General features: G+C 71.1%; 37 protein-coding genes. 20 read left to right on the forward strand and 17 right to left on the reverse strand.

Translation table 11 applies throughout. The annotated features are described in order from the left end of the window. Positions 1 to 128: 128 nt before the first annotated feature. Positions 129 to 512 (reverse strand): WhiB family transcriptional regulator, encoded by a 384-nt coding sequence (locus ACGF2V_RS27155; RefSeq protein WP_362625375.1) that lies wholly within the window; start codon positions 510 to 512, stop codon positions 129 to 131. A gap of 304 nt (positions 513 to 816) precedes the next feature. Next, positions 817 to 1,497 carry a DUF1707 domain-containing protein gene (locus ACGF2V_RS27160; protein WP_362625373.1) on the reverse strand — a complete coding sequence of 227 codons (681 nt, stop codon included), beginning with the start codon at positions 1,495 to 1,497 and terminating at the stop codon, positions 817 to 819. Positions 1,498 to 1,808: 311 nt separating this feature from the next. On the opposite strand from ACGF2V_RS27160, the gene ACGF2V_RS27165 reads away from it, so the two are divergent. Next, positions 1,809 to 3,476, forward strand: coding sequence for a fumarate hydratase (locus ACGF2V_RS27165; protein ID WP_362625371.1), 1,668 nt, complete (start codon positions 1,809 to 1,811; stop codon positions 3,474 to 3,476). Positions 3,477 to 4,411: 935 nt separating this feature from the next. Further along, positions 4,412 to 5,713: a M18 family aminopeptidase gene (locus tag ACGF2V_RS27170; protein ID WP_362625370.1), complete on the forward strand. Its 1,302-nt coding sequence runs from the start codon at positions 4,412 to 4,414 to the stop codon at positions 5,711 to 5,713. Between the two features lie 126 nt (positions 5,714 to 5,839). On the opposite strand, the gene ACGF2V_RS27175 is transcribed toward ACGF2V_RS27170, so the two are convergent. Then, entirely contained in the window at positions 5,840 to 7,318 is a 1,479-nt protein-coding gene (locus ACGF2V_RS27175) for a ricin-type beta-trefoil lectin domain protein (RefSeq protein WP_389046706.1), read from the reverse strand. A 238-nt stretch (positions 7,319 to 7,556) separates the two neighbouring features. On the opposite strand from ACGF2V_RS27175, the gene ACGF2V_RS27180 reads away from it, so the two are divergent. From ACGF2V_RS27180 to ACGF2V_RS27195, 4 genes are all read left to right on the forward strand, one after another. Then, complete coding sequence (locus ACGF2V_RS27180) at positions 7,557 to 8,912, forward strand: class II fumarate hydratase (RefSeq protein WP_389046703.1); 1,356 nt, start codon at positions 7,557 to 7,559, stop codon at positions 8,910 to 8,912. Positions 8,913 to 9,089: 177 nt separating this feature from the next. Beyond that, positions 9,090 to 9,794, forward strand: coding sequence for a DUF402 domain-containing protein (locus ACGF2V_RS27185; protein ID WP_362625364.1), 705 nt, complete (start codon positions 9,090 to 9,092; stop codon positions 9,792 to 9,794). 371 nt (positions 9,795 to 10,165) lie between these two features. Next, the gene (locus ACGF2V_RS27190; protein ID WP_362625363.1) at positions 10,166 to 12,076 is read left to right on the forward strand and encodes a SpoIIE family protein phosphatase; all 1,911 of its coding nucleotides are present in this window, start codon (positions 10,166 to 10,168) and stop codon (positions 12,074 to 12,076) included. Positions 12,077 to 12,244: 168 nt separating this feature from the next. After that, on the forward strand, positions 12,245 to 13,714 hold the full coding sequence (locus ACGF2V_RS27195) for a catalase (RefSeq protein ID WP_362709653.1): 1,470 nt from the start codon (positions 12,245 to 12,247) through the stop codon (positions 13,712 to 13,714). 302 nt (positions 13,715 to 14,016) lie between these two features. Here the strand turns inward: ACGF2V_RS27195 and ACGF2V_RS27200 are convergent, their stop codons facing one another. Beyond that, positions 14,017 to 16,254: a transglycosylase domain-containing protein gene (locus ACGF2V_RS27200; RefSeq protein ID WP_362628864.1), complete on the reverse strand. Its 2,238-nt coding sequence runs from the start codon at positions 16,252 to 16,254 to the stop codon at positions 14,017 to 14,019. Between the two features lie 221 nt (positions 16,255 to 16,475). On the opposite strand from ACGF2V_RS27200, the gene ACGF2V_RS27205 reads away from it, so the two are divergent. The 3 genes from ACGF2V_RS27205 to ACGF2V_RS27215 all read left to right on the forward strand — a co-directional run bounded on the left by ACGF2V_RS27205 (position 16,476) and on the right by ACGF2V_RS27215 (position 18,403). Further along, positions 16,476 to 17,447 (forward strand): SPFH domain-containing protein, encoded by a 972-nt coding sequence (locus tag ACGF2V_RS27205; RefSeq protein WP_362628861.1) that lies wholly within the window; start codon positions 16,476 to 16,478, stop codon positions 17,445 to 17,447. Next, complete coding sequence (locus ACGF2V_RS27210) at positions 17,444 to 17,749, forward strand: hypothetical protein (RefSeq protein ID WP_362628859.1); 306 nt, start codon at positions 17,444 to 17,446, stop codon at positions 17,747 to 17,749. The genes ACGF2V_RS27205 and ACGF2V_RS27210 overlap by 4 nt, the downstream gene beginning before the upstream one ends. Before the next feature lie 129 nt (positions 17,750 to 17,878). Next, the gene (locus ACGF2V_RS27215) at positions 17,879 to 18,403 is read left to right on the forward strand and encodes a PadR family transcriptional regulator (RefSeq protein WP_362628856.1); all 525 of its coding nucleotides are present in this window, start codon (positions 17,879 to 17,881) and stop codon (positions 18,401 to 18,403) included. A 143-nt stretch (positions 18,404 to 18,546) separates the two neighbouring features. Here ACGF2V_RS27215 and ACGF2V_RS27220 read toward each other — a convergent pair whose 3' ends face one another. Continuing rightward, a complete protein-coding gene (locus tag ACGF2V_RS27220; RefSeq protein ID WP_362628854.1) occupies positions 18,547 to 19,512 on the reverse strand; it encodes a hydrogen peroxide-inducible genes activator in 966 nt (321 codons plus the stop codon). Positions 19,513 to 19,642: 130 nt separating this feature from the next. Here ACGF2V_RS27220 and ACGF2V_RS27225 point away from each other — a divergent pair, with 130 nt between their 5' ends. Then, a complete protein-coding gene (locus ACGF2V_RS27225) occupies positions 19,643 to 20,197 on the forward strand; it encodes a peroxiredoxin (protein ID WP_362628853.1) in 555 nt (184 codons plus the stop codon). A gap of 12 nt (positions 20,198 to 20,209) precedes the next feature. After that, a complete protein-coding gene (locus tag ACGF2V_RS27230) occupies positions 20,210 to 20,743 on the forward strand; it encodes an alkyl hydroperoxide reductase (protein WP_362628851.1) in 534 nt (177 codons plus the stop codon). 179 nt (positions 20,744 to 20,922) lie between these two features. On the opposite strand, the gene ACGF2V_RS27235 is transcribed toward ACGF2V_RS27230, so the two are convergent. The 4 genes from ACGF2V_RS27235 to ACGF2V_RS27250 all read right to left on the reverse strand — a co-directional run bounded on the left by ACGF2V_RS27235 (position 20,923) and on the right by ACGF2V_RS27250 (position 26,197). Then, positions 20,923 to 22,350: an AI-2E family transporter gene (locus ACGF2V_RS27235; protein ID WP_362628850.1), complete on the reverse strand. Its 1,428-nt coding sequence runs from the start codon at positions 22,348 to 22,350 to the stop codon at positions 20,923 to 20,925. Between the two features lie 155 nt (positions 22,351 to 22,505). Next, positions 22,506 to 23,213 (reverse strand): lytic transglycosylase domain-containing protein, encoded by a 708-nt coding sequence (locus ACGF2V_RS27240; protein WP_362628848.1) that lies wholly within the window; start codon positions 23,211 to 23,213, stop codon positions 22,506 to 22,508. Between the two features lie 390 nt (positions 23,214 to 23,603). Further along, positions 23,604 to 24,926, reverse strand: a complete 1,323-nt coding sequence (locus ACGF2V_RS27245; RefSeq protein ID WP_362709651.1) for a PhoH family protein — start codon at positions 24,924 to 24,926, stop codon at positions 23,604 to 23,606. A 509-nt stretch (positions 24,927 to 25,435) separates the two neighbouring features. Continuing rightward, positions 25,436 to 26,197, reverse strand: a complete 762-nt coding sequence (locus ACGF2V_RS27250; protein WP_362628843.1) for an isoprenyl transferase — start codon at positions 26,195 to 26,197, stop codon at positions 25,436 to 25,438. 204 nt (positions 26,198 to 26,401) lie between these two features. Between ACGF2V_RS27250 and mgrA the strand changes: the two genes are divergently transcribed. Beyond that, the gene (gene mgrA / locus ACGF2V_RS27255; protein ID WP_362709697.1) at positions 26,402 to 27,439 is read left to right on the forward strand and encodes an L-glyceraldehyde 3-phosphate reductase; all 1,038 of its coding nucleotides are present in this window, start codon (positions 26,402 to 26,404) and stop codon (positions 27,437 to 27,439) included. A gap of 465 nt (positions 27,440 to 27,904) precedes the next feature. Here mgrA and ACGF2V_RS27260 read toward each other — a convergent pair whose 3' ends face one another. The 3 genes from ACGF2V_RS27260 to ACGF2V_RS27270 form a co-directional block, all read right to left on the reverse strand. Continuing rightward, a complete protein-coding gene (locus ACGF2V_RS27260) occupies positions 27,905 to 28,363 on the reverse strand; it encodes a hypothetical protein (RefSeq protein WP_362628840.1) in 459 nt (152 codons plus the stop codon). 66 nt (positions 28,364 to 28,429) lie between these two features. Continuing rightward, positions 28,430 to 29,305 (reverse strand): class I SAM-dependent methyltransferase, encoded by an 876-nt coding sequence (locus tag ACGF2V_RS27265; RefSeq protein ID WP_392913397.1) that lies wholly within the window; start codon positions 29,303 to 29,305, stop codon positions 28,430 to 28,432. Positions 29,306 to 29,485: 180 nt separating this feature from the next. Next, entirely contained in the window at positions 29,486 to 30,382 is an 897-nt protein-coding gene (locus ACGF2V_RS27270; RefSeq protein ID WP_389046572.1) for a prepilin peptidase, read from the reverse strand. Positions 30,383 to 30,486: 104 nt separating this feature from the next. Between ACGF2V_RS27270 and ACGF2V_RS27275 the strand changes: the two genes are divergently transcribed. Then, positions 30,487 to 30,909, forward strand: a complete 423-nt coding sequence (locus ACGF2V_RS27275) for a DUF192 domain-containing protein (RefSeq protein ID WP_362628834.1) — start codon at positions 30,487 to 30,489, stop codon at positions 30,907 to 30,909. Positions 30,910 to 31,103: 194 nt separating this feature from the next. Here ACGF2V_RS27275 and ACGF2V_RS27280 read toward each other — a convergent pair whose 3' ends face one another. Continuing rightward, entirely contained in the window at positions 31,104 to 31,688 is a 585-nt protein-coding gene (locus tag ACGF2V_RS27280) for an XRE family transcriptional regulator (protein ID WP_362628831.1), read from the reverse strand. Between the two features lie 237 nt (positions 31,689 to 31,925). On the opposite strand from ACGF2V_RS27280, the gene ACGF2V_RS27285 reads away from it, so the two are divergent. The 5 genes from ACGF2V_RS27285 to ACGF2V_RS27305 all read left to right on the forward strand — a co-directional run bounded on the left by ACGF2V_RS27285 (position 31,926) and on the right by ACGF2V_RS27305 (position 38,336). Then, on the forward strand, positions 31,926 to 33,116 hold the full coding sequence (locus ACGF2V_RS27285; protein ID WP_362709646.1) for a Zn-dependent alcohol dehydrogenase: 1,191 nt from the start codon (positions 31,926 to 31,928) through the stop codon (positions 33,114 to 33,116). Then, a complete protein-coding gene (locus ACGF2V_RS27290; protein WP_362709643.1) occupies positions 33,113 to 34,591 on the forward strand; it encodes an APC family permease in 1,479 nt (492 codons plus the stop codon). The genes ACGF2V_RS27285 and ACGF2V_RS27290 overlap by 4 nt, the downstream gene beginning before the upstream one ends. Positions 34,592 to 34,924: 333 nt before the next feature. Then, positions 34,925 to 36,931 carry a hypothetical protein gene (locus tag ACGF2V_RS27295; RefSeq protein ID WP_362628822.1) on the forward strand — a complete coding sequence of 669 codons (2,007 nt, stop codon included), beginning with the start codon at positions 34,925 to 34,927 and terminating at the stop codon, positions 36,929 to 36,931. Between the two features lie 241 nt (positions 36,932 to 37,172). Then, entirely contained in the window at positions 37,173 to 37,757 is a 585-nt protein-coding gene (locus ACGF2V_RS27300) for a hypothetical protein (RefSeq protein WP_362709641.1), read from the forward strand. A gap of 69 nt (positions 37,758 to 37,826) precedes the next feature. Further along, positions 37,827 to 38,336, forward strand: a complete 510-nt coding sequence (locus tag ACGF2V_RS27305) for a DUF3592 domain-containing protein (RefSeq protein WP_362628816.1) — start codon at positions 37,827 to 37,829, stop codon at positions 38,334 to 38,336. 15 nt (positions 38,337 to 38,351) lie between these two features. Here the strand turns inward: ACGF2V_RS27305 and ACGF2V_RS27310 are convergent, their stop codons facing one another. Further along, positions 38,352 to 38,945, reverse strand: coding sequence for a hypothetical protein (locus tag ACGF2V_RS27310; RefSeq protein ID WP_362709638.1), 594 nt, complete (start codon positions 38,943 to 38,945; stop codon positions 38,352 to 38,354). A 227-nt stretch (positions 38,946 to 39,172) separates the two neighbouring features. On the opposite strand from ACGF2V_RS27310, the gene ACGF2V_RS27315 reads away from it, so the two are divergent. Beyond that, positions 39,173 to 39,676, forward strand: a complete 504-nt coding sequence (locus tag ACGF2V_RS27315) for a DinB family protein (protein ID WP_362628810.1) — start codon at positions 39,173 to 39,175, stop codon at positions 39,674 to 39,676. A 243-nt stretch (positions 39,677 to 39,919) separates the two neighbouring features. Here ACGF2V_RS27315 and ACGF2V_RS27320 read toward each other — a convergent pair whose 3' ends face one another. From ACGF2V_RS27320 to ACGF2V_RS27330, 3 genes are all read right to left on the reverse strand, one after another. After that, positions 39,920 to 40,786, reverse strand: a complete 867-nt coding sequence (locus ACGF2V_RS27320; RefSeq protein ID WP_362628807.1) for an LLM class F420-dependent oxidoreductase — start codon at positions 40,784 to 40,786, stop codon at positions 39,920 to 39,922. 308 nt (positions 40,787 to 41,094) lie between these two features. Further along, positions 41,095 to 41,388, reverse strand: a complete 294-nt coding sequence (locus ACGF2V_RS27325; RefSeq protein ID WP_362709636.1) for a sulfurtransferase TusA family protein — start codon at positions 41,386 to 41,388, stop codon at positions 41,095 to 41,097. A 7-nt stretch (positions 41,389 to 41,395) separates the two neighbouring features. Next, positions 41,396 to 41,773, reverse strand: a complete 378-nt coding sequence (locus ACGF2V_RS27330) for a hypothetical protein (protein ID WP_362709634.1) — start codon at positions 41,771 to 41,773, stop codon at positions 41,396 to 41,398. Between the two features lie 187 nt (positions 41,774 to 41,960). Here ACGF2V_RS27330 and ACGF2V_RS27335 point away from each other — a divergent pair, with 187 nt between their 5' ends. Beyond that, a complete protein-coding gene (locus tag ACGF2V_RS27335) occupies positions 41,961 to 42,320 on the forward strand; it encodes a Scr1 family TA system antitoxin-like transcriptional regulator (RefSeq protein ID WP_392913409.1) in 360 nt (119 codons plus the stop codon). Positions 42,321 to 42,407 lie beyond the last annotated feature (87 nt).

The following is a 42,407-nucleotide window of genomic DNA, read 5'->3' on the forward strand; positions in this document are numbered from 1 at the left end:
CGCGAAGAGGCGCCCCGTATGTGCGGTGGGGCGCCTCTTCGCGTACACGAGGGTGCCGCGCGCGTGGAGACGGGCTCCCGGTTGTCCGCCGCCTGCCGAGCCGTCGGCGTCCGACAGCCGTACGCCGGTCAGCCGGCCGCGGCGACGGGGTTCGCGGCCCCGGTGGACGCCGCCGACGCCTTCAGCTCCATGTCGCGCCGCCTGCGCCGGGCGAGCACCACGCGGCGCTCGGCGGCGGTGAGGCCGCCCCACACGCCGTACGGCTCCGGCTGCATCAGCGCGTGCTCCTGGCACTCGACCATCACCGGGCAGCGGGCGCAGACCCGCTTCGCGGACTCCTCCCGCGCGAGTCTGGCAGCGGTCGGCTCCTTCGAAGGAGCGAAGAACAGCCCGGCCTCGTCGCGGCGGCACACCGCCTCCGAGTGCCAGGGGCCGGCCTGGTCCTCCCGAGCGGGGATGCGCTGGGGAGGGACGGCGGCGACCTGCAGGGGCTGATGCGGCAGTTGCAGCACGGTCTACTCCTGACGACGGCTTCGGAGCGAGAAGACGATGCAGCAGTCCCTACCCACTGTGCGTATACCCATGCACTGAGTGGCCTTGGTTCCGGGCCGCGCAATGGCCACTGGTCAGGAATATGGCTGATTTCCGAAGGGGTTTCAGAGGCGCTTCGGAGGCGGCCCGGAGCCGGTCCGGAGGCACTTCCGAGGCGGCTCGGAGGCGCTTTCGAGGCGGCCGGGAGCCGACTCGAAAGTGACGCGATCGAGGGCGGGAGAAGTTCAGGGGAATTCCGAAGGGGCTCCCTCCCGCGCCGCCGCCTCAGCCCAGGTGTTTGCGCATCTGTTTGCGCAGCCGGTCCTGAAGGTCCTCGATGAACTTCCCGCGCTTGGGCTTGGCGTCGACGCTGCCGAACACCGAATATCCGTTGACGACGACCACGGGCGCCTCGGGGTCCGCGGATTCCAGCGTGGAGACCTCGAAGCTGCCGAAGATGCCGGTCCCGCTGCCGCGCAGGGAGATGTTCTCGGGGACTCTGATATCGACGCTGCCGAAGACGGAAGTCGCGTTGATCACCGTGAGCCTCTGGCCGAAAAGCGCCTCTGTCAGATCGATCTCCACACTGCCGAAAAAGGCGAAGACGTTCGTACGGCCGCTGACCCGCCAGCGCCCCCTGCGGGTGGAACTGCTGAAGACGGCCACGAGGTTCTCCGCCGGGCCCGCCGCGTCCACCTGGCCGTGGACGGCGTGCACGCCGGGCGCGACGGTCGGACGGGAGCCGTCGGGGGCGGGCAGATCCCGCACCAGCGGTTCGAGCTCGCCCACGGTCTTGGCGCGATAGACCGCCTCGACACGCTCGGAGTGCTCCTCGGCGGTGAGCCTGCCCTCGGCCATGGCCTCGCGCAGGATGTCCGCGATCCGGTCGCGGTCCGCGTCGGAGGCGCGGATACCGGCGGGCTCGCCCGGAGCTACGGGCTTCTGAGGGTGCTTTTCGAGGTCCACCGGCCCAGGGTACCGAAACGCGATAGATCGCGACTACCCCTGACTCCGGCACCGCCGTGTCGCGTCCGCACCCGTGCCCCGCACCCCGTACCCCGTACCCCGTGCCCCGCACCCCCTACCCGTGCCCCGTGCCCGCGAACGCCTCGGGCGGACCCGGACGCCCCCTCGGCCGAACGCCCGGACAAACCCTCTCGGACGGTGCCCGAACTGAGCCTTACCTCACAGCTCCGGCGTCCGCGCGGGGTTCTACCCTGGTGGATGCGCTGCCCGAGGGAGGCCAGCCGCCGTCTGCCGAGTGAGGAATGGCCGTAATGCCAGAGTTCGCGTACTCCGATCTGCTCCCCCTGGGGGAGGACACCACGCCTTATCGTCTGGTGACCTCCGAGGGTGTCTCCACCTTCGAGGCCGACGGCCGTACGTTCCTCAAGGTCTCCCCGGAGGCGCTGCGCACCCTGGCCGCCGAGGCCATGCACGACATCTCGCACTACCTGCGCCCCGCCCACCTCGCGCAGCTGCGGCGGATCGTGGACGACCCCGGGGCGTCGTCCAACGACAAGTTCGTCGCGCTCGACCTGCTGAAGAACGCCAACATCGCCGCGGCGGGTGTCCTGCCGATGTGCCAGGACACCGGCACCGCGATCGTCATGGGCAAGCGCGGGCAGAACGTGCTCACCGAGGGCGGTGACGAACAGGCCCTGTCGCACGGCATCTTCGACGCCTACACCAAGCTCAACCTCCGCTATTCGCAGATGGCCCCGCTCACCATGTGGGAGGAGAAGAACACCGGCTCGAACCTGCCCGCGCAGATCGAGCTGTACGCCACCGACGGCGGCGCGTACAAGTTCCTCTTCATGGCGAAGGGCGGCGGCTCGGCCAACAAGTCGTTCCTGTTCCAGGAGACGAAGGCGGTGCTGAACGAGACCTCCATGATGAAGTTCCTGGAGGAGAAGATCCGTTCGCTGGGGACGGCCGCCTGCCCGCCCTACCACCTGGCGATCGTGGTCGGCGGCACGTCGGCCGAATTCGCGCTGAAGACCGCGAAGTACGCCTCCGCGCACTACCTGGACGAGCTGCCCACCGAGGGCTCCCCCACCGGTCACGGTTTCCGGGACAAGGAGTTGGAGGAGAAGGTCTTCGAGCTGACGCAGAAGATCGGCATCGGCGCCCAGTTCGGCGGCAAGTACTTCTGCCACGACGTACGCGTCGTCCGCCTCCCCCGCCACGGCGCGTCGCTGCCGGTCGCGATCGCCGTGTCCTGCTCGGCGGACCGCCAGGCCGTCGCGAAGATCACCGCCGAGGGCGTCTTCCTGGAGCAGTTGGAGAAGGACCCGGCGCGCTTCCTGCCGGACACCACCGACGAGCACCTGGACGAGTCCGGGGACGTCGTGAGGATCGACCTCAACCGGCCGATGGACGAGGTCCTCGCCGAGCTGACCAAGTACCCGGTCAAGACCCGGCTGTCGCTGACCGGTCCGCTGGTCGTGGCCCGCGACATCGCGCACGCCAAGATCAAGGAGCGGCTGGACGCGGGCGAGGAGATGCCGCAGTACCTGAAGGACCACCCGGTCTACTACGCGGGCCCTGCGAAGACCCCCGAAGGGTACGCGTCCGGCTCCTTCGGCCCGACCACGGCCGGCCGCATGGACAGCTACGTCGCACAGTTCCAGGCGGCGGGCGGCTCCAAGGTGATGCTCGCCAAGGGCAACCGCTCCCAGCAGGTCACCGACGCCTGCGAGGCGCACGGCGGCTTCTACCTCGGCTCGATCGGCGGCCCGGCGGCGCGCCTCGCGCAGGACTGCATCAAGAAGGTCGAGGTCGTCGAGTACGAGGAGCTCGGCATGGAGGCGGTGTGGCGGATCGAGGTCGAGGACTTCCCCGCGTTCATCGTCGTCGACGACAAGGGCAACGACTTCTTCACCGAGCCGGCCGCCGCACCGACGTTCACCAGCATTCCGGTGCGGGGCCCCGGCCTCGCCTGACATCCCGGGAAGGACACACCCGGACGCGGAGTGACACGCCCCTTCGCGCGAACGGACACCGCGGGCCCGAGTGGCACGTTCGCGCGACAGGGGCCGTCTCCGCGTCCGGGTACGGAGGTACGGCAGCACGACCGCCGCGTACCCCGGTCGTGAGCGCGCGCCCGCTCACGACGGGGTGCGCGGCGGTACGCGTTTCGGGGGTGCGCGGCTGCACGTGCTCGGGGACTCGGCGGTCCCGAAGGCCCCGGAGCCGACCGGACAGCCCCGGTTGCGGGCCCGTCCGGTGTCGGCGTGATCCCGGTCGCCGCGGCGCCCGGCGGCCCCCGCCCGCCCGACCGCCGCGGCCCCCGTCGCGCGGGGCGGCCCTCGGGCACCGCAGCGTTCCCCGGCCCATGTGACGAGGGCACGACGGCGGGACACCATCCCACGCCCGGGACCGGGACCGGGACCGGCCACGACGGACGGGCGTGACGAGGGATCACGTACGGCGAGTTTCAGCCAATTTCGCGGCGGCCCACGCGGGCCCGCTCACCCGGCCCGGCGCAGCGGCGCGCGTCCGGTACGCGCGCCCCTCGCCGACCTTCGGGACCCCCCTCGAACCCTCTTCGTACGGGCGCCGCGCGCCCCCGCACGCCCCGGTCCCGGGCTCCCGGGAGGCCGGTCCGGCACCGCCGCTTTCACGCAGCGGGCCGTGCCGGGGACTTGCGCCGTACCGGGCCCCTGCGGTGGGTTGTCGAGGGCCCCGACGTGCCCGGCGCTCCGCGGTCGCGGGGGCCGGAGCCCTCGCCGGGAACCCGTAGCCGGAAGAAGTCCCGGAAACCGGCAGCCCAGCCGCCACCCCCCACACCCAGGACCGCACCCGATCCGCACCGAGCGGCCGGACGCGGTCCCGGCACTGTCACCTCACCGTCGAACACCGGAAAGGCGGACGCCGTATGACGCCGCTTCCCCACCGCAGTCACGCCGACGACCTGCTGTCCTTCATCAAAGCCAGCCCCTCCCCGTATCACGCGGTGGCCTGCGCCGCCCAGCGCCTGGAGAAGGCCGGCTTCCGAGAGCTGCGCGGCACGGACGACTGGACGGGCACGACCGGCGGCTGCTTCGTCACCCGCGGCGGTGCCCTGATCGCCTGGTACGTACCCGAGGGCGCCCCGGCCCACCTGCCCTTCCGGATCGTCGGCACGCACACCGACTCGCCGAACCTGCGGGTCAAGCCCACCCCCGACATCGGGGCGGCGGGCTGGCGGCAGGTCGCCGTGGAGGTGTACGGCGGCGTCCCGCTGAACACCTGGCTCGACCGGGATCTGGGCATCTCCGGGCGGCTGGCGCTGCGCGGGCCCGGCGGCACGGTCGAGTCCCGGCTCGTCCAGATCGACGAACCGCTGCTGCGGGTGCCCCAGCTGGCCATCCATCTGGACCGCACGGTCAACGAGGGGCTGGTCCTCGACCGGCAGCGCCATCTCGCCCCGCTGTGGGCGCTCGGGGCGCCCGAGGAGGGCGCGCTGCTGAGCCGGGTCGCGCGGGCCGTGGAGGCGGACCGGGAGGACGTCCTCGGCTGGGACCTGATGCTCCATGACGTCCAGCCGCCCGGATACCTGGGCGCGGACCGGGAGTTCGTGGTGTCGGCGCGCCTGGACAACCTGGTGTCCGTGCACGCCGGTGTCACGGCGCTGGTGGCCGCGGCGACCGCGCCCGACGAGCCCGCGTACGTCCCCGTCCTGGCCGCGTTCGACCACGAGGAGGTCGGCAGCGGTTCGGAGACGGGCGCGCAGGGCCCGCTGCTGGAGCGGGTCCTGAGCCGTTCGGTCAGCGCGCGGGGCGGCGGCGCGGAGGACTGGGCCCGGGCCCTGTCCGGCGCGTTCTGCGTCTCCTCCGACATGGCGCACGCCGTACACCCCAACTACGTGGAACGGCACGACCCGGGCCACCAGCCGCTGCCCAACGGCGGCCCCACGGTGAAGGTCAACGTCAACCAGCGGTACGCGACCGACAGCACCGGCATGGCGGTGTTCGCGGCGGCGTGCGAACGGGCGGGCTCGCCGTGGCAGCCGTTCGTCTCCAACAACGCGATGCCGTGCGGCACGTCCATCGGCCCGCTCACCGCGGCCCGGCTGGGCGTCACGACGGTCGACGTGGGGGTGCCCGGCCTGTCCATGCACTCGGCGCGCGAACTGTGCGGGGCCGCCGATCCCGGTCATCTGACAGCGGTCCTGGGCGCGTTCATGATGTCCGGCTGACGTCCGGCGGCCTGCGCGCGTTCCCGGCCGGCACCGGGGCCTCGACGGAGGCACGGTCCTCGGACCGGCACACGGGAGGGGTGGGGTGGCACGGGCCGCCCCACCCCTCCCGCCGGTCTCACGGCGTCACGCGAACCGCTGGTTCGCGCTCCCGTCGCAGTTCTGCAGCCTCAGCGTGTCCCTGGCCGACGCGAGCGTCAGGCACAGCCCCGTCGCGGCGGCCGGGCGCAGGGTGCCCGCCTGCTCGACGAACCGCTGGTTGGCCGAGCCCGAGCAGTCCCACAGGATGAGCCGGGCGCCCGCCTTGTAGTCGGAGGCCGGCACGTCCAGGCAGCGGTCGTGGCTCAGCTCCGTACGCAGGGTCTTCGTACCGGAGTCGTACCACCAGCCCTGGTTGCGGCCACCGTGGCACTCCCAGGCCGCGATCGTGGTGTCGTTGCGGGTCACCGAGGCGGGGACGTCCACGCAGGTCCCCGTGGCCTCGTTCTTCAGGGGTTCGAAGACGTCGTCCCACGCCACCGGCTGGAGCGCCGGCTTCCCGGTGCCGGCCGGGTCGGCGCAGCTCGCCTCGCGCAGACCCGAGTCGTAGAGCTGGGTCAGGCAGGAGGCGAAGGCGGCGTGGCCGCGCGCGTTCGGGTGGAAGGACTGCCGGACGGAGTTGGCGTCCGGCGGGAAGTGCCCCGTGTCGATGAACAGGCCGCGGGCCCAGGTGTTCTCGCTGCACACCTCGTGGCCGTGGAAGAGCCGCGAGTTGTCGAGGTAGGCGGCCCCGGTGTCGGCCGCGACCTTCCGCATGCCGCGCTCGAAGGCGGGCACGGCGACGTTGCGGGCCCAGGCGGCGTCGGAGTCGTACCCGGTGCAGCCGCCCGGCAGCTTGCCGGGGAAGTCCGGGTTGTCGTAGAAGTCCGGGCCGATCGGGCTCGGGTACCCCATGACCACGAGCTTGTAGTCGCTGTCGCGGTATCCGGCGCCGGACATGACGGTCCGCAGGTCGCGCACCGTCTTCTCGACCTTGGGGACGAGCCTGTCGACGCGGGCCTGCCAGCCGCCCTCGTAGGTCGGCTGGCAGGCGCCCTTGGAGAGGAACCAGCGCTCGACGCAGTCGGTCATGACCGGGCCGAACTCGAGGTCGTCGTTGGCCCCGGCGACCAGCAGGATCATCTTGATACGGGTGTTGCGGGCCTTGATGGCGAGGTTGTCGCTCTGCACGAGTTCGTCGGCGTACTGCTTCGCCCCGCCGATGACGATGTTGCCGGTGTACGCGCCCGAGCAGGCGACGTTGTACGTGACGTCGGCCGGTATGCCGGTGCGGTGGATGGCGGAGTCGGGTGAACGGTGACACCAGTTGTCGGGGCCGTTGGTGCCCGTCTCGTACGTGCCGACGCCCTCGCCGGAGATCTCGCTGTCGCCGAGCGAGATCAGCCCGGTCTTGCGCTCGGCGAGGGGGCGCTCGGCCGGGTCGCCGTACAGCTTGACGGCCTCGGCGGCGCGGACGGCCTCCAGTTCAGGGGAGAGGGGGGTGGATGCGGTGGTGCCGACGGCGGACCGGTCCGCGGCGCCCGCCGGTCCGGCCGCGACGGTCAGGCCGCCGAATGCCGCCGCCATGGCCGCGGCGGTCGCGACCACGCGGCGGAGGGGGTGTCTGGTGCGCTGCACTGCGCCTCCCGGGGGTTGTGGTTACCCCCGGTATTTACTGGCCGGTAGGCGCCTTGGGAATAGACGGAACAAGATAAGTGCTCACCTTCTTCAGGAGGTTGCAGCCATGGACGACGCGCAGACCCCGGCACCGGGCCCCGCTCCGGCCCCGGCCGACAACGCGGGCTTCCGCGTGGAGCACGACTCGATGGGCGAGGTCAGAGTGCCCGCGGACGCCAAGTGGCGGGCCCAGACGCAGCGCGCGGTGGAGAACTTCCCGGTCTCCGGCCAGCGCCTGGAACGGGCCCACATCGAGGCCCTGGCCCGGATCAAGGCGGCAGCCGCCCAGGTGAACGCCGAACTGGGAGTGCTCGACCTGGACATCGCCCGGGCCGTCCGGGAGGCCGCCGACGAGGTCGCCGAGGGGCACTGGGACGCGCACTTCCCGGTCGATGTCTTCCAGACCGGGTCCGGCACCTCGTCCCACATGAACACCAACGAGGTCGTGGCCACCCTCGCCACCGAGCGCCTGGGGCGCGAGGTCCATCCGAACGACCACGTCAACGCCTCGCAGTCGTCCAACGACGTCTTCCCGTCCTCCATCCACATCGCCGCGACCGCCGCCATCACCCACGACCTCGTCCCGGCCCTGGACCACCTCGCCACCGCGCTGGAGCGCAAGGCCGCCGAGTTCGCGACGGTCGTGAAGTCGGGGCGCACGCATCTCATGGACGCCACGCCCGTCACCCTGGGACAGGAGTTCGGCGGCTACGCGGCACAGATCCGGTACGGGATCGAACGGCTGCGCGCCTCCCTCCCCCGCCTCGCCGAGCTGCCGCTGGGCGGCACGGCCGTCGGCACCGGCATCAACACCCCGCCCGGCTTCTCCGCCGCCGTCATCGCCGAGGTCGCCCGCGTCACCGGACTGCCGCTCACCGAGGCCCGGAACCACTTCGAGGCGCAGGGGGCGCGCGACGCCCTCGTGGAGACCTCGGGACAGCTCCGTACCATCGCCGTCTCGCTCACCAAGATCTCCAACGACCTGCGCTGGATGTCCTCCGGGCCGCGCACCGGCCTCGCCGAGATCACCCTCCCCGATCTCCAGCCGGGCTCGTCGATCATGCCGGGGAAGGTGAATCCGGTCGTCCCCGAGGCCGTGCTGATGGTCGCGGCCCAGGTGACGGGGAACGACACGACGGTCGCCGTCGCGGGCGCGGCGGGCAATTTCGAGCTGAACGTCATGCTCCCGGTCATCGCGAAGAACCTGCTGGAGTCGGTCCGGCTGCTGGCCAACGCCTCGCGGCTGCTCGCGGACCGCACGGTCGACGGGATCACCGCGAACGTGGAGCGGGCCAGGGAGTACGCCGAGTCCTCGCCGTCCGTCGTCACCCCGCTCAACAAGTACATCGGCTACGAGGAGGCGGCGAAGGTGGCCAAGAAGTCCCTGGCCGAGCGCCGGACGATCCGCGAGGTGGTGCTGGAGTCGGGCTACGTCGAGCGGGGCGACCTGACGGTGGAGCAGCTCGACGAGGCCCTGGACGTGCTGCGCATGACCCGTCCGTGAGGTCAGCGGCGGCAGTGCGCACGGACACTGCCGCGGCGTCCGCGCGTACCGCCGACGCCCCGTCCCGTCCCGTGAGAAGCGTCACGGCGACGGCTCCCGGGCGTCCGCGGGTCCGCGCATGACGCGTCCGTGACGACCGTGGCGGCGACGGGGGCGTCGCGTCTCTAAGATCTGCCCATGGCAGGCACCGGATACATCGAGCACTGGACGCCGGGGGATCAGATCCTGTGGCGCTACCGCGGCAACGTCCCACCGCCGCGGAACGGGGACGGCGGGGCGGACGGCGTTCCCGGGCCGGTCCACATCTGCCGCCCCGTCACCGTCGTCCAGGACACCGACGAACTGCTCGCCGTATGGGTGGCGCCCGGCACCGAGTGCGTGAAGCCGGTCCTGACGGACGGCACCGACGTACACGACGAGCCGCTCGTCACGCGCTACACCGCCCCGCGCACCACCGCGCGCTCGCCCTGGCTCGGTAACGGCGTGCTGAAACTCGCCCGTCCGGGTGAACCCTGGTCGGTGTGGCTGTTCTGGGAGAACGGCTGGCAGTTCCGCAGCTGGTACGTGAACCTGGAGGAACCGCGCACCCGCTGGGCGGGCGGCATCGACTCCGAGGACCACTTCCTCGACATCTCCGTCTACCCGGATCGCAGCTGGGTCTGGCGCGACGAGGACGAGTTCGCCCAGGCGCAGCGAGTCGGGCTGCTGGCCCCGGCGACCGCGCGACGGATCCGGGAGGCGGGCCTGGCCGCCGTCGAGGTGATCCGCAACTGGGGCGCGCCGTTCCGCGACGGCTGGGAGCACTGGCGGCCGGATCCGGGCTGGCGGGTTCCGGCGCTCCCGGATGACTGGGACCGCACCCCCACGCACATGGCGTCATGAGACCCTTGTCGCACCCCAGGGGGTCAACCGTAGGATCGTCCTCCGAAGTGCCGCGCCGGTCCAACCGGAGTGCGCGGCACCGGACCTGATCACGAGTCACCGCACGGGCATCACGCACTGCATGAGCTGTATGGGCCACATCAGTCGTATGAATCGTATGAGCCACTACGAAGGGGTGGAGACGTGCCCGCTGTCGCCCGCCCCGCCACCGGAAACGTTGTCACCGAACGACTCCGGGGGTATCCGGTTTCGGCCCCTCGTTCGGGGGCATCCGGTGACAGCCGTTGTTTTCGCCGCTCTTGCCGGGGCAAAGTAGCGCCCCACGAGGTGATTGCCTCATACAACCGGCCCGGACGGACGGAATCCCACGCGTGACGGAGCATCCCACCTCCCACGAAGGCCGGCAGCCTCTCGCCGCACGGCCGCAGGAACGCACCCGGCCGCGGCAGCAGGATGCCGCGCCGACGGCCTCCCATGCCAACGCCGCGATCCCCGGTCCGGCCGCCGCACCGGGCGCGGCCGGGAATCCGGCGACCGCCGGACCCGACCCGCAGGCCGCCGTCCGCCGTGAGGGCGACCGGCTGCGCTTCGTCGGGGCCGCCACCCGACGGATCGCCCGCGGCATCGACCTCGACGAGATCGTGCTGGGGCTGTGCCGGGCCAGCGTGCCGACGTTCTCCGACGCCATACTGGTCTACCTCCGCGACCCGCTGCCGGTCGGCGACGAGCGGCCGGTCGCCCCGTTCGTGCTGCGGCTGCGCCGCTCGGACCGGCTGCGGCTGCACGAGGACGAGCCCGACGCGCCGTCCGAGATCGAGCGGCTGCGCCTGCCGGTCGTCGATCCGCACGGCGATCTGCCGCCCGCGGCCGAGCTGTGCGAGGTCCGCTCGGGCGGCGCGCTGGCCGAGGTGCTGCGCGGGGTGCGGCCGGTCTTCGGGGACTCCGCGGCGGCCCGCGCGGCGCTTCCCGAACTTCTCGGCGCCGACCGGTCCGTGCCGACCGGGCACCGCGCGATCCTGGCCCCGCTGCGCGGCCGGCGGCGGGTGATCGGCGCCGCCGTCTTCCTGCGCGGCGTGGAACGGCCGGCCTTCGAGTCCAACGACCTGCTGGTCGCGGCCCAGCTCGCCACGCACACCGCGCTCGGCATCGACAAGGCCGTGCTGTACGGACGCGAGGCGTACATCGCCGACGAGCTCCAGCGCACCATGCTGCCCGACTCGCTGCCGCAGCCGACCGGCGTCCGCCTGGCCTCCCGTTATCTCCCGGCCGCCGAGACGGCCCGGGTCGGCGGCGACTGGTACGACGCGATCCCGCTGCCCGGCAGCAGGGTCGCCCTGGTCGTCGGCGACGTCATGGGCCACTCCATGACCTCCGCGGCGATCATGGGCCAGCTCCGCACCACCGCGCAGACCCTGGCCCAGCTCGACCTGCCGCCGCAGGAGGTGCTGCACCACCTCGACGAGCAGGCCCAACGGCTCGGCAGCGACCGGATGGCGACCTGCATGTACGCGGTCTACGACCCGGTCGCGCACCGCATCACCATCGCCAACGCCGGGCACCCGCCGCCGGTCCTGCTCCACCTGGGCGGCCGGGCCGAGGTCCTGCGGGTGCCGCCCGGCGCCCCGATCGGCGTCGGCGGAGTGGACTTCGAAGCGGTCGAACTGGACGCGCCGGCGGGCGCCACCTTGCTCCTGTACACCGACGGTCTGGTGGAGTCCCGGCTGCGGGACGTCTGGACCGGCATCGAGATGCTGCGCGAGCGGCTCGCCGCCACTGCCCGACTGACCGGCCCCGACCACTCGCCGCCGCTGGAGGCGCTGTGCGACGACGTCCTGGACATGCTCGGCCCGGGTGACCGGGACGACGACATCGCCCTGCTCGCCGCCCGGTTCGACGGCATCGCGCCGAGCGATGTCGCGTACTGGCACCTGGAACCGGAGGAGACCGCCCCGGGCCGGGCGCGCAGGCTGGCCCGGCGGGCGCTGAGCCGGTGGGGGCTCGACGAGCTCTCCGAGTCGGTGGAGCTGCTGGTCAGCGAGGTCGTGACCAACGCGGTCCGCTACGCGGAGCGACCGGTGACGCTGCGGCTGCTGCGCACCGACTTCCTGCGCTGCGAGGTCGGGGACGACGCCCCGCAGCTGCCCCGGCAGCGTCGGGCCCGGGACATGGACGAGGGCGGGCGCGGTCTGTTCCTGGTGAACCGGCTGGCCAGGCGGTGGGGAGCGACGCGGCTGTCGACCGGCAAGGTGGTCTGGTTCGAGATGCCGGCCCGGAACCCGTAGGCCGCCCCGTAACCGTGGGTCGCGCGGCCCACGGTTACGGACGAACAGGCCGTTGCGGAGAGCCCTGCACGGACGGTAGCGAAATGTTGCCGACCTCCTGTCGGCGGAGTTGACTTCAGTCGTGGACAAGGCGACCTGAACGAAGCCCCCACCGACGGGAGGACCCTCGTGTCCGACGAGACAAAGACCAGGAACACCCCCTACACCACGAACAACGCCGGAATCCCGGTGGAGAGCGACGAGCACTCGCTCACCGTCGGGTCCGACGGTCCGATCCTGCTCCAGGACCACTACCTCATCGAGAAGATGGCCCAGTTCAACCGGGAACGGGTCCCCGAGCGGGTGGTCCACGCCAAGGGCTCCGGCGCCTACGGCTTCTTCGAGGTGACCAACGACATCAGCCAGTTCACCAAGGCCGACCTCTTCCAACCGGGCAAGCGGACCGCGATGCTCGCCCGCTTCTCCACGGTCGCCGGTGAGCAGGGATCCCCCGACACCTGGCGCGACCCGCGCGGGTTCGCTCTGAAGTTCTACACGGAGCAGGGCAACTACGACATGGTCGGCAACAACACGCCGATCTTCTTCGTACGCGACCCGATGAAGTTCCAGGACTTCATCCGCTCGCAGAAGCGCCGCCCGGACAGCGCCGTGCGCGACCACGACATGCAGTGGGACTTCTGGACGCTGTCCCCCGAGTCCGCACACATGGTGACGTGGCTGATGGGCGACCGTGGCATCCCGAAAACCTACCGCCACATGAACGGCTACAGCTCGCACACCTATATGTGGGTGAACGGGGGCGGCGAGAGGTTCTGGGTCAAGTACCGCTTCAAGACCGACCAGGGCATCGACTTCTACACGCAGGACGAGGCCGACCGGATGGCCGGGGTCGACGGCGACGTCCACCGCCGCGACCTGTACGAGTCGATCAAGCGCGGCGACCACCCGAGCTGGACGCTCTATGTCCAGATCATGCCGTTCGACGACGCCCCGGACTACCGGTTCAACCCGTTCGACCTCACGAAGGTATGGCCGCACGGCGACTATCCGGAGATCGAAGTCGGCCGGATGACGCTGAACGAGAACCCGGAGGACTTCTTCGTCCACATCGAGCAGGCGTCCTTCGAGCCGTCGAACCTGGTGCCCGGCATCGGTCCGTCGCCCGACAAGATGCTGCTGGGCCGGCTGTTCTCGTACCCGGACACGCACCGCTACCGGATCGGCCCGAACTACGCTCAGCTGCCCCCGAACCGCCCCCGGTTCGGCCGCAACTCGTACGCGAAGGACGGCCCCATGCGGTACGAGCCGGCGCGTACGGGAGCGGTCTACGCGCCGAACTCGTACGGCGGTCCGGCCGCGGACACCGAGCGCTTCGGCGATCCGGCGGGCTGGGCCACGGCCGGCGAGATGGTGCACGAGGCGTACAAGCTGCACCGCGAGGACGACGACTGGGGCCAGGCGGGCACGATGGTGCGCAAGGTCCTGGACGACGCCGCCCGCGACCGGCTGGTGTCCAACATCTCCGGCCACCTGCTGGACGGTGTGAGCGCCCCGGTCCTGGAGCGCGCGCTCCAGTACTGGCGCAACGTGGACAAGGACCTCGGCGACCGGGTCGCCAAGAAGGTCGACGGCGGCTGATTCATTCGCCTCCTCGGACGGAGGAGAACAAGGCGGGAGGCATGGGGCGGGGGGGGGGGGGGGGGGGGGGGGGGGGGGGCGGGGCGGCGCGGGGGGGGGCGGCGGGGGGGGCCGGCGCGGCCCCCCCCCCCCCCCCCCCCCCCCCCCCGCCCCCCCCCCCCGGCCCGCGCCCCCGGCCCCGCGGCCCCCCCCCCCCGGCCGCGGCGGCCCCGGCCGCCCCCCCGGGGGGGGGGGGGGGGGGGGCCCCCCCCCCCCCCCCCCCCCCCCCCCCCGCCCCATGCCGTCATGGCCGGTTCACCCGCTCACCGGGCGGGCGGGTTGTTGGCGCCGTTGTTGTCGCCCGGCTGCCCGGGTTCCTGGCCGTCGCCCGGAAGGCCCGGGGTCTCGCTCGCCGGGACCTCCGGAGTCTTGCTCACCGGTGGCACGTCGGGCGTCCCGGCCGGCGGCGGCTCCTGCGTCCGGCTCGGGCTCTGCTCCGGAAGGGTCGGCTCCTGGGTCGGAATCTGCTCGGGGGTCTCCGGCGCCGAGGGCGTGGTCGACGGGGTCTGCCGCACGGTCGACTCGCCGCGCTCGACGTCCTCCAGGTCGAACTTGGTGTCGGAGCCGCCGTTCAGCGCGCCCAGCGTGTAGTCCGCCCAGATCTGTGCCGGGAAGCCGCCACCGTTGGCCCGTCCGGCGTTGGCGGTGCCGGTGAGGCTGACCTGGGCGCCGCCCTGGGGGTTCTCGCCGAAGAGCGCGACGACCGTGGAGAGCTCGGGGGTGTAGCCCGCGAACAGGGCGGCCTTGTTCTCCTCCGCGGTACCCGTCTTGCCCGCCGCGTCGTAGGCCGTGGTGTTGGCCTCGCGACCGGAGCCCTCGTCCACGACGCCCTGCAGGACCGACGTCACGGTGTCGGCGGACTTGCGGCTGATCACCTGCTCGCCGATGCCCTCGACCGGCTCGTACGTCCGGCTGCTGTGCTTGGCGGACTTCACGATGAAGGGGTTGACCTTCTTGCCGTGGTTGTCGAGCGTGGCGTAGACGCCCGCCATGTCCCAGGTGGAGGCGTTCATCGTGCCGAGCGTGATGGCGGGGCGCTCGGGGAAGTTCTTGTCGGGCACGCCGAGGTCCAGCGCGGTCTTCTTCACCTCCGCCGGGCCGACGTCCACGACCATCTGTGCGAAGACCGAGTTGATCGACTTGTTCATGGCGGTCTGCACGCTGACGTCGCCGTAGCTGACGTCGTCCTCGTTCTGCGGGGCGAACGGCGTGCTGCTGCCCACGACGGGCCGCTTGCTGGTGCCGTCGTACCGGGTGTTGACGCCGATCAGGTCGCCGTTCTGGGTCTTCGCCCCGTTCTCCAGCGCGGAGGCGAACACCAGCGGCTTGAAGGTGGAGGCGGGCTGGTAGTCCTGGCGGGTGGCATTCGACCTGTAGTGCTTGACGTAGTCCTCCCCGCCGTAGAGCGCGACGACCGCGCCGGTCTTCGGGTCGACGGAGGTGGCGCCCGCCTGGACGGTCGCGTCGACCTTGTTGCCCTTGCGGTCGAGCTTGGACTCCAGCCGCCGGTCGACCGCCTTCTCCAGCTCCTTCTGGCGCTTCTTGTCGATGTTGAGGGTGAACGTCCAGCCGCCGGCCTGCCGCACCTCCGCCGTGATGCCCTGCTTGTCCAGCTCCTGGTTGGCGGCCTCCACGAGGTAACCCGCCTGGCCCTCCATGCCGGGGGCGGGCTTGGGCTTCATCGGGACGGGGAACTTCAGGGTGTCGCGCTCTGCCTTGTCGAGCCAGTGCATCTCGACCATGTTGTCGAGGGTGTAGTCCCAGCGCTCCCGGACGAGCTTCTTGCCGGTCGGCGTCGCGGTCGCCCAGTCGTACTGGCTGGGGGCCTGGAGCAGCGAGGCCAGGTAGGCGCCCTGGGCGACGTTCAGGTCCTTGGCGTCGACCCCGTAGTACGCCTGGGCCGCGGCCTGGATGCCGCTGGCGCCGCGCCCGTAGAAGGAGGTGTTGATGTATCCGGCGAGGATGTCGTTCTTCTCCATCTTCTGGTCGATCTTGAGAGCGATCACCAGTTCCTGGAGCTTGCGACTGACCGTCGGCTCCTGCGACAGGTAGTAGTTCTTCACGTACTGCTGGGTGATGGTCGAGCCACCCTGCTTGCCCTTGCCCATGAGCGTGTTCAGGATGCCGCGCGTGGTGCCCTTCAGGTCGACGCCCTGGTCGTCGTAGAACGTCTTGTTCTCGGCGGCGACGAAGGTGTGCTGCACGTCCTCGGGGACCTCGGAGAGGTCCACGTTCTGACGGTTGACCCCCCCGTCACCGGTCCGGGTCAGCAGGCTGCCGTCGCTGTACCGGTAGACATTGCTCTGCCGCTCCGCCAGGGCGTTGGCCTTCGGTATGTCCACGTAGAAGTAGAGCGCCACACCGGCACCCATGACCAGCAGGCAGAGCCCGAAGAAGGCGCCCAGCATCTTCCGCCAGGTGAAGAGTCCGCGTATGCCGCCCCTCCTCGGCGCCCGCCGCGCTCCGCGCCGCTGGGCTCGTCGCGCATCCGCTCGACCCATCGCTGTTCCGCTCCTGTTTCTCCGCTCGACCGGAAAGGTCGGCTCGACTCAGCTAACACCGTCCAGGTGGACGGAAAGCAAGCGATGCGGACTTTTCCGGACGTGACAATCAGCACGCGCTCTCTAGGAACCGACTCACGAGAGGCGCTCAGGGTTGCGAAAGCACAAAATGTGCTATCACTTTGATTACACGTTGCCTGTCTACGATACAGGGGGACCCTATGACCGACCGAATGACCGGACAGGCGGTGTCCGCGCCGGCCGCCGACCTCGCGCCGGACGCTCCGCAGTTGCCCGACCCGCAGGTGAGAGAGGTGACGGCGCACAGCATCCCTGGCGGTCTCGGCCTGCTGCTGACGGTGCTCGGGGTGTTCGCCGGCATCGCCCTCGTGATCGTCGGCGCCGTCGTCGCCTCGAACGGGAACAACGCCGCGGGGGTCCCGGTCCTCGTCCTCGGGCTTCTGCTCACCGTGGCCTCGTTCTTCTGCATGACGGGTGTGAAGATGGTCGCACCGGGCGAGGCGAGGGTCATCCAGCTGTTCGGCCGGTACGTCGGCACGATCCGTTCCGACGGACTGCGCTGGATCAACCCGCTCACCAGCAGCCAGAAGATCTCCACCCGGGTGCGCAACCACGAGACCGCCGTCCTGAAGGTCAACGACGCCTACGGCAACCCGATCGAACTCGCCGCGATCGTCGTCTGGAAGGTCGAGGACACCGCGCAGGCACTGTTCGAGGTCGACGACTTCCTGGAGTTCGTCGCCACCCAGACCGAGGCGGCCGTGCGGCACATCGCGATCGAGTACCCGTACGACGCGCACGACGAGGACGGCCTCTCGCTGCGGGGCAACGCCGAGGAGATCACCGAGAAGCTGGCCACGGAGCTCACCGCCCGGGTCCGGGCCGCCGGGGTACGGATCATCGAGTCGCGCTTCAGCCATCTCGCGTACGCCCCCGAGATCGCCTCCGCGATGCTCCAGCGGCAGCAGGCGGGCGCGGTCGTCGCGGCCCGGCAGCAGATCGTGGAGGGTGCCGTCGGCATGGTCGAGATGGCGCTGACCCGGATCGCCGAACAGGACATCGTCGAGATGGACTCGGAGCGGAAGGCGGCCATGGTCAGCAATCTGATGGTGGTGCTGTGCGGCGACCGCGCCGCACAGCCGGTCCTCAACACGGGCACCCTCTACCAATGACGGAGGAGACCCCCGGTCCTCCGGAGCCCTCGGACCCAGCCGGGCTCCCGGGGTCGGCCGGCCCGCCCGGCCCCCCGGCACGGCGGACACCGCCGCGGCGCAAGCAAGTGGTGCTGCGGCTGGACCCCGCGGTGCACGACGCACTGGCCCGCTGGGCCTCCGACGAACTGCGCAGCGCGAATGCCCAGATCGAGTTCCTGCTGCGCAGGGCGCTGGCGGAGGCGGGCCGCCTGCCGGGCACGGCCCGCCCGATCCCACGCCGGGGACGTCCGCCCAAGTCCACGGAGCGGGAGCCGGAGTAGGGCGACGCGGCACCCCTCGACGGCGGGGCAGGGAGCGGGACGGAATCCGTTCCGTGCCCCGCCTCCGTCGTTCTCCGTACCCCGCCCATGTATGCACCCGATGTATACACACGGTGTAGAGTGCTCGGCATGTCTATCGGCCACACCCTGCTCGGACTCCTGGAGTCCGGCCCCCGCCACGGCTACGACCTCAAGCGCACGTTCGACGAGAAGTTCGGCCACGACCGGCCCCTGCACTACGGCCAGGTCTACTCGACCATGTCCCGGCTGCTGAAGAACGGCCTCGTGGAGGTCGACGGCATCGAGAGCGGCAGCGGACCCGAGCGCAAGCGCTATGCCATCACCGAGGCCGGGATCACCGACGTCGACGCCTGGCTCGCCCGGCCGGAGCAGCCCGAGCCGTACCTCCAGTCGACGCTCTACACCAAGGTCGTCCTGGCCCTGCTCACCGGCCGCAGCGCCGAGGCCCTGCTGGACACCCAGCGGGCCGAGCACCTGCGGCTCATGCGCACCCTCACCGACCGCAAGCGCCGCGGCGACCTCGCCGACCAGCTGATCTGCGACCACGCGCTCTTCCACCTGGAAGCCGATCTGCGCTGGCTCGAACTGACCGCCGTCCGGCTGGACCGGCTGGCCGAGGAGGTCCGGCCATGACCTCCGACGGCGACCGTCCGGCGTCGTGAGGGGTGCGGCCGCCCGGCCGCCGGGGGGTGCGGTTCCCGTCGATCCCGGGAGCCACGCCCCTTCTCCCGTACGACCGTCCCCGTACGACTGCGCTTCGACCGCCCTCCGTACGGCTACACCCCCGCCGTCACCCGTACCGGAAGCGCCCGCATCGCCTCGCGCAGTGCGACCGCGAACTCCTCGAACTCCTCGTGCCGCGCCGCGCCCGTCCGCATCCCCAGCGCCACCCGGCGCGAGGGCGCGGGCTCCGCGAAGTACCCGGTGGCCAGCGCGTCGTTGCGGCCGGTCTCGACCGTCACCGCCGTACGTGGCAGCAGCGTCACCCCGAGGCCGCCGGCCACCAGTTGCACCAGCGTGGAGAGCCCGGCCGCGGACGTGGTGACCGCCGCGCCCTGGGTGCGCCCCGCCTCCCGGCATATGTCGAGCGCCTGATCACGCAGGCAGTGCCCCTCGTCGAGCAGCAGCAGCGGCAGCTCGCGCAGCGCCTCGCGCGGAATGTCGGCGCGCCCGCCCAGCCAGTGGTCCCGCTCGGTGACCAGCACGAAGTCCTCGTCGAAGAGCGGGAGTTCGCTCACCCCCGGCACCCCGAGCGGCACGGCGAGCAGCAGCAGGTCCAGCCGTCCGGCGGCCAGCCCCTCCAGCAGCGAGGAGGTCTGTTCCTCGTGCACCTGGAGGTCGAGCTCGGGGTAGCGGTCGTGGACGAGGCGCAGCACGGTCGGCAGCAGATACGGGGCGACGGTGGGGATCACGCCGAGCCTGAGCACTCCGGTGAAGGGCGCCCGGACCGCCTCGGCCTCCTCCATCAGCTCCCCGACCGCGTCCAGCACCGCCCGTGCCCGCACCGCGAGCCGCTCCCCCGCCGACGAGAGCAGTACCTTGCGCGTCGTACGCTCGATGAGCTGCACGCCCAGCGCGTCCTCCAGTGCCGACACGGCCCCGGAGAGCGCCGGCTGGCTCATCCCGATGGCCGCCGCGGCGTCCCTGAAGTGCAGGTGCTCGGCGACGGCCGCGAAGGCCCGCAGCTGCGACAGGGTGGGCTGCTTCGTCCGGTGCCCCTGATTGCTGTGATTACGCGCCACTGATAAGCACCTCCGATCATCACGACCGATTGTAGCTATTTCCACTATCAATGCACTCTGTGCCAAGGTGGTGACGTCCAACCCTCAGGGACTCCCCTCACACGGGAGTTCCACGCTGCAAGGAGAGCGCGTGCTCACTGTCGGTGACAAGTTCCCCGAGTTCGACCTGACCGCCTGCGTCTCGCTGGAGAAGGGCAAGGAGTTCGAGCAGATCAACCACAAGACCTACGAGGGCAAGTGGAAGATCGTCTTCGCGTGGCCGAAGGACTTCACCTTCGTGTGCCCCACCGAGATCGCCGCCTTCGGCAAGCTGAACGACGAGTTCGCCGACCGTGACGCCCAGATCCTCGGCTTCTCCGGTGACTCCGAGTTCGTGCACCACGCCTGGCGCAAGGACCACCCGGACCTGACCGACCTGCCCTTCCCGATGCTGGCCGACTCGAAGCACGAGCTCATGCGCGCGCTCGGCATCGAGGGCGAGGACGGCTTCGCCCAGCGCGCCGTCTTCATCGTCGACCAGAACAACGAGATCCAGTTCACGATGGTGACCGCTGGTTCCGTGGGCCGTAACCCCAAGGAGGTCCTCCGGGTCCTCGACGCCCTGCAGACCGACGAGCTGTGCCCGTGCAACTGGTCCAAGGGCGACGACACCCTCGACCCGGTCGCGCTCCTCGCGGGCGAGTGAGCTGACAGCACCATGGCACTCGACGAACTGAAGGCCGCGGTCCCGGACTTCGCCAAGGACCTGAAGCTGAACCTCGGTTCGGTCATCGGGAACAGCGACCTCCCGCAGCAGCAGCTGTGGGGCACCGTCCTCGCCTGCGCGATCGCCTCGCGCTCGCCGAGGGTGCTGCGCGAGCTGGAGCCGGAGGCGAAGGCCAACCTCTCCGCGGAGGCGTACTCCGCCGCGAAGTCGGCCGCCGCCGTCATGGCGATGAACAACGTCTTCTACCGGACCCGGCACCTGCTGTCGGACCCCGAGTACGGGACGCTGCGCGCGGGGCTGCGGATGAACGTCATCGGCAACCCCGGTGTGGAGAAGACCGACTTCGAGCTGTGGTCGCTCGCCGTCTCCGCGATCAATGGCTGCGGCCAGTGCCTGGACTCCCACGAGCAGGTGCTGCGCAAGGCCGGCGTGGACCGTGACACGATCCAGGAAGCCTTCAAGATCGCTGCGGTGATCCAGGCGGTCGGCGTGACCCTCGATGCCGAGGCAGTGCTCGCCGAGTAGGACCGGCACCGCCCCTGGCACGGGTAGAGCCCCGAGGACGACCGACCGTCCCCGGGGCTCTACCCGTACGTCCTGGGGCGCCTCTCCCGCCTCCCTCCGCCCTGCGGTCACCTGCCGTCCGACGGTCTCCGGCGGTCTTGCCCTCCGACGACAGGTGACCCGCTGCGCCCCGGCGCCTGTCACCGCCTGTCGGCGCCGTGCTTCCCGCCACCACTGTCCCCAGCGTCGTCGTCGCGGTCATCGGGCGGTGAGCCCGGCGCGAGTGTGGGAGCGATGTCCAGCGCGGTCGCCCCGCGCGGCGGCGGGGAGTGCCGCAGAGCCGCCTCCTGCCCGTACGCGCGCAGATAGCCGACGACCGTGTTGGTGACCGCGACCAGCGGCACCGCGACGACCGCTCCCCCGATGCCCGCGACCATGCCGCCCGCCGCGACGGACAGGACGACGGCGAGCGGATGCACCCGCACCGCACGCCCCAGGATGAACGGCTGCAGTACGTGGCCCTCGATCTGCTGCACCGCGAGCACCACGGCCAGCACCATCAGCGCCGCGAACACGCCCTCGGTGACCAGCGCCACGACCACCGCGAGCGCACCGGAGATCACCGCGCCGACCAGCGGGATGAAGGCGAAGAGGAAGATGAACACGGCGATCGGCACGGCCATCGGCACATTGAGGAACCAGATCCCCAGCCCGATGAAGATCGCGTCGATCAGCGCCACGACGACCGTGCCCCGCACATAGGCGGTCAGCGTCCGCCAGGCCCGCGGCCCGGCCCCGGCGAAGCCCGGGCGGGCCTGGGCGGGCACCAGCTTGAGCACCCACTGCCAGATGCGCTTCCCGTCGTACAGCAGGAAGAGCGTCGAGAACATCGCCAGCAGGGTCCCCGTCAGGAACTCCACCATCACGGTGACACCCTGCAGCCCGGCGGAGGTGATCTCCTCGGTGTTGGTGCCGATGGTGTCGCTGAGGTTCTGCGCGGCACCGTTGATCTGCTGCTCGGTGACGTGGAACGGACTGTCGAGCAGCCAGTGCTTCAGCTCCTCGATCCCCGCCCGCACCTTGTCGGAGAGGGTGTCGAGGTTCTCCATCACCTGCCAGACCACGAACCAGCCGACCAGGCCGATGATGACGAAGCCCAGGATCGCGGTGACCGCGGTGGCGAGACCGCGCGGCAACCCGCGCCGCTTCAGCCAGGCGACGGTGGGCTGGAGCATCGCGGTGACGAGCAGCGCGGCGACGAACGCCAGCACCACCAACTGCACGGTACTGATGACCTGCGCCAGCACCCAGAGCGTGCCCGCCAGGACGAGCAGCCGCCAGCCCGCCTCGGCGGCGACCCGCATGCTCCAGGGGATCGCCGCGACCGGATCGGGCCGGGCGGCGACCGACGGAGCGTACATGGGCGGGGGCGGCACCTGGTCGGCGCTCTCGCGCCGCACCGTGTCGTCCGGTACGGACGTGCCCGTCATCGGTGGCCCGATCGGCGCGCCCTCGTCACCCACGGCGCCCTCGCCCCCCTCGGCCCCGGCCGTGCGCTGTTCCAGCCGCTCGCCCAGCGCGGTCAGTTCCGTGCCCAGGCGGCCGAGCCACCCCGGAAGTCTCGACATGATCGTTTCTCTTCCCCCCGCTCCCACTCCCCGCCACGTGTCACGCGCCCGCGCCCGCGCCCGCCCGGCCGTCCGGACCCGACCGTACACGCGCGAAGCCCCTCACCGTAGGACGGTGAGGGGCTTCGGGAGGTTGAGACCTTGGTAACGAGACCTCAGTACCAGTGGTTGGCCTGCCAGAACGACCAGGCGCCGCAGGGGCTGCCGTAACGGCCGTCCATGTAGCTGAGCCCCCACTTGATCTGGGTGGCCGGGTTGGTCTGCCAGTCGGCACCGGCGGAGGACATCTTCGAACCGGGCAGCGCCTGCACGAGGCCGTAGGCACCGGAGGACGGGTTGGTCGCCCGGTAGTTCCACGTCGACTCGTGGTTCACGATGTTGCTGAAGCACTGGAACTGGTCGGCGGGCACGATCTGCCGCGCGATCGCCTGGACCTGGGCCACGGTGTACGAGCTCTGCTGGGCGAATGTGGCCGTGCTGCGCACCTCGGAACGGCTGGCGCGCTCGGCTTCCTTCGCCTTCTTCGCCTCGCGTTCCTGCTTCAGCTTCTGCTCGGCCGCCTGCTTCTTCGACTTGGCGTCCTTGGCGGCCTGGATGCGGGCCGCCTCCTCTGCGGACTTCTTCGCCGCCGCGTCGGCCGCGGACGCCTGGGCGTCGGCCTGCTGCGTGAGCGAGGCGGTCTGCACCTGGGCCTGCTGACCGGCGGGGATGTCTGCGAGCAGCGTGGTGTCGGCTGCGGTCGCCTCGAAGTTGTTGTCGTCGGCAGCGGCAGCGCCGCCCGAGGCAACGCCTACGACGGCGCCGACGGTGGTGACCGCGGTGGCTGACGCCACGGCGAACCCCCGGACCGAGATCCGGCTCACACGGTTTCCTTCCAGCATCGCCCGCTTAGGTGACCTCGCGGGCGCAATCGTGCCCCTGGCACTGGCCTCCCTACTGCTTGGGTCACGGGAGGCACGGGCCCGGTGGGCGACTCCCGGAAGGGGAGCGCCGCGTGGTACTCGCGGGCGGCATACGGCGGACGGTTGTTGAGTTGTGTGGTGCGTGCACCTCTGGAGGTGCGGGTGTGCCGTATGCGGGGCCTGACGGAAGCAAGACTTTGCCGGAACGTCACGCCAGGACGCAATTCTCCGTTGCGTGTGAAAGCTCACACCTCGTTTGGAGCAAGTGATTTATGGAAAAGCCACCGCGGCGCGGTGCCGCCCGGCTAAGCTGCTGCGCTCGCCGGGCGGCACCAACGGACTTATCCCGTATCAGATCTGGCCTTCCTCCAGCATTTCGGTCACCAGGGCGGCGATCGGGGAACGCTCGGAACGGCTGAGCGTGACATGCGCGAAGAGCGGATGCCCCTTCAGCTTCTCGACCACGGCGACGACTCCGTCGTACCGGCCGACCCTCAGGTTGTCCCGCTGGGCCACGTCATGTGTGAGGACCACCCGGGAGTTCGCCCCGATCCGGGACAGCACAGTCAGAAGGACGTTCCGTTCGAGGGACTGCGCCTCGTCGACGATCACGAACGAATCGTGCAACGAGCGGCCCCGGATGTGGGTGAGCGGCAGGATCTCCAGCATGCCGCGCCCCAGGACCTCCTCGATCACCTCGCGCCCGGCGACCGCGGACAGGGTGTCGAAGACGGCCTGTGCCCAGGGACTCATCTTCTCGGCCTCGGTGCCGGGGAGATAGCCCAGGTCCTGCCCGCCGACCGCGTACAGCGGACGGAAGACCATCACCTTCTGGTGCTGCCTGCGCTCCAGCACGGCTTCGAGACCGGCGCAGAGCGCCAGCGCCGACTTGCCGGTACCGGCCCGGCCCCCCAGCGACACGATGCCGACGTCCTGGTCGAGGAGAAGGTCGAGCGCGACACGCTGCTCGGCGCTGCGGCCGTGGATCCCGAAGACCTCGCGGTCCCCCCGCACCAGGCGGACGTTCCCGTCGGCGGTGACCCGGCCGAGGGCCTTGCCGCGCTCGGACTGGAGGACCAGCCCGGTGTGCACCGGCAGGTCGGCGGCCTCGGGGACGTACAGCGTCTCCTCCGCGTAGAGCAGGTCCACCTGATCGGCGGCCAGGGGCAGTTCGGACATGCCCGTCCAGCCGGAGTCGGTGATGGCCAGTTCGGCGCGGTACTCCTCGGCGAGGAGACCGACCGAGGACGCCTTGATGCGCAGCGGCAGGTCCTTCGACACGACCGTGACGTCGTACCCCTCGGCCTGGAGGTTGCGCGCGACCGCGAGGATCCGTGAGTCGTTGTCGCCCAGCCGGTATCCGGCGGGCAGCACGCCGGGGTCCGAGTGGTTGAGTTCGACGCGCAGCGTCCCGCCCAGGTCCCCCAGCGGGATCGGGTCGTCCAGCCGGCCGTACCGGATCCGCAGGTCGTCCAGCCGGCGCAGGGCCTGCCGGGCGAAGTACCCCAGCTCCGCATGATGCCTCTTGGCCTCCAGTTCCGTGACCACGACGATCGGGAGCACGACCTCGTGCTCGTCGAACCGGGCCATGGCGTGGGGATCGGCCAGCAGGACGCTGGTGTCGAGAACGTAGGTGCGCCTGTCGGACATGCGGCGCTTTGTGCTGGTCACCACGGAAGGACGTACCCCCTCGGACGAGGTTGGGGCGGACGGCGTCGCGGAGCATCCCCAGGAGAGAGGACGGACCGGGCTGCGGCCCCGATGCACGGGCCGAGCACCGGCCCTCCGCGTCGGACGCACTGTGTACGGTCCTTCGTGTGCAAAGGGCCTCCCGGGCGAGCGGACTCCATGCCGCTCACTTGGACACGACGTCCGCCTTGCCTGCGACCGGACGTCGACCTGCCAGAGGTATTCCCTCGAACACGCGAAGCCATGCCGCGCCGCGGGCGCGGGTGGGCCGGGTGAGGTGCCCCGGGCATGTGACGACCCGGGCGTGCGGCACTGCTGACCAGGGCATATGACGTTCCGGCAGGTGGCGCCCAGACAAGCGGTGCCCCAGCGGGGCTGTACCGGGCGTACGGCCTCGGGGAGCGGGGCACATGAGGTCCCGGCACGGTCCCCGAGCGCGGCACCCTCCGGCCCGTCCGGTGTTCGAGAACGGGAGGCCCCGTGGACGGGCGGTGTCAGCCGCCGAAGCGGCGGTGGCGGGCCGCGTAGTCGCGCAGGGCGCGCAGGAAGTCGACGCGGCGGAAGGCCGGCCAGAAGACCTCGCAGAAGTAGTACTCGGAGTGCGCGCTCTGCCAGAGCATGAAACCGGACAGCCGCTGCTCGCCGCTGGTACGGATGACCAGGTCGGGGTCGGGCTGGCCCCGGGTGTAGAGGTGTTCGGAGATCAGGTCGGTGGAGACGATCTCCGCGAGATCCTCGAAGGACGTGCCCTTGGCCGAGTGCTCCAGCAGCAGCGAACGGACCGCGTCGGCGATCTCCTGGCGCCCGCCGTAGCCGACGGCGACGTTGACCAGTATTCCGTCGACGTCGAGGGTGGCCTGTTCGGCCTCCTTGAGAACGGTCTGGGTGTGTGCGGGCAGCAGGTCGAGCGTGCCCACGTGGTGGACGCGCCAGCGGCCGTCCGCCGCGAGGTCGCGCACGGTGTTCTCGATGATGCCGAGGAGCGGGATCAGCTCGGACTCGGGCCGGTCGAAATTGTCCGTGGACAGGAGCCAGAGAGTGACGACCTCCACATCGGTCTCACTGCACCAGCCGAGCAGCTCCTGGATCTTGTCGGCCCCGGCCTGGTGCCCCTGCGCGGCCGTGCCGCCGGACGCCTTCGCCCAGCGCCGGTTGCCGTCGAGGATGACGCCGATGTGCTTGGGCACCTGGGTGTGGTCGAGGCGGGCCTCCACCCGGCGCGCGTAGAGCCTGTACACCAGGTCGCGCAAGTTCACTGAGTTCACCTCTCGATTGCGTGCGGGCCCGCCCGTCCCGTCGACCGGGGTCCGGGGTCGCCTCTCTGGGGATCGCCGCACCGCCCTGCGGAGCCCGTCGCTCCGCGCGTGCCCTCGCTGTCCCCGGGACCGCAACATTACTGCGCGGGCGGCAGACCGGCCCAACCCGGCCTGTCACAAGTCCGTGATAAGGAGGGAAACGTGATTGAATCTCCTCTCTTCTACCAGGCCGCCGGTTCTCGTTACGACTCCATGGAGTACCGCCGCACCGGACACAGCGGCCTCAAGCTCCCCGCCGTCTCCCTCGGCCTCTGGCACAACTTCGGCGACGACCGCACGCTGGACTCCCAGCGGGCGATCCTGCGCCGCGCCTTCGACCTCGGTGTGACCCACTTCGACCTGGCGAACAACTACGGGCCGCCGCCGGGCTCGGCCGAGCTGAACTTCGGCAAGATCTTCCGCCAGGACTTCGCCCCGTACCGGGACGAACTGATCGTCTCCACCAAGGCCGGTTACGAGATGCATCCCGGCCCGTACGGCGAATGGGGTTCCCGCAAGTACCTGCTGTCGTCGCTGGACGCCTCACTGCGGCGGACGGGGCTCGATTACGTCGACATCTTCTACTCGCACCGCTTCGACCCGGACACCCCGCTGGAGGAGACGATGGGGGCGCTGGCCTCCGCGGTCCAGCAGGGCAAGGCGCTGTACGTGGGTGTGTCCTCGTACGACGCGGAGCAGACCGCCGAGGCCGCCCGGCTGCTGAGGGACATGGGCGTACCGGCCCTGATCCATCAGCCGTCCTACTCGATGATCAACCGCTGGATCGAGGACGACGGGCTGCTCGACACCCTGGAGGCGGCCGGCATGGGCTGCATCTCCTTCGTACCGCTGGCCCAGGGCCTGCTCACGAACAAGTACCTGGCGGGCATACCGGAGGGTTCGCGCGCCACCCAGGGCAAGTCGCTGGACCCCGGGCTGCTCTCCGAGGAAGTGGTCCGCCGGCTGAACGGGCTGAACGACATCGCCTCCCGGCGCGGCCAGTCGCTGGCCCAGCTGGCGCTGACCTGGGTGCTGCGGGACAGCCGCATGACCTCGGCGCTGATCGGTGCGTCGAGCGTGCGGCAGTTGGAGGAGAACGTCGCGGCACTCGCCAGTCCGCCGCTGTCCGTCGAGGAGCTGCGGGAGATCGACGCCTTCGCCGTGGACACCGAGGGCACCAACATCTGGGCCGTACGCGGCTGACGGACGGAGCCGACGGACGGGGCTGACGGACGGGGCTGACGGAAGCAGCCGGGGCGGGGACCGGGAGACGGGGGGCGGGACCGGGAGACGGGGGCGAAAGGCGCGCCCCGGACCGAGGCCGCGGCCGGGGAAGACGGATGGCTTTCGTGGGGTGGCCTCGGCCATCCGTGTTGACGGGCCCGTCACGCCGGGCGGCGTCCGCGGAAGAAGTGGCACGGCACGGAGGGACGCGGTACAGGGCGCGGGGCGCTTCACAGCGGTCGAGGGCCTGGACCGGCGCTCGGATCCGGCGCAAAAAACGGGCCGGTCCGTGGGGGGGGTTACGGACCGGCCCGAGGGGGGGTTTCCACCATAACCCTTCGTAAGTGGTGCTGCGTGCCACGCCACTCCACAATTACTCTGCGAACTCGCCGGACTCCGGTGCGAGCACGGTCCGGGAGCGACGCGCCGCGGGGCCGGGAAAAATCACGCGGTGGCCGGTGCGCCGCGGTGGTCACGGGTGAAGCGGACCGCCAGGGCTTCGCCGCCGATGACGACGAAGCGTCCGTCCTCGCACCGGATGACGGCCTCGCGCACCTCGCCCCGCTCGTCCCTGCACTCCTCGGTACGGGTGACGGTCCAGCCGCCCTCGGGGGGCCTCGGCAGATTGGGCACGGCGGCGAACTCCCACTGCCCGGACGGCACGCACCAGGCGGGCAGCCGCGGCCAGGAGCCGGGGCCGACCCGCAGGGTCCAGTCGGAGGCGCAGGTCAACAGCACGGACTGTCCGTCGGCCAGCAGGAACTCGACGGCCTCGGGCTCGCCCATCAGGCCCTCCGGCCGGTAGCGGACGCCGTACACTCCGACGATCCGCGCACCCCTGAGCCAGTCCGCCCTGCCCTGCCGCGGTACCCGCGGTGCCCCTTGTTCGTTGCCCGTCCTCATGGCCAGTTCCCTCCCACGTACTCTCCGTACAGGGTCGCACCCCCGTCCGTGAGCGGCGGTCGCGCCCTACCCGGGTTTGCGGGCCTCGATCAGGAACCGGGTGGCGTGAGCGACGAAGGGTCCTCCGGTCTCGATCCGGTGGTGCAGTTCGGCGAGTCGCGGGCGGTACTCCTCGACGGTGAAGCCCGGCACCATCCAGATGACCTTCCGCAGGAAATAGACGACGGCGCCGATGTCGAAGAACTCGGTGCGCAGCTTCTCCATCCGCAGATCGACGACTTCGAGCCCGGCCGCCTCGGCCGCGGCGCGGGCCCGTTCCGGATCCCGGGCGCCGCGCACCTCGGGCGGCTGCGGGCCAAGGAAGTACTCGACCAGTTCGAAGACACTGGCCGGGCCGACCTGCTGGGAGAAGTACGTGCCTCCGGGGGCGAGCACCCGCGCGATCTCGGCCCACCAGGTGGTCACCGGATGCCGGCTGACCACCAGGTCGAAGGCGTCGTCCCCGAACGGCAGCGGCGGCTCTTCCGGGTCGGCGACCACGGCCACGCCGAGCGGGTGCAGCAGGGCGGTGGCGCGGGCGACGTTCGGCGGCCACGCCTCGGTGGCGACGACAAGGGGCGGCAGCCTCGGCACGGAGGCGAGGACCTCGCCCCCGCCCGTCTGGATGTCGAGCGCCGCCCCGGCCCGGCCCATCCGGTCCGCCATGGCGCGGGCGTAGCCCCAGGAGGGGCGCTGTTCGGTGGCCCGGCCGTCGAGCCAGGAGAAGTCCCAGCCGTCGACGGGGACAGCGTCCGCCTCGGTGACGAGGGCGTCGAAGCGCGCGCGTTCCGCCGCCACGTCCGCCGTTGCCGTTGCTGCCGTTGCTGCCGCACGTTCGGTCACCGGTTCTGGCTGTGGATGCGGTGGCGGTTGCGGTGGCGGGTCTACGGGTGTCCTGGGCATACGGGGATCGTGCCAGCCGGGAAACGGTCCGCGCGACCGCAATACGCGGGCGGGTTCGGGGCGTGTGCGGGGCCGAGCGCCGGGACTCGGGGCCGCTGTCGCGGTGGACCTGTCGGGCGGTGCCGGTCGCGCACGACCGGGATCTCCACCAGCGTTGCCGACGGGTCAGCCGACGGGGCCTCAGGGGCCGGACGACGCCAGGCCGCCGAGCAGCAGGCCGAGCAGCGCGCCCGTGATCATGAAGGGGCCGAAGGGGATGCCCGTCTTGCGTCCGGCCCGCTTCAGGACCATCAGCCCGAACCCGTACACCGCGCCGAGCAGGAAGCCCGCGAAACCGCCGGCGAACAGGACCGTCCAGCCGTACCAGCCGAGGGCCACCCCCAGGGACAGGGCGAGTTTGACGTCCCCGAAGCCCATCCCGTTGGGGTTGATCAGGAAGAGCAAGAAGTAGAAGCCGCCGAGAGCCGCCCCGCCGAGGAGACCGGACACCCAGTTGCCGGCGTGTGCCGGAAGCAGCGCGGCGACGCCGAGGAGTGCGGTGACCGCCCCGGCGGCCGGCAGGGTGAGCTGATCGGGGAGCCGGTGGACGCGGCGGTCGATGGCCGCGAGGAGCACACCGACGGGGGCCAGCAGCAGCCACACGGCGAGCTCGGGGCGGGGGCCGGTGGCCGCCGCGAGGACGGCGCAGGCGAGCGCGGTGACCACGGGCACGAGCACACCGGGCGCGTAACGGGCCGCTGGCCGCACGGCATCCGTGTCTCCCGGCCCGTCGCCCGGGTGCGCGTTTCCCTGCCCGTCGCCAGGGCCGGCCGGACCGGCGCCCGTTCCTCCCGCACCGCCGCCCGTGGCTCCGGGCCCGGCGGTCGTGGCGGTCGTCACCGGTACCGGCGCCGCGCAGGCGGCACACCGCGCGGAGCCGAGCCAGCCCCCGAGGGCCCCGGTCAGGGCGTGGCCCGCGGGGCAGGTGTCGCGCCATGCCTCCTCCGGTTCGACGGAGAACCGGTAGGCGGCGCGCGGGACCAGCAGCCCGGACGCCGCTCCCCAGAGTGCGGCGAGCACTGTCAGCATGGCGTACACGTTGCCGACCCTAAGGCGGGCGCCCGGCACGGGTCATGGGTCCTGGGGCCCACCGCGTGCCGTTCCGGACCCAGCGGCCGCCACCGGACGCTACCGTCGTGGCCATGGCTCAATGGCGCAATGGCAACGGCACGTTGACGGTCACCGACGCACGGGGAGGGCAGGGTCCGGAGACTCCGGGGGCACCAGATACACCGGAGGCACCGGAGATACCGCTGCGGATCGCGGCCACGTACCGGACCAGGAGCCGGGGGCTGCTCGGACAGGACGGGATCGACGGCGCCCTGCTGATCACTCCGTGCGGGAGCGTGCACACCTTCGGGATGCGGTTCACCATCGATGTGGCGTACGTGGACCGGAAGTTCAACGTGATCGCCGTCCGCACGATGAAGCCGGGCCGGCTCGGGCTGCCCCGGCTGCGGGCCCGGCACGTGATCGAGTCGGAGGCGGGGGCGATGGAGACCTGGGGGCTGCGGCCGGGGGCGCGGGTGAGGATCGTCCAGGCGGAGACGGACCGGGGGCGGTAACGACCTGGGGGGTGATAGGGAGTGGGCTCCACTCCCCATCGGCCTCCAGGTCGTAACGCGCACGCACCACCCCACCGACGGACCCCAAAACGGCCCAGGCGCACCGGCCGCGCGCGATTGCGCGGGCCCGGAGCGGGCCGGGAGCAGATCGCGCGCAGGCCCGGAGCGGACCTGCTGGGTCGTCAACGACCGTGCTACGACCGGAGCTTGGTACGGGAGCGCGGCAGCGCCGGGGCGATCGACCACAGGACCTCGGCCTCGTCCTCGCCCGGGTTGTCCCAGGCATGAGCGGCGCGCGCCGAGAACGTCGTCGAGTCCCCCGCCTCCAGGAACCTTGGCTCGCCGTCCACGGTCAGCCGCAGCGCGCCCCGTACCAGGTAGGCGAAGACCGTCTCCGCCTCCAGACTGTACGCGCCGCCCGAGCCGCCGCCAGGGCTCAGGATCGTCCGCATGACCTGGACGTGCCGTTCATCGGCGGGGGTGAGGAGGAACTCCTCGATGCCGTGGCCGCCCATCTCCAGCCTGGCGCCCCGGCCGCCCTTGACGACGTCCTGATCCGGATAGTCGAAGAGCGTGGCGATGCCCGTGCCCAGCGCCTCGCAGATGCGGATCAGGGTGGGCACGGAAACCGAGGTCTTGCCGCGCTCGGCGAGGCTGACGAAACCCTTGGTGACGCCCGCCGCCTCGGCGACCTGAGCGAGCGTCAACCCCTGGGACAGGCGGAGCTCGCGCAGCCGCGGACCGATCGTGGACATGTGACTGTCAGGGGCTTCGGGCATGGCGGACACGCTACCTGGCGGTGGGGTCACGGTGAGTGGCCGGGGACGAAGGCATATCGCAGCAGATGTCGGAAGGGTCTTTACCCGTCGAGTTTAGTGCTGTAAAACTCTGACGAAAGTTTAATGGCGCTAAACAAAACGCCTCGGTGGCCGTCCCGTCCCCCGTGACGCCCCTCCCCTTTTTCTTCGTCCCTCCCCCCTCCCCTGCCCGTCCCGCACCGCCCGAGGAGTAAGCCGATGAGCTCCCCGTCCTCCCATCAAGAGAGCACCGCTCAAGAGAGCACCGCTCAAGAGAGCACCGAACGCACCGTGCGCGGCGTCGTCTTCCGCTCCCCGGGGCAGAAGGTGACCGTCGCGGATGTCACCCTGGCCCCGCCCGGCCCCGAAGAGGTCGAGGTCGCCGTCACCGCAGCCGGTGTCTGCCACTCCGATCTGCACGTCATCCGCGGCGAGTGGGACCACCCCGTCCCGGTCGTGCTGGGGCACGAGGGCTCGGGCGTGGTCACCGCGGTCGGCGAGGGCGTCACCGGCCTCGCACCCGGCGACCACGTCGTCCTCTCCTGGGTCCCGTCCTGCGGCACCTGCCGCTTCTGCGTCTCCGGACGCCCGGCCGCGTGCAGCCTGGTCGCCGAGGTCGTCGCGCCCGGCGGGGTGCTGCACGACGGCACCAGCCGCCTCTCGGTGGACGGCGAACCGGCCCACCACTACCTCGGCGTCTCCTCGTTCGCCGAGCGGGTCGTCGTCCCCGCCTCCGGTGCGGTCAAGGTGCGCGAGGACGCGCCGCTCGACGTGATCGCGCTGGTCGGCTGCGCCATCGCCACGGGTGTCGGTGCGGTGCGCAACACCGCAGGCGTCGAGGCGGGGGCCACGGTCGCCGTCATCGGCTGCGGCGGCGTCGGGCTGTCCTGCGTACAGGGCGCCCGGCTGGCGAAGGCCGGCCGGATCGTCGCCGTCGACGTCGTGCCGGAGAAGCTGGAGCTGGCCCGCGCACTTGGTGCGACGGACGCGGTCGACGCGCGGGACGGCGATGTCGTCAAGGCGCTGCGGGCCCTGGTCCCGGAGGGCCTGGACTACGTGTTCGACGCCATCGGCAAGATCGAGACCACCGAGCAGTCCATCGCGGCCCTCGGGCAGGGCGGCGCCGCCGTCATCGTCGGCCTGCCGCCGGCCGGCCGCACGGCGCGCTTCGACCCGCTCGCGCTCGCCGAGGCCGACCAGCGCATCCTCGGTTCCAACTACGGCTCGGTCGACGCCGCCCGTGACATCCCGGCCCTGGTCGACCTCGTGGTGTCGGGCGACCTCGACGTGGAGTCGATGATCTCCGCCCGCCGCCCGCTGGACGAGGTGGGCGACGCGCTGGCCGACCTCGCCGCGGGTCACGCCCTGCGCCAGCTGCTGATGATGAAGAAGAAGGAGGACCGGACATGAGCACCGCCAGACAGCAGACGAGACGACGGACCGGGCAGCAGGCCGGTTCCCGGAACGGATCGCAGCGCCCCGCGCACAAGTCGGCCGACGGGCTGGCCCACCGTTCCGTCTCCACGTTCGAGGTCGGCGCGCAGAGCGTCGCGAACGTCGCGCCCAGCGCCGTCATCGCGTTCGCGCCCGCCAGCATGGCGGCGTCCGCGGGCAACGGCGCCTGGTTCTCGTTCTTCCTGGCCATGGCCGCCGTCCTGGCCATCGCGTACTGCATCTGTGTCTTCGCCCGCAGGCGCGCCGGGGTCGGTTCGCTGTACGCGTTCTCCCGGCTCTCGCTCGGGGCGCCCGGATCCTTCGTGACCGGGTGGGCCCTGCTCATCGGGGCGGTGTGCATCGGTTCGGGTTCACTCGCGGGCGCCGGGTACTACACGGCGCGCGCCCTCGACCAGATCGGCATCGGGCTCTTCACCGGCATCCCCGGCCAGATCCTGCTCGACGTGCTGCTGGCCGCTGTCGCCGTGCGGCTGACGATCGCCAGTGTGCGGACGGCGGCACGGGTCGCCTCCGTGCTCGAAGTGGTGTCGATCGTCCTCATCCTCGTCGTCCTGCTCCCCGCCTTCTTCCGGAGCGGGAACGTCATCGACACCGACCAGCTGACCCTCAGCGGCTCCACCCTCGACGGGGTCGTCTTCGCCGTGGTCCTGGGCGTGCTCGGCTTCGTCGGCTTCGAGGGCGCCGCGTCGCTGGGGGCCGAGGCCACCGACCCGTACAAGGCGATCCCCCGCTCGGTGATGGGCAGCGCGGTGCTGGCCGGTGTGCTCTACATGTTCGCGACGTACGCGCAGGTCGCCGGGTTCGGCGGGGCGGACGCACTCGGGAAGAGCTCCGACCCGATGGACGAACTGGCGGAGATGTCCGGTCTCGGCTTCCTGAAGTTCTTCCTGCACGCGGGCTTCGCCGCGTCGTTCGTGGCCGTGGTCATGGCCTGTGTCACCGTCGCCGCCCGGCTGCTGTTCGGCATGGCCAACGAGGGTGTGATGCCGGCCCGGCTCGGTGTCGCCCACCCCCGCCACCGGACCCCGTCCGCGGCGATCTGGGCCGTGACCCCGTTCATCGCCCTCCCGGCGGTGTTCGTGGTCGGCGCCGGGACCGCGCCGCTGGACGCGACGACGTACATCGACACCATCGGCGTCTTCGGCTACATGCTGAGCTACACCCTGGTGTGCCTGGCCGCGCCCCTGTTCGTGCGCCGGATCGGGGCCCGCGGTCTGCTCCTCACCTGGGGGCTGGGACTGATCGGCGCCGCCGCGATGGTCTACGTCTTCTACCGCAATCTGTGGCCCGTGCCTAAGTGGCCGCTGAACGTGCTGCCGTACGTGTTCGTCGGCGCGCTGGTCCTCGGAATCGTCGGCTTCGCCGTGCTGCGGGTGCGGAAGCCGGAAGTCGCGGAGCGGGCGGGAACGTTCGCGGACGACCTGGACTGAACTCCGCCCTCGCCCTCCCCCTCGCCTTCGCCTTCGTCTTCGCCCTCCCCCTCGCCTTCGCCTTCGTCTTCGCCCTCGTCCTCCTTCTTCTCCTCGCCTTCGTTCTCGCCCTCGTTCTCGTCCTCGTGACATCGCCGCCTTCCCTCCCCCTCCCCGTCCCGATGCCCCGCTCCCCCGCACCCCTCGCGGGCAGTGCGGGGCATCGGCCGTTGGGCCCGACTTTGGGGCCAAGGGCCCAGGTCACCCGGCCTGTACGTCCGTACGCTCACGTCCACACCCGCATGCACAACCGCGGGTACGGGCAGGGCACGTGGGCGTCGGAGAGGAAGAACCGTGACGGGTGGCGGGGGCTGGGGAAGCGGAAGCGCGGGCCACATACCACCGGGGGGCGGAGGTGGTGCCTCCGGTGCCGGCAGCGGCGTCTTCTTCGCCCTGACCCGTAGTTGGGCCGCCGGCGCCCTGGTCTACATCGCCGCCGGGTACCTGGTGTCGCGCGGGCTCGTCGAGCTGTTCGCCACCGAGGAGCGGCTCGCCTCGTTCGGCTGGCGCCTCGGACTGCTGCACGTGCCGAACGTCATCACGACGGTGCTCACGGTCCTCGCCTCGGTCCGTGTGCTGCCGTACGAGCGGCGCGAATCCCGGGTGCTGACGCTGCTCGCCGCCCTGGGCGTCCCGGTGGCCGCGGTCGTCTACGGGCTCGCCGTCTCCTGGCATCTCGTGGGCATCGAGGGCACGTTGATGCCGATCGTCACGCTGGCCACCGGATCCGCCGCGGGACTGGCCGTGCACCGGCTGCTGGAGGACCGCGAGGACGAGGACGCGCACACGTCCTCGTCGTACCCGTACTCCTGGCGGGACAGCGGGGCCACCGCGATGGAATACCTCGGGGTGATCGTCCTCGTCGTCACGATGATCGGCGCGATGGCCGTGGCGGGCATCGGCGGGCAGATCGGCGAGCGCATCCTCTGTGTGATCAGCTCGATGGGCGGCGGCGGTGGCAGCTGTTCGACGGGCGGAGGCGGCGACACGACCGCGAAGCCGAAGACTGACGCCGACTACGAGCCCAAGATGTGCCAGGTCTCCAGCATCTCCGACAACGTCGGTGGCAAGGTCAAGATCGGCTGGTTCGAGTGGGGCAACGAGTACGGCTTCCAGCAGAAGGTGAGCCAGGCCAACACGGACGTGAACGGCGACGGCAAGGTCGACGGGAACGACAAGCTGGTCTACATGACGTTCACGGACGCCATGTCCGCCGGAGGCACCGCCAGCACCCCCGGTGTCAAGCTCGGCAAGCTGGGCAAGGCGGACGTGGACGTCGGCGGCGGCATCAAGATCACCAACGGTGACACCTGGGTCTTCAAGAGCGAGGAAGAGGCCCAGCAGATGCGCGACGACATCGAAGAGATGAAGATGTGGGAGACCTCCACCAAGTACAGCGGTGGCTACGGCGGCGGCTGGTACTCCGGCATGAAGTGGGCCGACAAGAAGAAGGACGTCGAGAAGAAGATCGGCGACAAGAAGATCTCGTACTCGACGATCGGTCTCAACGCGTACGCCGACGGCGGTCTCTCCATCAGCTCGGGCGACGAGATGAAGCTGGGCGCCAAGCTCGGTGGCAAGGCCAAGTTCTCCCCCGAGGTGACCATCACCAAGGACGACATCAACGGCAACGAGTCGTACACGTACACCGCCAAGCTCGAACTGGAGGGCAAGGTCAGCGGCACGGTCGGCCCGTACGGCGGCGCGGCCTCCGCGAAGGACAGCCGGACCGGGGCGATCACCGTCACCCGGGACCAGAAGACCGGCAAGATCGTCCGCATCGACATGACGCAGACCCATGAGGGCGGTTCGACTTCCAACAAGGGCGACATCAGCGGCGACAACGGCAAGAAGGACGGCGACAAGCGCGGCGGCAAGGTCAGCGGCAGCGACTCGTCCGGTGACACCGGTATCGAGGTGACGACGAACTCGATCATCTTCGGCAAGGACACCGACCAGGCCACCGAGGACAAGCGGGCCATCGCCGAGCAGTGGCTGAACGGTTCCGGCAACAACACCGCGCCGTTCGAGTACATGTTCGGTGACCGCTCCATGGAGCAGAAGCCGACCGGAAACGACCCGTTCGAGCAGCTGATGTTCGAGGACGGCCTGTCGAGCACGATGAAGTACCACGGTCAGGCGGACGCCCAGGAGTTCGGCTTCGAGGTCTCGCTCGGCATGAGTCTCGGCTTCTCCCTCTCGGACGAGCACAAGCAGGAGACCCTGACGGACGCGCAGTTCCTCGGAGCCCCGAACGGCGACAAGCGCTCGTACCTCCCGTACAGCTACTGCGCGAAGTAGCGCGGAGCCGCTGGACGAGGAAGCACGGGCGGGTTGGCGCGGGCAGCCGGCCGGGGTAGCCAAAGGGGCGGCCGTACCTGTAGCTGTAGTGCCGGGAAGGGCACTGGTGCGGTAAGACGCACCGGGGCCGGGAAGGGCACTGGTGCCGGGAGAGGCACCGGCCATGGCCACGGGTACGGCCGCCCGCTCGACGGACGGCGACGGCGCACGGCAATCACGCACGACGAAGAGGCGATGGACGATGACGACGACGACGAAGATGTCCCGGGCAATCGGCGCGGTCACCGCCGCCGCCATCGGTCTCACCCTGCTCACGGGCTGCGGCGACGAGGCCGCTTCCGTCCCGGAGGGCTGGGGCACGCTCGACACGAAGAGCCTGTCCGTCGGATACCCCGAGAAGAAGGGGTACAAGGAGCAGCCCGCCGCCGAGCGCGCGAAGGCGAACGCCGCCGTGGCGCTCAAGGAGGAGAGCGGGCTGCGCACGGGCATGGTCTCCGTGCAGCTCGACTTCGCGACGGGTGTGGACGACGCCGGCGAGGCGGCGGCCGCCGCGGGTGCGGGCATCGGCCTCGGGACGACCCGCAAGGAGACCACGGACGTGCGGCTCACCGGGGCGGAGAGCGCCCGCGACGCCCGCAGGATCGACTACGAGTTCACGTCGAGCGGCAAGGACCGCACCCCTGCGCAGGGCACGCCGATGACGGGCGTCGTGATCGCGGGCGTCGATTCGAAGCATGTGCCGTTCGCCGTGCGGATCAACGCGGTGAAGGGCTCGCTGAGCCGGCAGGACCTCGACGCGTTCGTCGAATCGATCACGGTCAAGTAGCGTCGGGCGGCGGGCACGCGGTGGTGGTGGAACGGCCGTAGCGGCCCGGCCACGCAGCAGCGCGGTCACGTGGTCGAGCCGACGGATCACACGTACTCGATCGAGTCGACGGATCAGGGGCACTCGTTCATGCAGATCCTGCCCGGGGGCACGGCCACCTTCCTGCTTCTGTTCGGCCTCCTCCTCGGCGCGTTCGCCGTCCGGTCCGCGCTGCGGCTGCGCCGGGTGCTGCGGCTGATCCGGCACGGCGAGCACGTCCAGGGGCGATGTGCGGACCGCCGTACGGTCGACCGGGGCCCGGGCACGGACCGCGGCTACGCCGTCGAGTACGTCTTCGCGTTCCGGACCCGCGACGGCCGCGAGATCGAGTTCACCGACCACGCCCCGGGGCCGTTCGGCTTCGCGGTCGGGGCGCCTGTCCGGGTCAGCTACGACCCGGCCGACCCGGCGAAGCGCGCCACGGTGGCCGGGCCGGGGGCGTGGGGCCCGGTGGTGATGCCCGCGCTGTTCGCGGTCGTGCCGGGGATGTTCGCGGCGGGGCTGCTGGCGGGGTTCGCGGCGATGCGGGGCTGGCTCTGAGGGCCGCCCCGACGCCTACCGGCTGGGGACCTCGCTCCCGAACAGCATCCATGGCGACTGGTCGAACGACGCCACCCCGGACAACTGCGGCTGCACCGCCGCTATTTCGTGCCGTACGGCGAGCGTGTCGGGCCAACTGTCGAAGAACGTCGTCCCGTTGACGACGACACTGCTCCAGTCGGTCGCCGCGGAGGCGCCCTCCCGGTCGACGACGAACCCGATACAGAGCACCGAGGCCCGCCCTATCGCCTCCCGGATGGCCCGCGCGGCGAGTTCCTGCTCCTCCCGTGTCAGCTGTCCGAGCCCGAATTCGAGCGCGACGACACCGTCGCGCATCTTCCTGACCCGCGCCGGGACATCGGCCCCGCCGTCCGTCCAGAGCAGGAAGTCGACGCTGTCGATCCGTTGCAGGCCGGCCAGGAGCACGAGTTGTTCCCGGGTCACCCACGACAGGGTGCCCCACGGGTCGGGCCCCGGCCCGATCAGTGTGACCCGCCTGGTGACCGGGTGGCTGAGCCGGAGTCCCGCCGCGTCGAGGTCACCGAAGAGCGACTCGGCGTCGGGCCGGCTCCAGCCGAGGTGGTACGAGTAGAAGAAACCGTCACTCATCGACACATCACCCCATGAAACGACATCAGGTGGAGCGTGCAGATCAAGGTGCGCGTGGGCACACCGGACGGGCGCTTGTGGCGGCGCCGTCCAGGTGGCTCACGGTTGGGTCGGGTACGAGCGTAATGAGCCCCACCCGCCCGTGCGTGGGCCCACGGACCCAGCCACGGGCCCCATTGGGACAATGCGGTGGACACGGGTTCCCGGATGGCAGATCGTGGACGCCGATGACACGCACCGATTCGCCTCCCGCATGGGACGAGCGCACCCAGCTGGCCACCTTCCTCGACTACGTACGCGACACGGCGCGCGCCAAGTGCGAGGGGCTCTCGCCGAAGGACGCCCGCCGGGCCCCGCTCCCCGGCTCTCCCCTGATGACGATCGCTGGGCTGATCAACCATCTCAGCTGGGTCGAGTACTACTGGTTCGAGGTGGCGTTCCTCGGCGGTGAGGACGAGGGCCCCTGGACGGAGGAGGACCCCGACCGCGAGATGCGCATCGCGGTGGACATGCCGCTCGCGGACGTGCTGGCGGCCTACGAGGCACGGACGGCCCGCTACCGCGAGCTGGTCGCGTCCCACGAGCTGGACACACCCGCCAAGCGCCCGCGCGCGGACGGCAGACATCCCGACCTGCGCTGGATCGTTCTGCATCTGATCGAGGAGACCGCCCGGCACAACGGCCATCTCGACCTGATCCGGGAGATCGTCGACGGCACCACCGGGGTCTGAGACAGCACCACCGGGGTCTGAGACAGCACCACCGTGGTTTGAGGAGCGGACCGGAGTCCCGCCCCGGGCGCATGGGCCCCGGCCCGGGGCCGGTCCTCCTGGGCCCTGTCCCGTCCCGGCCCTACCGGCCCGGGGCCTGCCCCGCCCGAGTCCTGCCGCTGGCCACGCGTCGGGGCCCTGTCCACCCGTCCGGGGCCTGTCAGATCGTCGCCGCCCGGGTCCTGTCCGTCCGTCCGGGCCCTGTCAGATCGTCGCCGTCCGGGGCGCGATGTGCTCGGCGATCTGATGGGTGAAGCTGACCGGGTGGCGGTCCGGGAGAACCTGGATCTCGCCGACGCCCAGGCGCGCGTACGCCTCCGCGTCGGCGAGGAACCTGGCCGGCCGCTCCAGTACCGGCCCGTTGTACATCACGGTCTTCTCGACGGCGTCGTAGTCACGGCCCTCCGCCTCGCAGTGCGCACGCAGCACCCCGAGCTTGTGGGCGACTTCCTCCGGGCCGGTGGCGAACAGGTTGCAGGCGTCCGCGTACCGGGCGACCAGGCGCAGCGTCTTCCGCTCGCCTCCGCCGCCGATCATGATCGGCGGACGTTCGCCGATCGGTTCGGGTACGCACAGGGTCTCGTCGAGGTGGTAGTGGCGGCCCCGGAACGGGCCGTTGTCGTCGCTCCACATCTGCAGACAGATGAGAAGCGTCTCCTCCAGCCGCTCGAACCGTTCGGCGACGGGGACGACCGGCACGCCGAGCCCGTACTGCTCCCGCTCGTACCAGGAGGCCCCGATGCCGAGCCTGGCCCGGCCGCCGGAGAGTACGTCGAGCGTGGTGACGATCTTCGCCAGCAGGCCGGGGTGCCGGTACATCACGCCCGTGACCATCAGACCGAGCGTCATCCGCTCGCTCAGCGCCGCCGCGTAGCCGAGGGTGGTGTACCCCTCCAGCATCGGGTCGTCGACGGCGCTCTGCCCGGTCTCCATCTGGAAGTAGTGGTCCATCACGGTGAACGAGGCGATGTCCGCCTGTTCGGCGACGCGTACGGATTCCGCGAGGGTCGGCGCGATGAGGGCAGGGTCGGCCGGGGTCGAGTAGTTCCAGTAGTGCAAACCGAGCTTCATGTGCGGCCTCCGCGGGTCGGGGAGGGCGGCCGGGGGCGGAGGCCGGACCACAGGCCACCCGTGCGCCGGCCGACTGCTCCGGGTGCCCTCGGGTCACGCTATGCGAGGCCGCGCGTCGTCTGCCGCCCGGCCGGAGCAAACGGGTCAGGGCGATGACTGGGAGGCGGGCCCGTGACGCCGGGCAGCCGGTGTGGTGGCCGGGGGTGGGCCCTGCGTGGGATGCCCCGGCATGCCCCGGCGGGGATCCGTGTCACGCGACGCGGCGAGCGCCTGCGTGCCCGGACAGCCCGTGCCCGGAGTGCGGACGGTCAGTGCCCGGCCCGGTGCCACGGCCGGTCGGGCCGGGTGGGGCGGGCGTCCGCGGACAGCCGCAAGGCGTACACCGGCTGCTCGCCGGTGACGGGGCCGAGGTACTCGTGACCGGTCATATGGCACCAGGCGGGCAGGTCGAGCGGGGCGGCCGGGTCGGTGGCGATCACATGCACGACGGTGCCCGCCTCCGCGCCGTCGATCGCCTTCCTCAGCCGGAGCAGGAGCGTGACGCAGAGCAGTCCGGTGCCGTCGACGGTGAGGCTCGCGGGCGGGATGGGGGCAGTGGTCATCGGGACCTCACCGGGCCAGGGACTGGGTGACGCGCCACAGGCGACGAGGGAGCTCGCTCTCTTCGAAGGCGTGGACCTCACGCACCGCAGTGGTCGCCCGCCCGCCCACTCGCCGACGGTCGACGTCGGCACGCAACTGCTCCAGCCCGGCAGCCGAGAAGTCCAGGGCCCGTACGGTGAAGCACTCCCGCGCGAAGTACAACGCGTCGCGGCCGTGTCCCGCGCCCGGCTCCAGCACGTCCACGGCCCCCGCCTCCCGGAAGACCCCGGCGGCGTGCCGCGCGGGGAGCGAGGGCTCGCACCCGTACATGTCCGGGTGCGAGCCGTAGGTCCGCTGCCCGTGCTCGCGCTGGGCCTCGCCCAGCTCCCGCCCGTCGCCGCTCACGCTCCGCGCCCTCCTCTCGCTTCCAGGCCGGTGCCTGTGGCCTCCACCGACCAGCCTAAAGCGCCCGCGTCCCCGCCGTACGGGCCCCCACCGGACCCCACCGGGCCCCGCCCCTCCGGTGCGGTCGGCGCTTCGAAGTCCGCTTCTGGCTGATCGAAGCCGCTTGAGGGCCCACGGGTTCTTTGCCGTGTCCCCTCGCGGAGCAAGTCCGCACGCGCTCCTTCCGGTCAACGCGGCAGCGCCACCCACGACTTGGGGCCACGATGCGGCCAGGGGACGTCACAGACTCCCCACTCACCACCCCAGTCGTCCACGACGGCCTCCAACAGCCAGACCTCCCGCCTGCGACGCGCCTCGCAGAGCACGGCCATGTCCGGGTCGGCGTGGTCCCGCCCTCCCGGAGCACGAAGTCGCCCTGCGGCTGGCCCATCGAGTGGAACGGCAGCACGTCCTGGAAGGAAGCTCCTCACCCGAGTACGCGAGCGTCATGCACGAGGCAGCGCTACCGGGTTTGTTCGCAGTGCACCGGGCTTCAGCCTGGTGGTGAAGCGAATCTGAGAACTGCTCTGAGCTCAGCTGTGTGCATGGGTCTGCACTGTTGGCCTCAGCCCGGGTCAGAGCGGCCGGTTCTGCT

The organism is Streptomyces sp. NPDC047982 (assembly GCF_043204165.1).
Classification (GTDB): Bacteria; Actinomycetota; Actinomycetes; order Streptomycetales; family Streptomycetaceae; genus Streptomyces.

What these genes read in the sequence shown, in the direction of transcription:
- ACGF2V_RS27165 (WP_362625371.1), top strand. Translation starts at nt 1,809, where the DNA reads ATGCCAGAGTTCGCGTACTCCGATCTGCTCCCCCTGGGGGAGGACACC.
- ACGF2V_RS27170 (WP_362625370.1), top strand. Translation starts at nt 4,412, where the DNA reads ATGACGCCGCTTCCCCACCGCAGTCACGCCGACGACCTGCTGTCCTTC.
- ACGF2V_RS27175 (WP_389046706.1), bottom strand. Translation starts at nt 7,318, where the DNA reads ATGGCGGCGGCATTCGGCGGCCTGACCGTCGCGGCCGGACCGGCGGGC.
- ACGF2V_RS27180 (WP_389046703.1), top strand. Translation starts at nt 7,557, where the DNA reads ATGGGCGAGGTCAGAGTGCCCGCGGACGCCAAGTGGCGGGCCCAGACG.
- ACGF2V_RS27185 (WP_362625364.1), top strand. Translation starts at nt 9,090, where the DNA reads ATGGCAGGCACCGGATACATCGAGCACTGGACGCCGGGGGATCAGATC.
- ACGF2V_RS27200 (WP_362628864.1), bottom strand. Translation starts at nt 16,254, where the DNA reads ATGGGTCGAGCGGATGCGCGACGAGCCCAGCGGCGCGGAGCGCGGCGG.
- ACGF2V_RS27205 (WP_362628861.1), top strand. Translation starts at nt 16,476, where the DNA reads ATGACCGACCGAATGACCGGACAGGCGGTGTCCGCGCCGGCCGCCGAC.
- ACGF2V_RS27210 (WP_362628859.1), top strand. Translation starts at nt 17,444, where the DNA reads ATGACGGAGGAGACCCCCGGTCCTCCGGAGCCCTCGGACCCAGCCGGG.
- ACGF2V_RS27215 (WP_362628856.1), top strand. Translation starts at nt 17,879, where the DNA reads ATGTCTATCGGCCACACCCTGCTCGGACTCCTGGAGTCCGGCCCCCGC.
- ACGF2V_RS27230 (WP_362628851.1), top strand. Translation starts at nt 20,210, where the DNA reads ATGGCACTCGACGAACTGAAGGCCGCGGTCCCGGACTTCGCCAAGGAC.
- ACGF2V_RS27235 (WP_362628850.1), bottom strand. Translation starts at nt 22,350, where the DNA reads ATGTCGAGACTTCCGGGGTGGCTCGGCCGCCTGGGCACGGAACTGACC.
- ACGF2V_RS27260 (WP_362628840.1), bottom strand. Translation starts at nt 28,363, where the DNA reads ATGAGGACGGGCAACGAACAAGGGGCACCGCGGGTACCGCGGCAGGGC.
- ACGF2V_RS27265 (WP_392913397.1), bottom strand. Translation starts at nt 29,305, where the DNA reads ATGCCCAGGACACCCGTAGACCCGCCACCGCAACCGCCACCGCATCCA.
- ACGF2V_RS27275 (WP_362628834.1), top strand. Translation starts at nt 30,487, where the DNA reads ATGGCTCAATGGCGCAATGGCAACGGCACGTTGACGGTCACCGACGCA.
- ACGF2V_RS27280 (WP_362628831.1), bottom strand. Translation starts at nt 31,688, where the DNA reads ATGCCCGAAGCCCCTGACAGTCACATGTCCACGATCGGTCCGCGGCTG.
- ACGF2V_RS27285 (WP_362709646.1), top strand. Translation starts at nt 31,926, where the DNA reads ATGAGCTCCCCGTCCTCCCATCAAGAGAGCACCGCTCAAGAGAGCACC.
- ACGF2V_RS27290 (WP_362709643.1), top strand. Translation starts at nt 33,113, where the DNA reads ATGAGCACCGCCAGACAGCAGACGAGACGACGGACCGGGCAGCAGGCC.
- ACGF2V_RS27300 (WP_362709641.1), top strand. Translation starts at nt 37,173, where the DNA reads ATGACGACGACGACGAAGATGTCCCGGGCAATCGGCGCGGTCACCGCC.
- ACGF2V_RS27310 (WP_362709638.1), bottom strand. Translation starts at nt 38,945, where the DNA reads ATGAGTGACGGTTTCTTCTACTCGTACCACCTCGGCTGGAGCCGGCCC.
- ACGF2V_RS27315 (WP_362628810.1), top strand. Translation starts at nt 39,173, where the DNA reads ATGACACGCACCGATTCGCCTCCCGCATGGGACGAGCGCACCCAGCTG.
- ACGF2V_RS27320 (WP_362628807.1), bottom strand. Translation starts at nt 40,786, where the DNA reads ATGAAGCTCGGTTTGCACTACTGGAACTACTCGACCCCGGCCGACCCT.
- ACGF2V_RS27325 (WP_362709636.1), bottom strand. Translation starts at nt 41,388, where the DNA reads ATGACCACTGCCCCCATCCCGCCCGCGAGCCTCACCGTCGACGGCACC.